Origin of the sequence: Paenibacillus contaminans, assembly GCF_003285015.1 — a bacterium.
Lineage (GTDB): Bacteria > Bacillota > Bacilli > Paenibacillales > NBRC-103111 > Paenibacillus_V > Paenibacillus_V contaminans.
Genome location: NZ_QMFB01000032.1, coordinates 1 through 57,671, shown reverse-complemented (window position 1 = coordinate 57,671; position 57,671 = coordinate 1). Strand labels below are relative to the sequence as shown.

The following is a 57,671-nucleotide window of genomic DNA, read 5'->3' as shown; positions in this document are numbered from 1 at the left end:
GCCGCACATCCGCTTTCAGGCATTCCTAAGGAAGCTCCGCCCGCCATGTTTTACGACAGCGCGCTCACCCCGCGGGAGAAGGAAGTGCTCGCTCTGGTCATGAAAGGGATGAGCAATTTGCAAATCGCCCAGAAGCTGTTCATAAGCGCACATACCGTAAAAAATCATATTACGAAAATTTACGAGAAGCTTGGCGTCACCGACCGCACGCAAGCGATGGCCAAAATTTATGCGACGGGGGAACAGCAGCGCCGCGCTTAATCGGCTTAATCTCAACATGATGGACCGAGAAACCGGTTTGCCGCCAAGGCAGACCGGTTTTTCCCGTTCCCGTTATCCGGCCGGACGGGAGCTTTAGCATGAACTGTCGTTTTCCACTGAAATATGACATCAAACGCCACCCCCTTTTGTCGAAACGTCCTGCTGCCGCCTATTTCACTGTCTATAGGAATCGGTTCCTGTCTCATATTATCGAAATAGGACACATAAAAGGAAGCTAAGGTGATACTTATTACCTATCTTTCATGCGAAATTAAAGAAAGGACGAAAAGATGCATTTCCTGAAAATCCGCGGACAGGAGGGAGTTAAAGAGCAATAGATTAAGACTTAAGAACTATATTCCCAAAATGCCGAGTTGCCGGGAATCGGAGCGGAAGGCTCGCCTTCCAGCATCTATAAGAACATGGGGGGATGCGTCATGAAATTGACGGTTGGAAAAAAATTGTACGCAGGCTTCATCGCTATGCTGCTCATTACATGCTTGGTCGGCTCTATCGCTCTGTATAAAATGTCAACCATGAACAGCGAGACGAAGCAAATCACCGAAACTTGGACGCCCGCCGTGGAAACGATCAACACGATCAGCTACTTGAAGGAATATGTGCTGAGCACGACATTGTCGCATATTTTATCGCCGGATAAAGCCGCCATGGAAGCCGCCGAGAAGGAAAGAACCGCCGTGCTGGCCAAGCTTGACCAAGCAATCGACGACTATGCGAAAACGATCTTCGAGGAAGAGGACCGGAAGCAGCTCAAAAAAATAACCGATTCGTGGGAGCAGTTTTTGCCGCTCAACGAAGAAACGCTCAGAATCAGCCGGACGAACGACCGCGATAATGCGTTCTCCGCCTACGAGGAAAGCCTCGGCAAGCTCAAAGGGCTTTTTGAGGGAATGGACGCCCTAGTCCTCTACAACCACGAGGGGAGCAAACAATCCGCTCAAGACTCGCATGACGCCTACACGTCCGGTCTTACGATCGGCATCGTGATGATCGTCGCCGGGCTCGTGCTCGGACTGACGATCGCCTTCCTGCTGACACGCTCGATTACGAAGCCGCTTGCTCTCGTTACGGAAAGCATCGGCGAAGTGGCCAAAGGCAATCTGACGATCCCGAACGTCGAAGTCCAAAACAAGGACGAGCTGGGCAATCTCGCGGATTCGACGAACCGGATGCTCGGCAATCTCAAGCAACTGATCGGAAGCGTCCTCTCCTCCTCGCAAAACGTAGCGGCCGCAGCGCAGCAAATATCGGCCAGCACGCAGGAGATTGCGAGCGGAGCAAGCACCCAGTCCGGCTCTGCGCAAACCGTCAATGAGCTCTTCAAGGAGCTGTCGACGGCGATCCAGACCGTCGCCTTAAGCGCTGAAGCGGCAGCCGACGCATCCATTCAGGCGAGAGACGTAGCCGTTAGCGGAGGCTCGACGATCGAAGCGACGATGGAGGCTATGGCGAAGCTTGAGGAGCGGATGGGACTGCTGCAGGACGACTCCGGCAAAATCGGCCATATTATATCGGTAATCGACGACATTGCCGACCAGACGAACCTGTTGGCGCTTAATGCCGCCATCGAAGCGGCTCGTGCGGGCGAACAAGGCAAAGGGTTTGCCGTAGTCGCCGACGAGGTTCGCAAGCTTGCCGAACGGAGCGGCAATGCGACGAAGGAAATCGCCGCCATTATCAAAGGCATGCAGGCGAATACGGGAAGCAGCGCCGAGGCGGTTGCGCTTGCCGTTTCGCTCTCGAAGCAGATCGAAGCCGCTTTGAGGCAAATTATGAACAAAGTGAACGATTCCGCTTCGCAGGTAAATGAAATCGCAGCAGCCAGCGAGGAGCAATCCGCTCAATCCACGGAAGTGCTTAACTCCGTCGAAGCGATCGCTGCGACAAGCGAGGAAGCCGCGGCCGCTGCGGAAGAAACCGCCTCCGCTTCCCAATCGCTGGCCCGGCTTGCGGAAGAGCTGAACGGTGCGGTATCCGCTTTTAGAATCCGCTAACGGCTCGCGTTCAGTCGGTTTGAGCCGTCTGTACGGCACGGACGAAAACGGCGTTCCTCCTTTCAAATCAAATCTGAGAACGGGTGAATGGCATGACAGTCGTCAATCAAGAACAGTTTGTAGAAATCGGTATCGCCGGCGAGCGGTATGCTTTTCGGATTCAGGATATCCGCGAAATTATAAAAATGCAGCAAATTACGGAAATTCCAAACAGCAAGCCTTATTTGCTCGGCGTCTTCAACCTTCGCGGGACTGTAGCCCCGGCGGTAAGTTTGCGGAAACGGTTCGGATTGCCGGAAATTCCTTTCACGAATTCGAGCCGGATCGTTATTGTGAACGATGGAGACGCCATGGTCGGCCTGATCGTCGATCAAGTGTATCAGGTCACCTCCTTCCGCGAAATTCAGCCGCCGCCGGAACGGATCGGCGGACTTGAAAACCGCTACGTGGCCGGCATCGGCAAAACCGGGGACGGGCTGGTCAGCCTGCTCAAGCTTGAGCGGATTATGTACGACGATATTATTCACCGGTAAGGAGGCGGATTACTATGGATTTGCAAACGTCCGCCTACATGGGCGTTTTCTTGGACGAGCTGAACGAACAGCTTCAGATGCTGGACTCCGGGCTGCTTGAGCTGGAGCGGGACGGCAGCGATATGAATACCGTTTCGAACATATTCCGCGCCGCCCATACGCTCAAAGGCTCAGCAGCCGCAATGGGCTTCGAGCCGCTCAAGGATTTGACGCACAGCATCGAGAACGTTTTCGAGCTGATCCGCAACCGCGAGCTGGCAGTTGATGCCTCGATTATCGACGCGCTTTTTCATTCCATCGATTATCTGAAGGTGCTTAGACAAGCCATTATCGACGGAGCGCTGGAGGGAACGAATATACGCCCTTTGACCGATGCGCTCGATCGCATTTATAAGCAGGCCAAAGGCGGCGCCGACGCGGCGTCCGAAGGAACGGCGATTCATGAAGAGACAGCCGGAGACGTTCCTCCCTCCTCCCTGCTCGTCAGTCTCGACGATTATCAGCGGGATACGGTCCTTGAGGCGATTCGCGACGGCTTTCACGTGATGGCGATCTACGTTCAATTGCTTCGCGATGCCGCCATGAAGTCGGTCAGGGCTCTGCTCGTCTACAACAGTTTGAAAGAGCTCGGCGAGGTCATCGTCTCCTATCCAAGCACCGAAGAAATCGAAGACGAGTACAAATTTCAGGGAACGCTCGTTTTCATCGTCGTCACGAAGGAAAACCGGCAGTCGTTCATTCACGGCATGAATCAAATTTCGCAAATCGACAATTTCCATATCGCTGCGGTCAATCGTCACAATCTCGACAGCTTCTGCGAAGGCCGGACCCTTCAAGCGGATCAGGAGACCGAAGCCTGCCAGGTCGAGGAGCCTGCAGAGGAGCTGCCGAAGCCGCGCTCGGAAGCGGAAGCCAAGCTGAAGGTCAGTCAAACGGTCCGCGTCGACGTCGATCGCCTGGAAAAGCTGCTTAATTTCGTCGGCGAGCTGATCATCGACAACACGCGGCTGCAGCAGTTCCAAAGCCGGTTTAACGAGCATTTCAAGGAGCATGAGGACGCCGCCGTGCTGAACGATATTTGCAGCCGCTTCGGCCGCGTCATCTCCGATTTGCAGGACGGCATGATGAAAACGCGCATGCTGCCGATCGAGCAGCTGTTCAACCGGTTCCCGCGGCTTGTTCGCGATGCGGCGCAAGTTGCCGGCAAAGAGATCGATTTTGTGATGGAAGGCAAAGAAACGGAGCTCGACCGGACGTTAATTGAAGAGATTGGCGACCCGATCATCCACATTTTGCGCAACGCCGCGGATCATGGCATCGAAAGCCCAGAAGATAGAGAAAATGCCGGCAAAACAAGACGGGGCAAGCTCGTCATGAAAGCCATGCACCAGGAGAACCAGATCGTGATCTCGATCGCCGACGACGGCCGCGGCATCGATCCCGAGAAGGTCAAGCAAGCGTCCATCCGCAAAGGCTTCGTCACCGCGGAGGAAGCGAGCCGGATGACCGATAAGGAGCTCGTCTCCCTCATTTTCCGCTCCGGCGTATCCACGGCCGATAAAATCACAGACTTGTCCGGCCGCGGCGTCGGCATGGACATCGTCCGCTCGCATATCGAAAAGCTTAACGGGCTTATCGATATCGATACGTCGCCCGGCGAGGGAACGGTCATGACGGTCAAGCTGCCTTTAACGCTGGCCATTATCCGTTCGCTGCTGGTCAAGCTCGGTCCGAGCACGTTCGCGATTCCGCTCGTCAACGTGATCGAGATCGTCCGGCTGCAGCAGGACGAGATCAAGACGATTCAAGGCCGCGAGGTATGCGTCATTCGGGGGACGGTTTTCCCGCTCATTCGAATGCACCGCAAAATGAACATCGCGCATGACGAAACGGCGCAAGCCGGGAACCGCCTGTTCGTGGTCGTCGTCGGCATCGCCGATAAACGGGTATGCCTGGTCGTCGATAAAACGGTCGGCAACCAGGAAATCGTCATCAAGTCGCTCGGCCGATTCGTAGGCGACGTCCCGTATATATCCGGCTCGACGATTCTCGGGGACGGCAATGTCGCCCTTATTCTCGATGTAGGCGCAGTTGTGAAGGAAGAAGGCTCCCAGCATGGCGTGCATGAATCCGAGCATGCCGAGAAAGGTTCGAAGGACGCCGATCTGCAGCAGCTCGTAACGTTTACGCTCTCGGACGGGCAATATGCCCTCAACATTCACAGGGTGAAGGAAATCATCGTCGTACCTCCGATTACGAATATCGCGGGCGCGCCGCCCCATATGCTCGGACTTGTCAATCTGCGGGGAGCCCTGCTGCCCGTCTTCGATCTTCGCCGCTCTCTCGGCTTGCCGCCGCAGGCGTTTAACGGTGAATCGCGAATTATCGTTGTGGAAACGAACCGGCAAGACGTCGGCATCCTGATCGATCGGGTAACCGAAGTGTTGAAGGTGCACGGCAAAGATATCGAGAAAGCGCCGAGCCATGCCGGGACGGGCGACAGCCGCATGATTAACGGCATATACAAGGACGGCGAACGTTTTGTCGTACTGCTCGACATCGACCGCGTCCTGCGCGAAAGCGAGCTGCCGCAGGAATGGCAACCTCCCCTTCGGCAGCAAGGGTGAACAGCTTCGCAGTCTTCTTGAGTCTTGGAACGACACCAACACCTTTAGAAAGCGGTGCTGACCATGGTAATCACAAAACTCGACGATATCCGGATTTTGTGGTGGAACAAAGATGTAACATTGAGAAACATCGACGATTTTCGGCTTGCCGTATGGAAGCTGTTAGATTCCGACGAAGCGAGTCTCGTGCTTGAATTGCGCGAGGTCATGTACGTAAACAGCGCCGCGCTCGGCGTTATGGCTGACGCGGTTCAGCAGGGACGGCGGCTTCAGAAGCAGGTCGTCATTGCCGGCATCGAGCCGACGGTGCAGGAGATTTTCGATATCGTAAAGTTCGGCATATTCATTAAGCTGTTCAAGCAGCGCAATGATGCGGTCGCTTTCATGCAAGCTCTGCCTGTCAAATGAAGCGAAAGCGATCGCACTCTTGCCAAATCCTATTCGTGTCGGAGGCTGGTCAGTCATGCCTTGTTTGCGGAACGGTACCGGACATGCGAACAAAAGCTTGGAAATCCGGGATTACGAAGATATTTTGACAGCTATGCAAATGACCAAAACGTTGGCGGAGGAGCTCGGCTTCAGCGCCAAGGAGACGTTGTTTCTGCAGCTCGCGACGGAAGAAGCCTGCACGAATGCTTATGATCACGGCGCGCTGGAACGGACGGGGTATTTTGAAATTCAGTGGGCGGCGATCCATGCGACCATTGAAATCGCCGTTTGTCAGGAAAGCCGGCCGTTCGACGTCGACCTGCGCGCTTTGGCGGAGGTGACGGAACGGAACGACGGTCCGCGCGGAAGAGGCCTCGTCTTGATCGCCGGGCTGATGGACGAGCTCGGGGTTACGCGCAGCGGGAGGCATGTAAAATTTTCGATGCGCAAAACGCGCGCGCAGCTGAGCGATGCCCGGTAGCTTCGCTACGGACCTGGACGTGCCGGCACCGCCGGCGAAGCACTGACATAGGGCGGCTGTCCGGCAGCCGATTTTAAAAGGCTATACGTGAAACAGCCGGATAGGTTATCGGCTTGTCCGGCTGCAATAGAAAGACCGTCCGGAAAGTTCGTCGGACGGTCCTTAGACGAATGGCTCTACGTTAGCGCGTCTGGGAGAGTCGGGATATGGGATTCCAACCGCTCGTTAAAATCGTGTTTCTATGCATTGGTAGAAACACGATTTGTTTCCGGGCACCGCCAAAGTACTCGGCATGTGCTTCGCCAGCGTTTGCTTCACTTTGGTGGGTATATATAGGCGGCCGCTTCGCTTTCCACTCCTTATCCCGCCCCTCCCTTCATCTTCACTGCTTTTTGCTGCGTCCTTGCCCCTACCCGGTCTTCCAGCCGGTATTAATACCTGTGTGTGACTTTGTTATTTCACTTTGTCATATTCCGGTCCCGCTAAATGCCTCACAGGCATACCTTGTGTACTCCTCGATCTCCAAGCTCCCCTCCTCGCTCTTCGCTTGCATGCACTGGAGTCCGATTTTACCCACTTGGAATCGAGTACAGCTTCCTTTCCCTGCCTGCAGTCCGAAAACGCCTGCTTGCAGCGGCTATTTCGCCCGTCACACCGGTAAATCCATCCTCCAAGCCGGCAAATTCGGACTGCAGTGTTCATGGAACCTCCATCCATTGCTCCAAGCTGGCTAATTCGGACTGCAGTGTACGGCGAACCTCCATCCCTTACTCCAAGCAGGCAAATTTGGATTACAGCGTTCGGGGAACCTCGATCCCTTGCTCCAAGCAGGCCATTTCAGACTGCAGCGTACGGCGAACCTCCATCTCTTGCTCCAAGCAGGCAAATTCGGACTGCAGCGTTCGAAGAACCTCGATCCCTTGCCCCAAACGGGCTATTTCGGACTGCAGCGTACGGGGAACCTCCATCCCTTACTCCAAGCGGGCTATTTCGGACTGCGGTGCTTGGCGAACCTCCATCCTTTCCTCCAAGCGGGCTATTTCGGGCTGCAGCGTACGGCGAACCTCCATCCCTTCCTCCAAGCGGGCCCCAATAGCAGCTCGATAACGCATTTTTGCGGTAATCCGTTCCATCAAAATTTGCAAAAAAAGAACCGCTCCCGGAATCGATTCCAGGAACGGCCCCCTATTTACGTCTTATTCTTTAACCAGCGACAAAAACTCCGAACGCGAAGCGGCATCCGTGCGGAAAATACCGCGTACCGCCGAGGTTACCGTCTTGCTGCCCGACTTCTTGACGCCGCGGGAGCACATGCACATATGCTCGCCCTCCACGACTACCATGATGCCGTGCGGCTTCAGAACATCTTCCATAATATCGGCGATTTCCGACGTGATGCGCTCCTGCACTTGAAGCTTGCGCGTTACGGCGTCGACCAGCCGCGCAAATTTGCTTAATCCGGCAATCTTGCCGCTTGGAATATAGCCGATGTGCACCTTCCCGAAAAATGGCGCCATATGATGCTCGCACTGGCTGTAATAAACGATATCCTTCACAATGACAAGTTCTTCGTGCTTCTCGTCGAACGTTACCCCAAGCACCTCGCGGGGGTCGGCATCGTAGCCGCTGAAAATCTCCTCGTACATGCGCGTTACGCGGGCTGGCGTTTCGAGCAGCCCTTCACGATCAACGTCTTCGCCGATTAAACGGAGAATTTCCCGAACGTGCTCCTCAACCTTCTCGCGGTTCGCAATAACCCTCTCGTTACGATACTCTTTAGCAGGCATGTTTCCATCCTCCAATCCTCATTGGCCACGAAGCAAATGCTTCTTCTATTATGTGACATGCTCCCGCCCTTAACAGAAGCGGAGCTTTCCCAGGACCTAACGCTATCGTTATTGGGCTTTCCCTGTTTTTCTCTCTTGCTTTAAGCCGTTAAGCCCCAATCAATGCGTTCAACCGTCGTAAGCAGATTATACCACAAAAAGGGGAATATGTGTTCCTGTTTTTGTCAGCAAACAAAAAAACGAAATCACCGATTCATCCCCCACCTACTCGCTCACTACATGAGTATGGTAACGGTCGGCGACTTCTCAAGTCTTACGATAAAATTTCTTTACCGCGCCGATCCCGCAATCGAAAAATCCGACCGCCGGCCGTTATCGCCTAGAAAATGAAGCATCATCTTCAAGCTGTGATGCATCGCGTCGCTGTTATGATGCCCTTTCGCCAGCAAAATGCTGCCCTGCAGCAGCGAAACGATGGAGGTCGCCGCTTCCTCCGGCTCCAGTCCGTTAAGCGACAATTGCTCCGATTTGACCGCCTCGGCAAGAACGGCCGCAATCCGTTTTTCCGTATATAAGAAAAAATCGCTCACCTTGGCCCGCATGCTCTCATGCCGCTCGCCCAGCTCCAGCGCCAAATTGCCGAACAAGCAGCCGCGCCGAAAATCGTATTTCCCGCAATAATCGATCATACGCGTGAAGAACAGCTTCAACCGTTCATACACATCCTGCTTAGCGGCATCAAGCGTCGGAACGATCAGCGTTTCGATCAGGTCCTCCATTTGGCGTTCGATTACCTGAAGCCCAAGATCGTCTTTGCTTTTAAAATGATAATAAAAATTGCTTTTGCATACGCCGCTTTGACTTAAAATTTCTTCCAGTCCCGTCGCCTGAAACCCGTTCAGATGAAAAAGCTCTGCCGCGGCGACCAAAACCTTCTCCTTGTTGCCCGCCACCTTATCTCTTCACCTCGAGTCGACGTTCGCCGTTACACATGCAAGAGGCTACGCCATTAGATAGTACCGGTAAGTTCTACTGAACATGGAAAAGCGGATTACAAGAAGCTGCTTCGCTTCGTCTTCCGCTTTTGCCGAATTGCTTCGATTACTTGAATTTCTGTTTCTTCATCATTTGCTGGGCTTTACCCAATTGCTGCTTGTTCATGTTGTAGCCCATTTGCTTCGCCATCTTCTGGATCATTTGCGGATCGTTCTGCATACGCTCCAACTGCTTGCGCAAGTAAAACACGCCTGCAAAAAATCCGCCCGCCGCGCCAACGATCAGCGTGACGATCGGAATAATAATGTTCCACGCCATTTACCGTCCACCCTCTGCAACAATGTTCATCTTAGAATCGGGATGCCGACCCGTATACCGTTTATATTATCATGTCCCAACTTCCCATACAAATCTGGAAGCCCCTTTTTGCTGCGTTTCGTGCTGGGAATTTTCAAACACGCTCATGCGTAAGTAAGTTCCGGACTGCCGTACATACTATAGGTAAAATGTTTCCTAAAGATTTCAAGAAAACGCACACGGGAGGAGGAACAGCCATGAACGACAGCATCGCCTTCGCGCTTCTCTGTTTCACATCGTTCTTCACCTTGCTCAGCCCGCTCAACGTCATGCCGATCTTCATGACCATGACCGCCGACATGGAGCCGGATATCCGCCATCAGACGGCCCGTAAAGCCGTTGCCGTCTCCTTTTTCACGCTGATTTTATTCGCATTTGCCGGTCAGCTTATTTTTAAATTTTTCGGCATTACGGTAAACAGCCTCAAGATCGTCGGGGGCGTCATGTTTTTCCTGATGGGACAAGATATGCTGCAAGCGAGACTCGTCAAAACGAAAATCGCCGAAAAAGAAATCAAAAAATATGCCAGCGATATATCCGTCACTCCTCTCGCCATTCCGCTTATTTGCGGTCCGGGAGCCATCACGAACGCCATCGTGCTGATGCAGGAAGCCGAATCGCTGCTGAACAAAAGCATTCTGATCTTGGCTGTGCTGCTCGTTTGCCTCATTACTTTTATCGTGCTGCGGCATTCCTCCAAGCTGTTCAGAGTACTTGGCGAAACCGGCAACAACGTGCTTTTGCGGCTGATGGGGCTCATTCTTATGGTTATGGCCATCGAGTTTCTGGTCGGCGGAGCGAAGCCGATTATCCGCGATATTTTTCGGATATCCCAAGGATAATCGGCTTCGCCGTCCTAAACGCTTTCGAAGAAAGCGACTTCGTAAGCATAAGCTAAGGACTGGCGCGTTTACCGAGGTTGAGAGCTGTTTCCACGATATACTTTCTGAAAAACCAAGGATAAACGGCTTCGCGATCGATCCTAAACGCTTTCGAAGAAAGTGACATCGTAAGAATAAGCTGGGACGCGCGGGTTTATATTTAAAAAACGGCCGTTTACGTCAGCACGCCTTCGATGAACACGGTCGTATGCTTGGCAAGGTCGATTTCCTTGATCTCCAGATTGCTGTCGTCTTCCTTCGTGACGACGCGGACGACCGGCCGACCGGGAAGTCCGCGGTGCTGCCCCACTACGACGCCTGTCTCCCGCGTGGACAGCCGAACCGACGTGCCTGTCGGATAAACCGATACGATCCGCATAAAGTGAACTAGGACGTCGTGATCGAGCTCCGTATTCGAAAGCGCCATCATCCGTTCGCAAGCTTCATGCGGCAGTAGACGTTTGCCTGTCCCCGGATCGTACAGCAAATTGTCATAGCAGTTCGCGCAAGCGACGATCTTGGCGTACAAATGGATCTGGTCTTTATCCAGCTTGCGCGGTATGCCTTGACCGTCCGGCCGCTCATGATGCTGGAACGCAATATGGGCGACGAGCAGACTTAGCTCCCGTTTGTTTTTCAGCAGCTCGAATCCCCGCCACGTATGGTGAAGCTTGGGATCCTTCGACGCGTCGTCCGTGATCATTTCGGTTTTGCCGATATCGTGAAGCAGCGCGCCGATCGCCAGCTCCTTCAGCTGCGTCTGGTTCAAGCCCATGTTTATGCCGATCAGCGTGGAGATCGTGCAAACGTTAAGGCCGTGAATATACATTTCATTGTCCTTCGACCGGATATCCGACAGCTGGACGAGCACTTCCTTATTTTGCATCACGTCTTCAAGCAGCTTATCGACGCTGATGCTGATGCCCCTCGTTTGGAAGTCTTTCCCCGAGCGGATCGTTTGAATCGTTTCGCCTATTTTTTGCATGACGGCGCGTTTGTTTTCTTCCGATACGACATCCTCGACGTCGACATCCTCGAATAGAGGATCTTTAATATAAACCATCGTTACGCCGATTCTGCGCATCGTGGTGATCATATAAACGGTCAGCTGAACGCCTTCCGCCAGCAGCACCGCGCCGTTGCTGGAAAAAATCGTTCTCCCCAAATATTGTCCGGTTTCGACGGAATCAAGCGATACGTAACGCACAGCTACACTCCTTGCTGGATTTGCTATTCTACCTGTTCTTCGTCTAGGTGCCTTCCAGCCCCAGCGGATCCGCTTATCGCGAACCTAACGCCCTCTCCAACGCTTCGAGAACGATCGGCTCTTTCTCCGTACCGAGCGCTTCGCGGAGAGCTTCCTCCGCCTCCGCTCCCCCGATTTTGCCTAGCGACCAGGCTGCCGTAGCCCGAATCTCGGGACGCGTATCGCTCTTGGCTATATTTATTAATATCGGCAAAGCGGAACGGTCTTTGAAGTTGCCGAGCGCAATAATCGCATTTCGCTGAATCGGCTTCTTGCCCCTCCACGATGATGCGCTGCGTCCGTAACGTTCCTTGAATTCCTTGTTGCCGAGAGTCAACAGCGGGATGAGGAGCGGCTTAACGAGCTCGGGGTCAGGCTGCAGCTCCGGCTGGTGGGTCCAGTTTTTGCCTTTGTTGACCGGACAGACGATTTGACAAGTATCGCAGCCGTATAGACGGTTGCCGATTTTCTCCTTCATCTCGTCGGATACGACGCCTTTGGTCTGCGTGATGAACGAAATGCACAGGCCGGCGTTCAACTGCCCCGGACCGACCAGCGCCCCCGTAGGACATGCGTCGATGCAGCGCGTACAATCTCCGCACGAATCCGTTACCGGCTTGTCCGGCGGTAACGGGATGTTCGTAATCATCTCGCCGAGGTACACCCAGGAGCCCCACTCCGGCGTTATGACGGAGCAATTTTTGCCGCTCCAGCCGATGCCGGCGCGTTCCGCCACCGCCCTGTCCACAAGCACCCCCGTATCCACCATGCTCTCCATTCTCGCGGACGGCACGCGTTCTCGAATAAACGCCTCAAGCCGCGCCAGCCGGTTACGAAGCACATGATGGTAGTCCTCCCCCCATGACGAGCGGGAAATGATGCCGCGGTATGCCCCCGGCTCGGAGCGCGGCGGATCCTGCAGCTTGGACGGGTAAGCGATCGCGATCGAAATGATCGAGCGCGGCTCCTCGAAGCTGAGCTCCGGGTATACGCGCTTATCGATGTCCGGCTCCTCGAACCCGGATTCGAAGCCTTTCTCCCGATGCCGCAGCAAAATTTCTTTAAGCTCCAAAAAGGGATCCGCCGAAGCAAATCCCACCTTATCTATGCCTAGAGCGGACGCGGCAGCCAGGATGTCTTCCTTCAGACGCTGCCACGCCAGCTTGTCGTCCCTTTCGGACATCTCCGTCATTTTCACCCGCCTCCCTGGCTATTCCATGCTTAACAATGGCGCTGCGGTCAGCCGTTCCTTTTGATCGCCGCACGGGCCAGTTCGTCGCAGCGGTTGTTGAATTCATTATCGCTGTGGCCCTTTACTTTAATATATTCCACGCGATGCTTTTCCATCAGCTCGTTGAGCTGCTTCCACAGCTCCTGGTTTTCGACGGGCTGGCCTTTGCTGTTTTTCCAGCCGTTACGCAGCCAATTGCGCATCCAGCCTTGCTTGAAGCAATTGACGACATACGCCGAGTCGCTGTACAGCTTCACTTGGCACGTTTCCTTGAGCGAATGCAGCGCTTCGATGACCGCTTGAAGCTCCATCCGGTTGTTTGTCGTTAGCTTCTCTCCGCCCGACATCTCTTTGCGGTGCTCGCCGTAAAACAATATCGCTCCCCAGCCGCCCGGACCCGGATTTCCCGAGCAAGCGCCGTCCGTGTAGATCGTAACTTCCTTCATTAGGCTTTCCCCGTCCTTTCTCTTCGTTTCCACATTTCGTAGTAAGCATACGCCCACTCGTCGTTAAAAGGCGCCCCGCGCCGTTCCACAAGTCCCAGCAGCTCCGATAAACCGGCCTTCACCTTCGCTTCGACCGCCGGCGAATAATGATAGAGCGTTTTATGCCGTTCATATTCGTCCTCGTCCACGAGTTGCGTTTCCCCGTTCCACGTATGGATAACGTCCAGGTCATAATCGATATACGTCACCACTTGTCCGGCTTCGTAGGGCGGAGACGCCACGTTGCAATAATAGCGAATGCCGCCGTTCTCCAGCAAAGCAACGATATTGTACCATTGTCCGGGGATAAAAAAAGACACTCCTGGAACCTTGCTCGTCCACTCCGTGCCGTCGGCTTCGCGAATTCGGGTATGGCTGTTTACAAATACAAGCATCGCTTCAGCAGCATGACCGGGATGCAGCAGTTCTGAAGGAACGCGCCAATTTTGAAGCCAGACCCGATGCAGGCGGCCGTCGTGCTTGAAGCTTTTGATCGTATAGTTCATAGGGTTGTCACCGTGCCCTTTAGCTTCTTTACATACAAGAAAAGCATATCTGCAATGGATTTGCAAGATATGCCCGGGATTCCCCTATTCATTCCGGCTTTCAAGCACGCCGGCGACGTCTTATCCGGACCGTGCCCGGCCGGTTATCCGCTTCATTCTTAGCCGTTTACGATACTAAGCTGCTTCAGCGGCTTGTTGAAATCCGCTTGCACGTACCCTGCCGATTCGTATACCGGTAAAATCGGCTCGTTGTGCTCATCGATTGTAATGTAGATCTTCTTGACTTTCCGCTGGCCGAACCGCTGCTTCAGGGCTTGAATCATCGCCTTGCCGATTCCTTTGCGCTGGTGATCGGTATGCACGGCGATCCGGTAATAATAACCGGTGTTGTTGTCGATCGTTCCGATTATGACCCCGACGATTCCTTCTTCGTTCTCGGCGACAAGCACAAGCTCGCTATCCCAAGACAGCTGTCTGGCAATCGCCCGTATCGTCTCGCGGTAACAATCCTCCGAAAGCACGCTTTGCAGCACACGGGTTACAGCAACATAATCCGACAATTGAAAGGAACGAACAAACATGTTAGGTCTCTCCCCGTTGTGGTCTAAAAAGAAGTCTTACACATGCCGTTCAAAAAGACCGGCTTTCTGAACTCGCACTTACACAATGGATAAACGTTCACAACTCGTCAGGCCACAGACTGCGATGAACATACAGCCCTGCAAGCATCTTTGACGCCGGCGTTTACCAAGGTGTGAAGAGCCGCTTCCACGATATACTTTTCTGATAAGCCAAGCACAAAACGACAATGCCGTCTTCCAAAGACGCCCCTTCTGCGTTGAAAGACAAGTACGAATCTACGCCAACGATTTATGGTTATCTTTAAGAAATACGACAAAAATCGATGAAATCCTGCTATAACCGACACAAAATCGTAAAAAAGTTAACAAAAATTTAAGAAACTAGCCGAAAACGACTGAAAACGCTTTAATTTAAGCGCTTACAGCCATTTTACTACGCCCTCAAGTCTAAACCTAGGGATTGATGACCTGGTTACGAATGCAAACACTGATATCATAATGGTTATGCACGAACCGTGCAATTAGTGGAGAAAACCTTATTGTTCATGAGGCTGTCCTCACTATTTCGCAGGTAATATGCTCGTTCTCGCCCATCAGTGAGGCAAACGAAACTATTCATTTCGTTTGTCTCACTATTAGTTGCGTTTGCCTCATTCCCTCACCAAAACACGGGTTTTCGATTTGAAATAGTGAAGTTTGCCTCACGAATAATAACCTTTGCCTCATTATGAAGATCACTACCCGTTGTACGATCAAATGCTTATATTTTTAAAATAGAAGCGAATTTCAATCATTATGGAGCCGTGCAGCGGCGGGGAGACTATAGTATAAGAGTTGAAGCTACTAGTACAGCATCAGAGCTATACTGTGCGTGCGTATGAAAGCAGTCTCATCCCGGCACGCAAACGTTTCCTTCCCACAGCTTTAAATCTGATGTTGTACTAATACCTTGACCGCGTTTAATCTAAGGTTTTCTGCCCGCGCTTTTCATGAGAGAATCCGCAGTGGAAAGGGCGGGTTCGTATAAGGCCACGAGCACCCAAACCTTGCATTTAATGCGGTCAACGTACTAGTCACCGATAAAAGTTATCTCAGAAGCGTTCGCATCGCACGGAAACAGCCTGAAAATCGAGCAAAAGGACCGCATCATCCGCTGCCAGGCGGAAGATACGGTCTTTTCATCAATTAAGCTGCCCCAGCCCGTTATCATAAGTAAGTATCAGTTGACCAAGCCACAGCGGGTGAGGCGAACAAAGCCGAACTCCCCGTTATCTAACGCCCATAATGATTTCCATCGTTAACTGATCCAGCTTCTCGTAATTCAAGCCTTCCGCGCCGATCGTTTCCCGGTCGACCGCCATGCCGCGCAGCGCCTGCAGGCTTTCCGGCGAGTACTTAAAATCAAACCCGGGCAAATCGAGCTTCCGTCCGTTTATTTCCGCGAGCAAAGCCTGAATGTCCGGATCGGCGTTAAACCGTTTAACCTTTTCCTTCAGAATCAGGTACGTCCGCATATTGCCTTTGGCGAACTCTACGACGCCCTGGCGGTCCTCCGTGCGCAGAGCATGCGCGTCGAAGTGGAGCATTCCTTTGTAGTTATAATCCTCCAGCAGCTTGACCAGGAAGAACGCTTCCTTGATCCCGTCGGAGCCGAAGCGCAGATCCTGATCGAACCGCCCCATCTTCTGGTCGTTCAGATCGATGTGGAACAGCTTCCCTGCTTCAAGCGCTTGCGCCGCCGCATGATAAAAGTTGAGGCCGGCCATCCGCTCGTGCGCCACCTCGGGGTTGACGCCGACCATCTCCGGATGGTCCAGCGTAGCGATCAGGCCCAGCATAGCGCCGGTCGTCGGCAAATAAATGTCGCCGCGCGGCTCGTTCGGCTTCGCTTCCAGCGCGAATTTGTAGCCGTAATTTTGCGACAGGCTGTATTCGCACAAGTAGTTGACCGCTTCGCGGTACCGTTTCATGGAATCTACGGCATCTTTGCCCGCATCGACCTCCGCACCCTCGCGCCCGCCCCAAAGAACGAACACTTCCGCTCCGAGCTCTTTGCCGAGATCCATCGACTCGATCGTCTTGCGAATCGCATAAGCGCGCACCCGGGGATCGTTCGACGTAAAGGCCCCGTCCTTGAAGATCGGATCGGTGAACAAGCTGACCGTCACCATCGGTACCTTTAATCCCGTCGCTTCCAGCGCCTGCCGGAACTCGCGGACGATACGCTCCTTCTCCGCAGGCGTCGCGTCGATCGGAACCAGATCGTTATCATGAAAATTAACGCCGTAAGCGCCCAGCTCCGCTAACATATGTACCGCTTCCACCGGCGTAAACCCCTCGCGTACCGGCAAACCGAACGGATCGCGCCCCGGATTGCCTACCGTCCATAGGCCGAATGTGAACCTGTCTTCTTTTTTCGGAACGAACAAACTCATTTTGCAAGCACCTCCGCATCATAGTTTTCGCAACGCGTACAGCTCCCGGCGAGTGCTGCCTCGCTGCATGACGGCAGCCCTTCTCCCCCATGTGGAGCCCGCCGGACAAGTCCGCTGCTTACCGTCGCCAGTCGACCTGCCTCTCTCCTAAGCTGGCCAACTTTGTTTATTTAATAAACTATGTTTCTGGCATCATCTTATCACCGTTTTCTGCGTTGGGCAATGCAAATTTTCGGAAAGTTTATCGCTCTAACTGCTCTTTTAACCACGCATAAACGTTTTCCCGTTCCGGACTCGGGAATGCGTGCCCTCCGTCTCCCATCACGAACCGGACTTTGCCGTATGACCCAAGCTTCTCGAAGCTATGGCATATCGCCTCTCCAAGCAGCTGGACCGCTTCCCAATGCGGGAAAATCGCGTCCTCCCTGGCTGCATACACGTACAGAGACCTCGGCGAGATAAGCGCAGCGACCTCGTGAAATTCGAACGGAACCAAAGCTTGCTCCAAATACCCGTTCATCGCAGGAAAATGCGTAAACCAATCCCTCCGCCCCCATCTTCCCGGATTCGCATCGCCCGAAAGCGGGCTAAGCCCGCAGCTGCATACGACGGCGCGCACGCGCTCATCAAACGCCCCGGCGAACAACGCATTGTATCCTCCCAAGGAATGGCCGATTGCAGCTATCCTTGCGGGATCCACATAAGGCAGAGCCTCCAGCAGGTCGATGGCCGAACGATGATCGAGCAGCATTTTCCCCATCATCGACCAATTCGGATTAGCTTTGTAGAAGGGCGCGCTCTGGAACGCGCCGGCTTCCTCATATATGCGCTCTCCGGCCGTCAAAACATCGGGCGCCAGAACGACATACCCTCTCTTCGCCAGCTCAAGTCCATAGTGCATGTCGGGGCTCCCGCTTTTTCCGACTGCTTCGCTTTTCCCTTCCGGAACGGTTTGATGAAGCGCGATGACCGCCGGATAAACAGCGTCCGTCTCTTCCGCTTCGGAAGGAAACAGCAGGTAAGCGGGCACGGAATCGCCGTCCCGGGAACAAAAAATCAGCTTGACGAATTCGACTCCGTCCCGGCTTTTTCGCTCTTTCACCTCATACTCGACATGAAATTCCGGCGGGCCCTCCCCCATAAACGCTTGCAAACGGCTTACGACGGCTTGTCTGGCTTCGGCCCAGTCCTCGATGCGATCGGGCACCGGATCTATAAAATAAAGCGGTTCGTTCGGTCCTATCAATCGATATGTCATTTCGTTAACCTCCTGATATAAAGTCTTATATTATGAGAAAAAAGATGCCGACGATATGTCCGCATCTTCTCCCGTCGTTCGTCTTGTTAAGGCCTTGACCGCTGCAGCAAGCTTTCGCTTCGAGCTTCACTCATCGCCTATTGTCCTACCGGCAACGGGAAGGCGAGTTTTCCGCTAAACGCTTCGTTCATCCCGCTGAAATCTTTCCCCGCGACGAAGACTTAACTCTCCGCTCAGGCGTCGTTCATCCCGATAACCTCTTGCCCGCTGCAGTCGCCAAACTCGCCGTATGAAGCCTCGCCACTTTGCCTACGGTGCCGGCTGCGCCAGCACGATCTCATGCTTGCCCGCGGGCACTTCAATTGTGACAAGCTCTTCCGACGCATCGTAAGCGATCTGGCTGGAGCTAAGCGGCGTGCCGTTTAAGGTTACCGCAGGAGCGAAAGCGGAACGGATCGATATGGAGGCAACGGCTCCGGTCTCGACCGTGCCTTTCATATGGGCTGCCGTCTGATCGGCGGCGAACGAAGCGTTGAACGGCTGCTGCGATTCCAGAAGCGTCGCGCCGTTATACGCAAGCGACGTCCCTTTCGTCATGGAGAAGCCGCTGCAGCAGCCGCTTGCATTCGCAGTGACGATCGCTTGATCGGCGTCGCTTGCCACGCCGGCGATCGTATAGGCTGCGCTGCCTGTCTTGAACACTACATAATCCGTAAACCCGCTGCCGTCGGCCCGATTCACCTCCGCTCCGGTTGCGCCCGTCCCCGTCAACAGCGACGCGGCCAGCGCTTCCGGCAGATGGCCGGGTCCCTGGGAGCCCGCGGGTTGAAGGCTTACGGCATCGATGCCGATGAAATAATTTCCCGAACCCGCATTTTTGCCGGTAACCTTGTATTGGATCGTGTGGCTTCCCGCCGACAGCGTAACGTCGCCGTGCGCGAAAGGCGCCGCCGCCTGAACGGTCGCGTTGTAGCCGTCAAACGCGCCGCCGACCGGCTGTCCGTCCACATAAGCCTGCACTTGGCCGTAAAGCGGAGACTGGATGAACAAAGTGCTTAAGCTGTAGGTGCCCGCCTGATCGACGTTAACCGAATAAGTAATATAGTCGCCGATCTGATCGGCAGGGTAGAAAACAAGCTCTCTGTTCGCCGCATTAAACACGGAATAGGTTTTTCCCGAAGTCGCATGAGGCGGCACCAAATCTTCGGCTTGCAAATATCCGGCGGACTGGAACGGCTTCGCTTTGAGCACGGTGAGGAACCGGTGCGCCTCGGCTTCCGTGCCGCTTCCCACCTTCGTATAGTAGCCGTAGCTCTCCGCGCCCGTATACTTATCCACCTTCATCAGCAAAGGAGTATCGCCAAGAAATTTGACCTGCAGGGAAGCTTTGCCGTTCGTGAACCATAATTCGCTGCCTTGATACGTCTGCCCGGCAGACGCTTGGACCCCGTCGACGGAGAAATCGTATAAATCGCCGTTGTACAAAACCCAGTCGTACTCGTGCTCCGCATTCGCCTGTAAATCGTCGAGCATGACGAAATAATCCGAATTTACGTAAACGATGTGACGGTCATACTTGGTCAGCTTAGGATTGTCATAAGCGCCGGCTGCCGAGCCTTTCACGTAATCGTACGTTTCGGCCAGCATGCCTGTCGTCAAACTTCCGCCGCCCAGCTTGGACTGGCCCATGCCGTCCACTTGAATGGTGCTGTGCCCCAAACGGACCGTGAAATCATGAGCCGCTCCCGGCGTAAAATCCTGATAGCCCGGATCGCCGGCAATCCAGGAGCCGTTCACGGCGATCTGGAAGCTGTTCTGATCGTAATGGTTATGGCCCATCCGCGAATTGTTGCTGACGAATGCAAGCAGCGTGTCTTCCTTCTCCCAGCCGGAGCGCAGCGCCGCCCACCCGATTTCATCAAGAACGGCGGAACGCGGCCAACTGCTCGGCTCCGAAACAGGCGGCTGCGGATGATAGAATAAAAATTGGGAGAACGTATCCGAGCCGCCCTTCGTTTCTTCCAAATACCAGCCCGCTCCCCCGTTTCCGAGCCAACCGTTGACCGCAAGCATCGACAGCGAATAAAAGTTGGCTATGCTGGAATCGGAGAAATTGGCGAGTCCGGCGCCGCCCGGCGCCAGGAAATAATTGCTCCAGCGAACGAGAAAGTCGTCGAAAAACGGATGCTCGATATAGTCGCGCAAGCCTGTTACACGGGATAAATGATCAAGGCCGCGAATCATATTGTCGACGGAATAACTCGTATAAAGCATCCCCTCCTGCTGTCCCGATTCCATCCTTGCATCGAGGTACCACTGGAAGTAATCGGTCGCGGCGGTCAAATATTTATGCGCGTCCGGCAGCTCGCCGAGCACGGCGGAAGCTCCGCTGGCAAGAGCCGACGCCCGCAGCATTTGCAGGTTATGATCGAACTTGTTTTTTACATCGGCATAAAGCGGTGCAAGACCTTTCGCATCCAAGGCCGCCCTCACCGCCGCGCGCTCCGTCTCGGTCAGCAAATCGTATAAAATATCGTAAGCCATACCGACGCCGAACGTAAGATGCGCCGTATCCAAACAGGTCGTGCCTGCGCAGGAATAAGTCGGGTCGGTCCACGTATCCCAATCGGCGACCGCCAGCATGTACGCCTTCGCTTTGGCGGCATAATCCTCGTCTTCCGTAACGGCATAAGCGAGACTAAGCGTTTCCAGCCTCATCTCCACCCCGCGGCTCATAAGCGTCCAATAAGGATATACGCCTTCATTAAAGCCCGGCGGGTTCGGCATCGGCGACGGCTGCACGGGCGGCAGCGGATACGTAACGACATGGCCTCCGTAGTAGGTGACCGAAAAGCTCGATTCGGTCAAATAGCCGTTCGCCGTTCCCTCCAGCTCATCCCACAGCTGCTTGCCCGTTTTGCCGAAGAAAGCGTCGACGGCGTTGGCCGCATTAGCCCTGACGGATGGCAGGCTTGCATCCGTAAAATAGAGCCGCGGATGATCCGCCGCTACCAGCGGAAATTCCCGCACAGGATCAGGTGGAGCCAAACCGAAGGAGGCTTCGTCGAAATAGGAGGAACCGACATTCGTGCCATGCAGGTACAGAAGCAGCGTCGCATAAACAGCCCCGGCCGGAGCCGGCTGCTGAATGACCGTTTTGCTCCATTGATGATCGTCGCTATTCGTTCCTATGGAAACGCCGATCCGGGTGTTCGTACTGTCCCAGTACTCCAGATAAAGCTGCGATTCCCCGCTCAAGTTGTACGAATATACGGACGCTTCATAAAGCTTGCCGGATTCGACGGGAAGCTTCGCGCTGCGCAGGCCAGCGGAGTATACGGCTGACGGATCGTCCAGCCGAACGGCGTAGGTTCCGGAATAAACGGTATCCGTAACGGATTGGATGGACGTGCCCGAATCCAGATCGGCCCACCCGGCCGGTTTGCTGCCCGACACCGTTTCGAAGCCGAGATTGGCGTCGGCCACAGTCAGCGAGGCATCGTCAAAATACGCCGTGCCGACATTCGTCACATGCAAATACAGCAGCAGCGTCGCATAGGCCGCTCCGCTCGGCGCGGCGCGGGTAATCGCCAGCTCCCCCCACGCATTCTGAGATGTTTGGATCGCCGTCTGCACGTCGATACGCACTCCGCTGCTGTTCCAATACTCCAAATACAGCTCCGATACCCCTTGCGTATTATAGGAATACACGCTTGCGCTGTAGGAGATCCCGGGCGTAACCGGAATATTCGCGCTGCGCAGACCGACTGACTCGGCATTGCTAGGGTCGGAGATTTTTACGCTGCGATTTCCTTCCCGAACGTACCCGCTACCTTCATTGACGGAGACGCTTCCCGCCCCGCCGGCGTATAATACCCACTGGGCGGGCATTCCGGAAGCCGCTTCCTCGAACCCGGGATTAAGCAGAAGCTCCGGCGCGCCGCCATTGGCCGACGCCGCTCCATACGCCCCCGCATTCAATAAGCTGAAAATTAAAATCACCGCCATTAACCGATTGATTGACGTTTTTCCCCATCGCATCCCGGAAACCACTCCTTCAAATAAGTGTTATTGACACTTGGAGCCCTTCAATGCTGCGATCTCAATGCGTCTATCCTTTAACCGCGCCTACTAGCTGGCCGTGGATGAAATACTTTTGCACGAACGGGTATACGACGAGAATCGGCAGCACCGTCAGCATAAGCGCGGCCATCTTCAGATTGTTCGGGTCGATCTGAAAACCGTTTTTGATCATGGCCTGATTCGTCCCCTCGTCGATCAGCCTCGCGTTGCTCAAAATGTCCCGCAGCTGGAATTGCAGCGTCCACATCGATTTATCCCGGATAAAGATAAGGACATTGAACCATTCGTTCCAGTAAGCTACCGCGCTGAACACGACGAACGCCATCGCCATCGGCAGCACGAGCGGGAGAATGATGTTAAGCAAAATGCGCATTTCGCCCGCTCCGTCCATTTCCGCCGATTCGAGCAATTCCTGCGGGAGCTGATTGATCTGGTTGCGGAATACGATAATGTAGAAAATGTTGATTACGGAAGGAAGAATGAGCGCCCAGTACGTATTGTTCAATCCGAGCGTATTCACAAGCAGATAAAAAGGGACAAGCCCCCCGCCGAAATACATCGGTACGATCAGATACATAAACAGAAAGCTGCGGCCGGCCAACCGCTTATGTGCCAGAACGTACCCCGCAGCCATCGACAGTATAATAACCAGCGCCGTGTTTACCGCCGTCAGAAACACCGTGTTGAGAAACGAACGTATAAATTGCTTGCTGTACGCAAGCTGATAGTAGGCGTCGAGGTTGAAGCCGCGCGGCCACAGCCCTATTTTGCCGTTAAGCACCTCATCGTAGCTGCTTAGCGAAATCGCTATCGCATTGAGAAACGGAACAATGATCGAAAGACTGAACAACACAAACAGCAAAATGTTGAACACTTCAAAAATTCGCCGCGAAGTCGACCGGTAAATCACGCTTATCGCCCTCCTCTCTAGTAAAGTCCCATGCCGACCAGCTTCTTGGACAGCTTGTTTGCGGTAATCAGCAGCAAGAAGCCGAGCACGCTCTGCACGAAGCCGATCGCCGTCGTTAAGCTGTATTGAGCCTGCAGCAGTCCCGCGCGGTACACATAGGTGCTGATAACGTCGGAAACGTCGAGCACAAGCGGGTTCTGCATGACGAACAGCCGCTCAAAGCCGATCGCAAAAATCGATGAAAGCCGCAGCAGCAACAGCAGGATGATCATCGGCACCATGCCCGGCAGCGTAATATGCCACATTTGGCGAATACGGCCCGCGCCGTCAATCATAGCGGCTTCGTATTGGCTCGAATCGATGCCCGCGATAACCGCGAAATAAAGGATCGCCGACCAGCCTACTTCCTTCCAAACGCCCGAAGAAACGACGATTCCGCGGAACAGGTCTTTATCTACCATGAAATAGACGGGGTCGATATTCAATAAACCGAGCAGCGCGTTCACAATCCCGTCAGTCGGGGAAAGCATTTGATAAAAAACGCCGGAGACGACGACCCATGACAGAAAGTGAGGAAGATAGGAAATCGTCTGAATCACTCTCTTAATCCCTTTATGCATAAATTCATTGGCCAGCAGCGCAAAAACGATAGGGGCCGTAAATCCGAAAACCAAATCGTAAAAATTGAGAATAAGCGTGTTGCGCATGACCTTCCAGAACGTTTCGTCGTTCAAAAAGTAAGCGATGTGCTTGAAGCCGACCCACTTGCTGCCCAAAACGCCCTTAAACGGTGAAAAGTCTTGAAAGGAAATAAGAATGCCGTACATCGGAATGTAGTTGAACACGAAGATCAGCAGGAGAACGGGAGCGATCAATAAGTAGAGGGCGAATTGAGTCTTGGGGTCAATTCGCCGTTTCTTGCGCTTCACAGGCCTCCCGGCATCCGATACGCCCGCTGCGGATGTTTGCATCATGCCGGACCTCCCTCTTCCTACCAATCGACTTCTTTAACGCCCATATTTTTGAGCTGCTGCTTGTTATCGTTCATATACTTGGTCGCTTCCTCATAAATAAAGCCGTACTTCTTGCCGAACTCCTGAACCTTCTGGTCGAACTGCTCCATCGTAATCGCTCCCATAACCGCTTCCACCGTCGCTTGCGTAATATACTTGTTCGCTTCCGGCGTTTTAAGCAGGGCGTTCTCGGAGCTGATCAGGAAAGAATTGACCGCCAGACCGTTCGTTTCCGCTTCTTTGCCCAGTCTGTTCAGCCCGTCCAGGCTTCTTTGCAGCTCATCCTTCTTAAGAACCTTCTCCGCCGCCGCAATATTCGGCTCCTTGCTCCGGTCAAACCCGAAGAGCAGCGCGAGATGAAGAGCAAAATATTTTTTCGTGTTTGCGAGACCTTCTCCGTCGACGGGAACCTTTTTGCCGTCCGCTACCGTGTAATCCTCGCCCTCTTTGCCCCAGAAAATCAGATCGTGCAGCTGCTGCGAAGCGAAGCCCTCGATGACCTTCCAAGCTCGCTCCTTATCCTTCGTCTGACTGGAAATATACAGGCCGTGAGCGGTGATCGGAGGCTGCCCTTTGGTTTGCGCGTACTTCACATCCTTAAGAACGGACGGATACTCCTTTAGCGCAGGCGCAAATTGCCATTCCGCCTCCGGCACCGGGAATTTAGGCCGGTTCGACGGGATGTATTGGTTCGCGCCGTTAACCATAAACAGCATATTTTTCTTAAAATTCGCTCCGTATTTCGCCGCGTCGTTGGTCGCAAATTCTTTATCGAGAATGCCCTCGCTGTACATCTGCTTCATGATCTCGACGGCCGCTTTATACTCCGGCAGCGTGAACGTGCTGACGACTTTCCCGTCCTGCACCCTGGTCGTATAAGGCAGCGCCCCGTACCAGTTGAAGAACGGCAGGAACGTATACGTCAGCCCCGCATCTCCCGATACCATGCTGGACATGAGCACGGAGTCGGGCTCGGCCTTTTTGATTTTGCGCAGCAAGGCGATCCACTCTTCAACAGTCTCCGGCCATTTGCCGTCGTTGTATTTCATCACGATATCGTATCTGGCGACGACGCCCTGCCCTTGAGGACCGGCCGCTGCCGGCATCGGAATCCGGTAATAATGTCCGCTTTTGGATTTGGCGAGCTCCATCATTTCCGGGGTGACCCATTTCTGTACGACAGGCGACTTGTCGTAAAATTCCTTCAGATCGATAAACGCTCCGTTATCGCCGTTTTTTTCCGCTTCGCTCGGGAACCAGGTATGAACGACGTCCGGCAATTTACCGGATGACATCATCAGATTAAACTTGGTTTGAAAATCCTGCGCGGAAGGCACCTCGAGCTGGAGATCTACGTTGGCATAATCCTCTACAATGTTGATATAAGGATTGTCGCTTGGATCGACCCCTTCCGGATAATTCAGTCCCGAATCCCCCATAAACATATTCATTTTGATGCGTTCCTTCGGTTTTGCCGAATCCGCCGGGGCCGGAGACCCCTCCGCATTGCCGCCCTTCCCTCCGCCGGTGCACCCGGCCGCCGCCAAGCTTATGGACAGCATAAGTGTAAGCGTCTTCAGAGAATGCCGTTTGGACTTGAACATTTTGTTTCTCAACCTCCCCATATCGTTGGCCATTCGTCGCTCTGCAGGGGTCTGGAAGCTTCCCTGCCTAGTTACGAGATTAATTGTAAATAAACCGGCCGCCGCCGTACATTCACTATGTTTCGTTAACGAAGCATTATCCTTCTTTCCTTTTCCCGGTTCCGGTAACGGCAGCGGCGGGTTTTGGATTATTTTTCGCTCGGCCGGCAATATTGTCCTATAAACAAATAGCCTTGCGCCGGAACCGCAGAAGGCCTGTCCGATTCCAAACGCAAAGCAAGGAAAGCGCGTCAAAACGCTCTATTCGGAATGCGGAGCAGAACAATCGTGCCGCTTCCGTATTCGCTTCGTATGTCCACCCCGTATTCGTTGCCGTAGTGCAGCCGGATGCGGGTGTTCGTGTTGTTCAGCCCTATGGAGCCTCCGCTCTCCGTTTCGCCGCCCGACGCTTCCATGCTTCGGCGAATTTGCTCGAGCCGCTCCGCCGGCATACCGGAGCCGTCATCCGTCACTTGAATCAGCAGCTCCTCCTCGTTAACTCGAACCTCGATCCGGATAAGGCCCTTGAAATGCTTTTGCTCGAAGCCGTGAAGAAACGCATTTTCCACTATCGGCTGCAAAATCAGCTTGAGAATCGACAGCTGCCCCGCGTTTTCGGGCATATCGATCTCCAGCTTGATGCCTTCCCCGTACCGCATGTTCATCATCTTCACATAGTGCACGATATACTCGAGCTCGTCTTTGACGCTGCAGAACAAGAAGGTGTCCCTATAAAAAAGATGCAGCATCTTGCCGAGCGCCGTTAAGCTGTCGGCGATATTGCGGGCATTGCTTACGATCGCCATCCATCTGATGCCGTTCAGCGTATTGTGCAGGAAGTGAGGGGTAATTTGCGCTTGCAGCGCCTTAACCTCGCTTTCGCGCTTCTTTCTTTCGGTCTTTTCGTTCTGTTCGACAAGCTCGGAGATGCTGAGCGACATCCGGTTGAAATGTCTGCCGAGCAGACCGATCTCGTTTTTGGGAAAGCGGCTGATCAGGACGCCCAAGTTTCCCCGCTCCAGCTTCTGCATTTTCCCGGCAAGCTCCTTCAGCGGAAGCAAAATCAGATTCGTCCAGTACAGCGTAAGCAGCACGATAAGCAGCAAGCTTACGGCGAATACGATCAGCAATATTTTTTGCAGGCTCATCACGTCTTGATTGAACAGCTTCATCGGAATTTCCTTAATCAGCATCCAATCGTTATCAGGCAGCCGGTAATAAACGATCTGCCGGGATTTCTCCCCACCCTGCGAATAGCTTCCGTAAGCGTTCCCCTCGCGGTTTGCGGCGCTGCCGCTTTTATTACCCAGATCGTTTTTGTCAAGCGCGGAAACGATCCTCTCCTCGCGATCCACGATATAGGTGCGCATGTCGGCCGAATCGGACAAGTCTTGGTAGACGGAGGCCAGCTCTTTTTCCTTGATGTTGAAAACAAGAATGCCGCTGCGCGTTTCGTTCTGCAAAATCTTGATATGCCGCACGAACGTAAGCAGATCGGGAACAGCCCTTTGATCCGCCTCGCCCGGGTTTTCCATAAAATCGGCGGCGCGCCCTCCACCGTACCAAACCGTCTTCGAATAGGGATTCGTGTTGTCGAGATAGATGCGGGAACGATAAAAGGCGTGATCGCGATTCGTGTATGCGCTATAGCTGCGGGAATCGGTTACCGCGACCATTTCCCCGTCTTCCGTAAACAAATAGATGGAATCGAAATACCGGTACTTAGCTAACGTCTGCTTGAACAGCTCCCGCAGCTCCAATGTGCGAAAAAGATGATTGACCGCCGATCCCTTTTGCTCGAGCACCTCTCTGACGATCGGGTCCATCAGCAAATTGAGCGATACCTGCTCAGCCTCGTTGCGAAAAGCGGAAATGCTGCGTTCGACATGCCGGAACAATTGGACGGTCGATTTTTCCGACCTCGATTTAAGGAGGTCCAGCACCTGATAATAAACGAGTACGGAGCTGACGAGCATCATGACGATGCTGATAACCAGAAAAATAAGGCTCAGCTGGCGTTTAAGACTGATCCGCATACGCATATTCCCCGTTTCGGTCCGCGCTGATCCGGAAGCTTTTCGGGTTCATGCCCGTCATTTTTTTGAAAATGCGGCTGAAATAGCTGTGATCCGGAATCCCTACCATCTCCGCGATTTCATAGGCGAGGCTGTCCGATTCCAGTAGAAGCTCTTTCGCTTTGCCGATGCGGTACTGAATCAGATAATCGATGGGGCTGCATGTCGTTTCTTTTTTGAATAACGTGCTGAAATAGGCGGGGCTGAGGTTCACGTGTTTGGCCAGCTGCTGCAGCGTGATCGCCTGGTTGTAGTGCAATTCCATATAACGAACCGCTTCCTTGACTTCCTTGCTCCATTGCGGAGTTGCGGCCCTGCATTGAACGAGCCGGCTTAAGTAATCTTCGAAGCACCCTGCCGCTTCCTCCAGCGTACGGGCGGTGCGAACGCTAGCGGAGGCTAGCTCGTGCAGGCTCCAAATCGAATCCTCCTGCAGACGGACGGTTAACAGCGATACTTGCATCAGCCGCAGAAAAAAATTCAGCACATCCGTATTGCCGTAGCGTTTCTCCTGCAAAAACTTGTTTAGCTGTTCGGATAACGCCTGCCGGAGCGAATCGTCGACGAGGTTCCAAGATGCCTCGAGCTGAAGCAAAGCTTCGCGAATCCGCCCGTTCCTTTGCCGTATGCTTTCCTGCGAATACCGCAAAGTCGTACCTTCTCCGCATACGAATTTCATCTCCAACGCAAGCAAGCTTTCTTTATGCAGCTCTTTGATTTGCGAATATCCGCTGCCGGCGGAGCTTATGGCGAAAGTTGCCGTCGTGTTTAAATACGTGGAGCATACTTGGCGAAGATGCTGCAGCAGCGTTTCGGTCTCCTGCCCGAATTGAGCATCGCTCTGCGAAGACGGAGAACCGATGACGAGCATAAAACGGTTTTTCTGATCGTGCGCCAATTGGACGTGATCGTAGGTGTCCGCAACGTCGTGCAGCACATTCGTCATATTGATTTCCGTCAAATGGCCGTAATCGTCGTTGAACCGGTCTTTAAGCGCGTCGTAGCGGTCTATCTCCATCAGGCAAATCAGCAGCCGGTCCGCAGGCTTGCTCCGGCCGGTCCCTCCGGACAGCGCAGCGAATTCCTCGGCGGAATAAAGTCCGCCAAAAAGAAAATCCTTCAGCAGCTTCTCCTGCCGCTCGATCCGCTGCGCACGGCTTTCCCCGGAGACGGCGGGCCGCTTGAGCGAAGCCATTTCCGCGGAAATTTTCGCGATGACCTGCTGCATTTCTTCCGGCGTCATCGTCAATTTGAGAATGTAGTCGCTTACGCCCATGGACAACGCTTTGCGGGCCAGTTCAAACTCGCTCAAGCACGACAAAATGACGATTTTCGTCGAGGCATCCTTATCGCGAATCCGTTCGATCAGCTCCATCCCGCCCATAATGGGCATCTTGATGTCCGTTATAATCAAATCGGGCTTCTCTTTCTCGTAAATGTCCCATGCTTCCTTGCCGTTCGAAACGTCGGCGATGACGGACATGCCGTACTCTTCCCACGGAATCGAATTTTTCACGCCGATGCGCACCAGGAACTCATCCTCGGCTATAAGAACGCGATACAAAACAATCCCCCCTGCTCTCTGCGTTTCCGGAAGAACCGCTTCCTGGCATGCCGCATTGCGCACCATGTCAGGCTCCCGTCGCGCGGCGCTTCTCTGTCCGACGTCGGCCTGCCGGCCGCTTGCAGTGCGGACGACAGCTTATCGCATACGGTAAGCGCTATCACGAACACAGTTTAACTCGTATACTCCGAGGTGACAAGTGACTCGCCTGCAGCCCCTTTCGGCAAGGATAAACGGCTACGCCGTCCTTTCCGAAGGAAAAGCGCGTTTACCGAGATTTAGAGCCGCTTCCACGATATACTTTCTGAAAAATAAAAATAAAAGCTGCCCCGTTACCGGGACAGCCCTTATTATTCTCGCTCGCCTAATCCGTCCGGCTCCCGCTACATCGCCTGAATGGCAGCGCTCATCTTGCGCACGTACTCTTTAGGCGAGCACTGATTATAGCGGCGGAACAGCTCGTAGAAATGGGCCATGTTCGTAATGCCGACCTGCTCCGCCACCCGGTTGATACTGCTGTCCTGCGTCAGCAGAAGCCTCTCCGCCTTCCGGATGCGCCGGACGTTGACGAAATCGATGAAGGAGATCCCCATCACCTTTTTGAAATAGCGGGAGAAGTAGGAATAGCTCATATTGGCCAAACCGCAAACGTCTTCCAGCAATATTCTCGTCTCGAGCTTGGCGTCTACATATTCGATAACCGGCCGGAGGACGGCGATGCCCTCCGTTTCGTATTCCTGAAGCAGCGCCTCCCGGTCGTTGCGCACCAGCAGCAGCAAAATTTTTTTCATCAGCATGCTGGCGGCTATTTCATATCCGCGCGGGCGGCCGTTCATTTCTCCGAGCATGTCCATGATGATGCTCCCGACCTCGCGGTTTACGGCCGCATTTTGACGGAACATGTAGTTCAATTGGCTAAGCGGCCGCTCCAGCTCGGCAAAAAAACGGTAATGCACCATCATGGCCGGATCGAAATACGGCTGCAGGTCGAATTGCAGGACGATATAGGAAATCGGCTCATCCGATCTTTTGCGGGTAATATGAAGCTGCGACGAACCGACGAGCATCACGTCGCCCGCGTGCAGCGTGCAAGGCTCCTCGTTCTCGATCATGACCTCCAGAGCCCCGCTCTCGATGTAGAGCAGCTCCAGCTCCTTATGATAATGCCAGCTGCGTCCCCAATCGCCGGCCGGACCGGCGTAGTTGATTCGCCATATTTTGATGCAAAGAATCGGGTTCTGGTAGTGAACCTGTTCGTTATATATTTCTTTCTCCACGGATTGGCCTCCTCATGGGGGACAGCAAAATTGGATACAACTGCGCTTAAAATCGCCATATGCACGAAAGGCTTGACATACTATTCTTGAGGTATAGGAAAAATTATAAACAATCGGGGAATAAAATTCGAGACCTGGATGACCTTGCCGTCATTCGCTCGCCCCGGAAGGAGCCGCACAGTATGGGAAACGTTACGCGCGTTACGATTTGGAACGAATACCGCCACGAGAAAGTGCATGACCGGGTTCGCGAGGTTTATCCTGACGGTTTGCATGCCGCAATCGCAGCCGGGCTGACCGACGGCTTTGAGGTCCGTATCGCCACGCTGGACGAACCGGAGCACGGGCTGACCGAGGAAGTGTTGAACGGCACCGATGTGCTTATTTGGTGGGGACATATGGCGCATGGCGAAGTAAGCGATGAAATCGTTAACCGCGTTTACCAGCGCGTATTGCATGGCATGGGTCTGGTCGTGCTGCACTCGGGGCATTTTTCGAAAATTTTCAAAAAGCTGATGGGCACGAGCTGCGACCTGAAATGGCGCGAAGCGCGCGAGAAGGAACGGCTGTGGGTCGTCGCGCCCGGCCATCCGATCGCAGAAGGCATCGGCGAATTCATCGAGCTGGCCGAAGAGGAAATGTACGGGGAGCATTTTGACATCCCGCAGCCCGATGAGCTTGTTTTCGTAAGCTGGTTCGAAGGCGGCGAAGTATTCCGCAGCGGCTGCTGCTATACGCGGGGACAAGGCAAAATCTTTTATTTCCGTCCGGGCCACGAAACGCATCCGACTTACTACAATGAGCAAATCCGGCGCGTTATCGCCAATGCGGCCAAATGGGCGGCTCCGTCGACAAGGCCTTATCCGAAATACGGGCATGTACCGGTACCGCTCGAAACGATCAAGCCTAAAGACTGAGGACGGCCGACCCGAATCAGCGGGCTGCTGTCAGGTAGGAGCGGAACATGATAACGAACAGAATCGTCATCGTCGGCTGCGGCAATATGGCCCATGCGTGGGTCAAAACGGCCTTGGCGCGCCAAGATTCGGAAATCGCCGCGCTCGTCGACCTTAAAGAGGAAAGCGCCAAGCGTCTCTCCGAGGCATTCGGCTTAGACGTCCCTTTCTATACCGGCGTTCAGGAAGCGATCCGCGAAACCGGCGCCAATCTCGTCTTCGACGTTTCGATTCCGGAAGCGCGCAAGCAGATTGTAACGGCATCGCTTGAAGCCGGGTGCGACGTGTTCAGCGAAAAGCCGATGGCCGTTTCCCTCGAGGACGCCAAAGGCTTGGCCGCTGCGGCGGAAAGCAGCGGCCGTACGTTCTCCGTCATGCAGAACCGGAGATACAACAAAGGCATCCGCGCTTTGAAGCAGCTTCTTGCCGAGGGAACCATCGGGCAGCCCGGAATGATCTGCGCCGATTTTTTCCTGGGACCGCATTTCGGCGGATTCCGCGACGTGATGGAGAGCCCGCTTCTGCTCGATATGGCCATTCATACGTTCGATCAAGCGCGATTTCTGATCGGCTCCGATCCCGTATCGGTGTATTGCCACGAGTTCAATCCGGCAGGCTCCTGGTATCGGGGCAGCGCCTCCGCCGTCTGCCTGTTCGAATTCGCCGACGGCAGCGTCTTCAGCTACCGGGGCTCGTGGTGCGCGGAAGGCGCCCCTACATCCTGGGAAGCCGCTTGGCGCATAACGGGAAGCGGCGGTACGGCCATATGGGACGGCACAACCCCTCCGTACGCCGAAGCTCCCGCCGCCGGCGGACAGCCGTCGTTCATCCGCGAAACCCGCCGGATCGAAGCCCCGTTAGTCTGGTCCGAAGACGAAGGACATGCGGGCTGCTTGGCGGAAATGTTCGCGGCAAGACAAGAAGGACGGCGCGCGGAAACGGATTGCACGGACAACATCAAGAGCATCGGCATGGTGTTCGGCGCGCTCGAAAGCAGCGCGAAGGGCGTCAAGGTTTCGCTGCTTTAGCCGATGCGCATCATGCTGATAGCCGCCGAGCGATCGGCATCGCGGGAAAAACCGCCATCATCGTTGTTTTGGATGATGGCGGTTTTCGTTTTAGCTTGCCGAAGGTCCAAGCGGTTCCGCCAACCTTGGCAGCAAAGAGGTTTTGCCCGATTTGCTGCTGGCTTGGAGGGGCATCTGATGCTGTAGTCCGAATTTGCACAATTAGCTGCTGGCTTGGAGGGGCGTCTGATGCTGGAGTTCGAATTTGCCCAATTAGCTGCTGGCTTGGAGGGGCGTCTGATGCTGGAGTTCGAATTTGCCCAATTTGCTGCCGGCTTGGCGAGGCGTCTGATGCTGGAGCCCGAATTTGCACAATTAGCTGCTGGCTTGGCGGGGCGGTTGCTGCTGGAGTCCGAATTTGCCCAATTAGCTGCTGGCTTGGAGGGGCGGTTGCTGCTGGAGTCCGAATTTGCCCAATTAGCTGCTGGCTTGGAGGGGCGTCTNAGTCCGAATTTGCCCAATTAGCTGCTGGCTTGGAGGGGCGTCTGATGCTGGAGTTCGAATTTGCCCGCTTGCAGTGCCATTTTATCAAAGCAGGTCGCTAAAACCATGCTGCAAGCGGGGCAAATCGAACTAGAGAGCGTTCCCTCGTTCTCACCGCACACGCAATTGTGTTTTTTCGGATTACAACTAAAATCGGCAGTTGCTCGACGGTTTTTTTGACGTCGTTTTCACGGAAATCGTACAATTTGCTTGAGGCTTTGCTTTGAGTTTACGCGTCTCTCATTAAAATGAAGCCAACCATGAAGCCGGATGCAGCCAATACTTCCTGCAAGGCGATCTCGTTTCTCCTTTTCATTCCGTCAACTTTGTTGTTTCTCGGTTCAACGAATACAAATGGAAAGGAATAAAAAATTTGGCAGCAGGCGCATAATAAACTGGTGCATTTGAGATGAAACGAATGCGACGAACCGCAGTCGGGCCCGCTTCCTTCTAGGGGAAAGCTTTCCGGCTAGCCACGCCGGCGCACCCGCTACGCCATGCCGATCTTCAAGTCGGCGGCGACTTTCGATACATACATGTTGATTTATTATCGAAATTGCGGGATAATAGAGATTGTTACCATACATATTTAGGAGGGTTTGAACCATGGCACACCAATTGCCTGCGTTACCGTATCCGAACAATGCGCTTGAGCCGCACATCGACGAGCAAACCATGATGATTCACCATGACCGTCACCACAATGCATACGTGACGAACCTGAATGCCGCGCTGGAAGGTCATGCCGACCTGCAAAGCAAATCGATCGAAGACTTGATCGCCGATCTGAACGCAGTTCCTGAGAACATCCGTGCAGCTGTCCGCAACAACGGCGGCGGCCATGCAAACCACTCCCTGTTCTGGGAAGTTATCGGACCTAACGGCGGCGGCGAGCCAACTGGCGCGCTTGCGGACGCTATCAACAATGAACTTGGCGGCTTCGCCAAATTCAAAGAAGATTTCGCTAAAGCCGGCGCAACTCGTTTCGGCAGCGGCTGGGCATGGCTGTCCGTTGACAACAGCGGCAAGCTTGTCGTAAGCAGCACGCCAAACCAAGACAGCCCGATCATGGAAGGCAACACGCCGATCCTCGGGATGGACGTTTGGGAGCATGCCTACTACCTGAAATATCAAAACAAACGCCCTGACTACATCGCAGCGTTCTGGAACGTTGTAAACTGGGCTGAAGTTGGCAAGCGTTACGAAGCTGCCAAGAAGTAAGCTTTGCACGCAATAAACGATCGGCAGCAATGCCGGCGTAAACAGACCCCCGCTACCGGCCGGTAGCGGGGGTCTTTGTTTTTGAGGCTAGCGTCAAATAGCTTCAACTAGCGGTCAGATACGATAACCGGAAAGGTTAGTCCCGTTTTTTTGAGACAAAGCGATTCGCTTTTAGAAGGATTTCCCTTTCCTCCAGCAGTTCACGGTTTTGCTGCTCCAGCTTCTTAAGCCGCTCATAGTCTGCAAGCAACTGCGCCTGTTTGGAAGCTTCCGCATTCGCCGTACCGTATTTTTTAACCCACTCGGTAATACAGTTTGCCGGAATGTCCAGCTCTCTTGCTACCACAGCTTTGGTCTTGCCTGTCTTCTCAATAAGTTCTACAGTCTTACGCTTGAACTCTTCATCATAACGCCGCCGCTTATCTCCCATATCACACCTCGATCTCAGTATACCTGTTATTATACAAGAGATCGTTCTCGATTTTCCGTTTTAGTCCGGCTACGCCCACATACGCAGCCACCATACTCCTGTCCGCTCCGGAACGAATCCGCCCTCCCCGAATTCCCCCGCCGCCACACGATCCCCCAGCTCGTCGCCGAAAAAAAATCTTGTCAGCTCCTCAGCCTCCGCGGCGTCCGCAAACCGGTAATCCGTCCTTATCCACGTATGGGAGAAGCCGTGAACCCGTTTAAGCGAATCGTAATAACCCTGCAAAATGTCGGGAGCCTGCGGCTTATCCGTACCGGTGCCGAGCGTCTCGAACAGCACGATCGTACCGCCCGGCCGCAGCACCCGCTTCATCTCGGAGACCGCTTGTCCCAGCTGCTCTTGCCATTCGGGCACTGTCGAGTTGGCGATGTAACAGACGCTCCATCCGGATACGATCAGGTCCGCGCTGTTGTCCGCTAGCGGCAATGACCGATGGTCGGCGGTTACGGCATGCCAATAGCTCAACCCTTGTGCCGCTAGGCGGGCTTTCGTCACTTCGAGCATGGCGGGCGAAAGATCGACGGCCGTTACCGATTTGGCAGCGGGTGCTAGAAGACAGCTCAAACGGCCGGTCCCGGCGCCAAGGTCGACGACGTCCAGCCCGTCAGCCGGGCAAATGTCCGCAATGACGGCGGTAATGTTTCCTTCGCAATCCGCCCCGGCAATCAGCTTCTGGTACTGCTCAGCATGGCAGGCATAAATTTCTTCGTGGGATGGCATTTCGAATTTCCTCGCTTTCGTGTCGGTTTTCCGTATCATCGTAAGCGTTGACGCAGGGTGAAGCTCAAGCCTTTTGCCAAAAAAACCGTAAACGCAGGTCAAGCGGCCCGTCAGCAGATCCCCCGCCCCCGACGAATATGCAACTTTTCCGCTGCGGACTCGTCTAATATCAAAGCTACACTACTGGATGATTCAGGAAAGGAGTCCCACCCCTATGCCAATGGAAGAAGAAGTACTGCCTTTGCTGAAGCTCGGCTTCGGAGTGGTCATGACCGTTGCTTTTCTAGCCGTAATCGGCTTATGGTTCATCCACAAAAAGACCGCCTTCGCCTGGATAACCGCTCACCTGGTTCTGTTCACCTTGTCGGCCGCCGGATTTCTGAGCCTGTTGGCGCCGGGCCGCAGTCAAGACGGTATGGCCTCCGAAAACAACTCCCTATATATCGCGGGATACGGTATTTTATGGGCAGTTTCGATATTATGCCTGCTGATCGGGCTTATGGTGTTCGCAACGGACCGGCGGCGGTATTCTTAGGTCCATCGAAAAGGATTGCATCCGAACAAACAGACAGCCGACAATCCATTAAGCGGATTGCCGGCTGTCTTTAGGGGAGCTGCTCCATACCCGTTACCGAACTACTACACAAAATTTTGGCCTTCAACCATCCGAGCGTAATAGAGCGCCCATTTATACGGAATGATGACCTCCGCTTCATTCACGACTTGCCCGCCGAAGGGATCGGCTTTACCCGTCCGTCCGTATTCGTATAATCCGTCACCGCTCAGCGCGGCTCCAAAACGGTTCACTTTGAAGATTCGTTTGAATCGCGCCCCCGAAACGGACACGATAACGGCCCCGCTTCATCCTGCCGATGCACTCCTTGCCAATCAGGCGGCGTTATACCGGTAGAAGCGTTTATCGTCAAGTTGGTTGCAGCTACCGTTTCTCTCCCTCGATAGTGCGCACGCCCCCGTTTTCAACAACCTCCAATTCTTCCATCAGCGGCTTCGTTCCGGCTTTAAATTCATGCAACGTCCGCCCAACCGCCCGTCCCAGCTCCGGCAGCTTTTTGGAACCGAAGAGCAGCAGCGCTACCAGCACGATCATCACGATTCCTGTAGGTCCGATTCCCATCATTCCGACTCACCTCCCTGCCATTCTCGGCCTCCCAAACAGGGAAGCAACTGCTGTGCATGCTAGGGCGTGTCTGAAAACCCACTCAGGGGCATCTTTCCCCGCCTTTTCGCCCCCTGCTTCGTTCCGTTTGCGCAGGCAGACCCCCGGTACGCCTTCACAAACGCGCCTTGCATGCAAGGATAAACGGCTTCAGCCCTCTCTTGGGCGGTGCGTTTACCGTAGCGTAATCCGCATAGGGTTATGCGTTGCTTAACCTTTCGGATGGAGGAACGAAAATTCGGCAAAATCTGCTCCCCTCGGAGTATTCAGACACGCCCTAGTTCATAAATCCCGCCGTTTGCAGCATGCGTTTCACAACAACCGCAGCTTGCGCACGCGTAGCCAAGTCTTGAGGCGCAAATTGCCGTTCGGTTTGTCCGGTCATGATACCGGATTCCGCCATTTGCGCTGCCGCCACCTGCGCCCACGGACCGATCGCCGCTTTATCCTCGAATACAGCCAGCAAAGGAAGCAGTTTTCCCGTTACAGAAACGGATTTATCAGCAAATGACAACGCATTGGCAAGCATCACGGCCATTTGCTCTCTCGTGATCGTATCGTTCGGCCGGAACGTTCCGTCCTCAAACCCGCTGACGATTTGCGCCTTCACCGCTGCGCCGACGACGCCCGCGAACCAGTCGGTTTCGGCAATATCCCCAAACGCGGGGCGAACGGACGTCGAATCCGCTTCAAGCCCTAATGCACGGACGATGAGACTGACAAACTCTGCGCGCGTGACATAACCTTCCGGCACAAAATCCGTTTCGGTCTGCCCGTTTACGATTCGCTTGGAGGCAAGCAGCTCCACATCGGCTTGCGACCAGTGTCCCTGCAGATCGGCAAACGACTGCTTCGATTGCGCGATTGCGTACAGACTGTTACCTGTGCGGAACATTTGGACCTCTGTTCCTCCGTTCGTTGTCGTAAAGAGGGAAGGAACAAAGGAAAATTCGCCGGTTTGCGGATTGAACCCGACCGCCGTCGCCTGTGCAGGATCTATCGCCGTTCCCGCCACCGCGATTCTTCTGCTCACATACGTGCGTCCGAAGTCGGTGAATACTTGGCTGCTGCCGTCCGCCTCGATGCGCAGGGTGAAGTCGATGATGTCCCCGATCAGCGTCATGCCGGCCGTTTTCGCCTGCTCTGCGATCTGGTCTTTGGCTGCGCCTGTGATCGTTTCCATCGTCAGGAAGACCGTGGCGTTCTCCAGCTTGCCGCCAAGCTGCTTCAATTGCGCAGTTAATGTCGGGAAATCGATCGGCAAGGTGTAGCCGGCATTGTCCGTCTTGATCTCGATGACGGCATCGGGATGTTCATCGACTGCCGCAGCAAGCCATGCAGCCGGAATGCCGATATGGCGGATCGCTTCCGTGCCGGGTACGGCAAACGTGATTGTTTGCGAATCTTTCGCTTTTCCTTTCAGCATACCAAGCGCTTTCGCCAGCGAGTCCGCACGCAGCATAGCGGTCGCTTCCGCTTTGCCGCCCGTTTCCCCAGCCGTCTTGACGGTCAGGACTGCCGCATGGCTGGTAAGAGCGGCGCCTCTTGCCGCCTCGATTACATCTTCGGGTTCCGGCTTCACGGTGTCCGGCTGATTCGACGTACTCGTAGTCGGCGGCGTCGAAGGTCCTACCTCAATCGGAGCCTCGGCCCGGTTCACGTTTACCGTGTAGGTTTTGCTCGTCAACCCGTCTGCAGCCTTCGTCACCAGCACCACCGGGTTAACGCCTGTATGAAGGCTGATCGGGCTCGACAGACCGCCGCTATACGGCTGTCCATTCAGAACCATCGTCGTCGCCGGGTCATAGGTAGCCGCCGTCACCTGAATGCTGGATACGGCATGTCCGACTTCAACGGAATAAGCAAGCACGTCCGGAGCAAACGAAGGCTGCAAAACGCCTGCACCGACACTAAGCTCACGCAGGTCGGCATTCGGTTCCGCCGCGCCGGCCCGGTAAATCGTCACGGTATACGACCGGCTTGTCAGCCCGTCCGCCGCGTGGACGACAATCGGCAGCACGTTGGCCCCTGATTGCAGGCTCACCGGAATCTCCGCGTAATTATCATATACTTGCTCGTTGACCGAGAGGCTCGCAGCTGCGTCATACGCTTCTGCCGTTACGGTTAAGAGCTCAACCTCATGACTTACACTTACCGTATAGCTAAGGATGCCCGGATCAAAGGCAGGGCTGAGACTGCCTGCACTGACCGATAACGCGCCCAAATCCGCAGCCGTAGCCCTTTCCTCCGCGATGACGGTCATTTCGTTGCTGTTGAAGTTCGCTACGTACACGCTGTTCCGTCCCGTATTCACGGCGGCGGCAATCGGGTTCGTTCCCGCTGCGATCGTGGAAGTCGTCAAACTCGCTCCATCGATCACGGTCACGTCGTTGCTGTCATAATTCGCTACATAAATCTTATTCGTCTCTGCATTGACGGCCAGAGCGCCGGGGCCGGCTCCAACCGTTACTGTGGAGAGGCTGTGCGTAGCGCCGTCAATGACCGTCACGCTGTTGCTGCTCGTATTGGCCACATAAATCATGCCGGTCGCCGGATTGACTTCCACCGCAGTCGGCGTAATTCCCACGTTCAACGTGGAGATCGTTACCCCATCCGTTACCGTGACGGTATTGCTGTAGAAGTTGGCCGCATACACGTTGCCTGTCAGCGGATTGACCGCGAGTGCATTCGGACCGGCTCCTGTCGAGATAGCGGAGATGCTGTTGTCCGTACCGTCAATAACCGTCAACGTGCCACCGTCTACGTTCGCTACATAAATCTTGTTCGTCGCTTCGTTAACCGCCAGGGCAAACGGGCTTTCCCCGACCTGCACCGTTACCGTATTCGTGCCGGGGGCGGCTCCGTCAATGACCGATACGGTATCGCTGCCCAAATTCGCCACATAAATCTTGTTCGTCGCCGTATTGACCGCGATAGCAATAGGCAAGCTGCCCGTCTCAACCTCTACGGTGTCGTTCGTCGCGCCGTCGATCACGGTTACCGCATCGCTATCCGCGTTCGCCACGTAAATGTGATTCGTCAGCGGATTAACAGCTACTGCATACGGCGTTTTTCCCGCCGCGACGTTCGCTATGGCGACAACGCCCCCGCCGTATGTATCCTCCAGCACAGTCACGCTGTCGTTGTCGGCATTGGCGATATAGACCCGGTTCGTCGTCGGATTGACGGCAACGGCATGCGGCCCTCTGCCTGCCGCGATGCTGGAGGTAGAAGCTGCGGACGCTTGAGAAGCCGGCCATCCTGCGGCAAGCAGCAGAACGATCATCATCCCGATGAAGCCATGACGCAGCAGGAGGTTTGTTTGAACCTTCATGAACCACCCATCCTTTTCACTCATTTTCTTTAAAAAGCAGCTAAATATCGCAGCTCAACCAGTCAGCGATCAACGATTATCGCTTACCAGCCGTCCTCCTGCAAATCCGGAATATTCGTTCAGGAACCACTCAGCCGCCTTCGTCATTAGAACGCCGACTTGATCTCCTTTGAAGCCGAACGCAGCTTTCAACGAACCCAAATAATGGTCGGTCACATAAACGAGCAAGTTCAGCGTCTGCGGATCGACCCATGCTGCGGAAGCGAGACAACGGTATCGGTCACCGGGGACGCCGATGCGCGTGCCGGAATACCCCGGCTGCGGGAATCGTCCGGCAACTTGCCGGCCAAGTCCAAATGCCAGCCGATGTTCCCCGGCGGCGTTCTCATATTCCCATATGCCTTGATCGCCGTCGAAGTGAAACCGCATCCTCGTTATCCCCATCGGATTCGGCTCCATGACAAACCAACAGCCGTCTATAACATCCGCTTGCGGCGATGTCCGCTCGCCATGCTGCGGCAATATGTGCAGCCCGGCGATCAGCTGTCGAAGTTCCGCGTCGGCGGCTTTATCTTCCGGCAGCGCCCCTTGCGCCAACTGTGCGAATATTTCCTCGCGGAACGCCTGCCCGACTTCCGAATCGCCGTTCGGAGCGCCTTGCGTATCGGCTATACAGACGAACATCACTCGCTGTTCGGGAAAACAATAAGCGAACTGTGATCCCATACCGCGGAACGAAAAGCCGCCGTCCGGCTCCACCCATATTTGATAACCGTATCCTTGATGCCCGCCGAGCGAATTGTCGATTTGCTTCGAGGTCGCTTCCCGCACATACCGCTCGGAGATAAGCCGCTTCTCGCCCCAGCGTCCGCCGTTCATGCAGACGTAGGCCACCTTCGCCATGTCACGCAACGTGCATATGACGCCTGAGCCGCCCCACGAAGTGCCTTCCGGCGTTTGAATACACCAGATATCCGGGGATACGCCGATCGGGTCGAGCAGCCTCTCCCGCATCGACGTTAGAAACGGCACGCCGGTCATACGCTCTACGATCGTAGTCAATACCACCGTCGCCGCCGTATCATACGCAAACACCGTTCCTGGCGGATGGCATGGATCGTGCCGGAAGAACGTCGCCACCCAATCTTTGTCTTCGGACGTATACGAATTCCGATCGTTCGGCGTCGACATCATCAACAGGTCGCGAATAGTCGACTCCAAAACGTAGCGATGAGGGTCTGGCGGCAGCTTATCCGGAAAAAACGACGCTACTTTGTCATCCAGTTTCAGCTTGCCTTCGTCGATCAGCAAACCGACAGCAAGCGAGACGAAGCTTTTGCTGACCGAATACATACGATGCGTACTGTCCGCCGTATACGGCGCCCAATAGCCCTCCGCCGCAATCTGACCGTCACGGACGATAAGGAAGCCGTGCAAATTAACGCGCTGCCTTTCCATCCGCCGCAGAAACGCGGCAATCGCCCTGCCAGGCACCCCCACCGCTTCCGGCGAAGAGGCAGGCGTAAACAAATGCTGTGTCATCTCCCTCCAGCTCCCTCCCTGTTTTCGTTAAGGAAGCGGAGGATTGTGCAGATCCGCTTCCTTGATTCCAGAGTCCTCTCCTATACAATATGAAACGATCCCATATACTTATCTGTTACATCAAATTGTATCGACAGATTAATGAGTGCGTTTGTTAAATCTCCGCTTACCGCAACATACGCATCGGGACCGGATACCTTGAAATCCAATGTAACCGCCAGTTCGCCGGCTTGAGGCTGCCGAAGGTCGAACTTCGGCAGCGCCATTTGCCAATCGCCTGTCGAGTGTTTGAAGGCTTGATAGACGCTTTCCTGCACAATCGTTTGGCCGGGTACGTTCTGATTGTTGACGATGGCGTACGATAGTTTGACCTTTAGCCACCCCAGACTGTTCGGACTGAAATTCTTGAATCGGGCTATCACTTCATCTTCATCATAATTCTTGATGTTCATATAGCGGATCGTATCGGTGTACGTGTAATCCGGTGCATCAGTCGGTATTTGTATGCCCTTTTTCAGCGCATTTGTGGAGTAGCAAGCGATTTCCTGCCCCAGTTGCGAGTCGCCCGCATGAGCACCCGACGTCCCGTCCTGTCCCGCAAGAAAACCGTATACCGTCTCTTTATATAGCACTGGATACAATAAAGCCCTATCGGATAACACCTCAACAGCTCCATCCGACATTCTGACCCTGACGAGCTTCTGGTATGTACTTTCATACGCCGGTTTCTGATCGGCAGCCCACCCGATGAGATAATCCCCTACTCTTACATGCGTAGGCATGTTGATATAGGCTCCGATTTTCACAGGCGTGCCGGAGGAAATATCCAGCGCAACAGTCTGGCCCGCAATCGTGCCGTATCCGCCGACCGTCATGACACCGTTATGAATAGTGGCATAACGCGGTGCGTAAATCCCGGGGATTGTAAACGTCCCCCTGTTATACACGTTTCCGTAGCCGTCTATATCCAGACGCGTAATATTGTTTTCAGGCGTCCATGTAATCAGATAATGAATGGACCCGTTGGACACAATCGACGCATTGCCTACCGCACCGATGTTGAAGCTCGCTTCGTTCGACGGCACACCATTCACCAAATCGTATTTTTCGATCGTTCCCCAGCCCCAGTTAGGCGCATAGAGTCTTCCGTTAATGATGCAGCAGGTCTGAACAAATCCATCCGATTTAAGTTTACGTGTGTACTCGAGTTTGAATTGCAACCCTGTATCAATGATTCGATATACTTTGATCTTGTTTCCTACAAAAACAAAGACGTCATCGTTATGAATCGCCATCGCTCTTGCGTCCGCGCCGACACCGATGTCCATCCGGGACACGACCTTGATGCTCCCTTCGCCATCAGGCCGGACTACGCATATGTAGGATTGGTCCAACAGCGAGTAGCTCCCTTTAAACAGGCAGTAAAGCGTTCCTTTATACGGAATGATGACCTCCGCTTCATTCGCGAGCTGGCCGTCCGGAGGAACCGGCTTTACCCGATCATATTCATACAGGCCGTTATCGGTAAGCATCTCCCCCAGCCTCCTCGCGTCATAGATCCGCTTGAACCGCGCCCCGGAAGAGGAAACGAGAACGTTCTTCCCATCGTCAGGAGAAGCCGTATCCGCCGCATCGTAATAGAAATGGCCCTCCTCCCCCATATCCTTAACGAAATAAACGACCTCGGCGTCAGGACTCAAATTTGCCCTTAATTCGGCTATTGTCGTTACGACGACATAATGATTCGTCATGAGATCCTTCACTTTCGTGCGGTTGTCGACCGGATCGGCGTACGCTTTGGTCAACGCGCCGTTAACGATCCCCGTCGTAGCAAGCGCAGCCCCCGCCATCCCCAGCGAAGCGAGCAGCTTCCTTCTGCTGATCATTCCGTTCCCCTGATCCATTTCCTGCGGTTCTGTCAGCTCTGTTTTTGTTTCCTTCGTCACGGTTCATTCCTCCAATATTCGTGAAATTTTGCTATCCTTACTCGCTATCAGCCGAGATCGGCAGTAACGGTGAAGATCTGGAAAAGGAAGCGCATTCAAAACAATCTTTACAACTAATTAAGCGTACGAAGGTTTCACGACACCAATCGGCACTCTGATCACCGCCGCTATATAGCTGGGTCTGCCCGATGACGACGCATTGGCATACACCGTCATACTGCCATCGGGGGCGACCATAATAATATCCGTTTTTCCCGAAGCATCGGGCGAGGACATAAAATTGCCGGACAACAAGGCGATACCGTTAACCGCAAGGTACGGAATATACGCAACAACAGTCCCGGGTGCGACCGTGTTGATATACAGGAATATTTCGACAGCATCACCGTAAACACGATACTTGCTTATCCACTCATAGGTAGTCAGGGCGTTAACAGCCGCAGATTCAAGCACCAGCGGTTTCCATCTTGGGTTGTTTGTCAGGTTGTCACGTTTAAATGCCTTAACGCCCAGCGCTTCGCCCAACGTTTCCGCCACGATTCGATTCCCCAGCGCGCTAAGATGTACCCCATCGTATGTGAAGTTTATGGTGTTGATAAGATAGGTTGAATCCTTCACTTGCCCGTCTGTGCTCACCAGGTTGGGAAATGGAATATAAGTCGCTCCCGGCACGGCTCGAACAAGCCTCTTCAATTCCTCCCGGATGGGATGATTATCGGCGTTAAGAAATAGAAAGTCAGGTACGATCAGTCGTGTCCCGTACAAATTGCAATAGTAGATCAGCCAGTCGATACGCTGTTTGTATGCCGCCAAATCAGCTCCGGACGCAAACCTGTCATTGGCGGCAAGCGCCCAGATTAGTGACAAGCATCCCCGGCACATTTCTTTGATCACCTTCTCGGTAACGAATCGCCCTCCACGCCCGTCACGCGAAAAATTGTTAAATTGAAATTCCAACCCTTCGGCATCATTAAAATAACTGATACCTGTAACGCGAACTTTTCCGCTAAGGACATGCACGCTTATTTCAGCGGAGCCCGTGCCGGTTGGCATACAGACAAGCGCCGGAGACGACTCAAGTCCTGAGCCGCTCCCATCTGTCGTGAAGGTCCAAACATCGGTTGAACCGTTTAATGTAACCTTAAAGGCCCCCGCTACGCTGCCGTCGTACCATATTTTAAAATGCCTGGACACCGCGCCTTGAGGTGTAAACGTAAAGGACGCACCGACTTGCACGGATTCCAGGGCATAGCCGGCGGGGGTGTGTCCGGCTGCCTCGTCTACCAGATGACTCCAGGTCCCGGTAGAGACGACGCTATGAATTTCCCTGCCGGTTCCATTATTATCGTAAGGGGAAACGAAACCGTACGAATCCGTGCCAAACTGCATATTAAGCGCATTAGCGAGAATTCTGGCAAAAGCGTTTTCAGGAATCCCTGCCCCGACGAGCATCCCCGCACCCGCCCCGAAGGATATGCTGTCTCCCAAAAGGTTGATTTTTCTCCCCTTGATTTTCCCTTCATTTACGCGCCAAGAATTAATCGTGTTCAGCGCCACGGGAGACGTTACCGTCATGGGGGTCGTGTCAACTTGAGGCTCTTGATACCCGCTGAATACAATCCGCCTGAACCGCGCCCCGGAAGAGGAAACAAGAACGTCCTTCCCATCGTCAGCAGAAGCCGTATCCGCCGCATCGTAATAGAAATGGCCCTCCTTGCCTGCATCCTTAACGAAAAATACGATATCGGCATCGGGGCTGGCATTGGCTCTTAATTCCGCTATCGTCGTTACGACGACATAATGATTCGTCATCAGATCCTTCACTTTCGCGCGGTTGTCGACCGGGTCGGCGTACGCTCTGGTCAAGGCGCCGTTAACGATCCCCGTCGTAGCGAGCGCAGCCCCCGCCATCCCCAGCGAAGCGAGCAGCTTCCTTCTGCTGATCGTTCCGCTCCCCTGATCCATTACCTGCGGTTCCGTCAGCTCTGTTCTTGTTTCCTTCGTCACGGTTCATTCCTCCTAAAAAATGATAGTCACTCTTTCAAGGAGCCGATCAGAACACCCTTCACGAAATATCTTTGCAAAAACGGATAAACGAACAAGATCGGCAAGACGGTTACGATAATTAACGCATACTTGATCTGGATGGAATACATCGTCCTATTAATATCTTGGGCCATTCCTTTGACCATGGAATCGGAATCCTGAATCAGGATTTTGACCAAATATAACGACATCGGATGCAAGCTGGAATCGCTCAAATAGATCATGGCGCTGAAATAGCTGTTCCAATGGCCTACCGCGTAAAAAAGCGACAGCACGGCAATAATCGGCATGCTTAGCGGCAAAATGATTTTGTAAAGAATATAAATATCGTTCGCTCCGTCGATCTTGGCGGATTCGATCAGACTTTCCGGCAAGCTCTGCAGGAAGGTCCGCGCAATGATGATAAAATAAGCGCCCACCGCTGCCGGTAAAATAAGCGCCCACCGCGTATCATAGAGCCCGATGTTTTTAATAAGCAGGAACATCGGGATCAGACCGCCGTTGAAAAACATCGTGATTACGATGAACACCATGATCTGATTTCGCAAGAAAAACGTTCTGCGCGCAAGCGGGTATGCGCCGAGAATGGTCATCGCAACGTTAACCGCAGTGCCGACAACCGTATAAAACAATGTATTGTAGTAAGAACGCCATACGTCCGGATTGTCGAAAACCCGCTTGTAGGCTTCCAGCGAGAAACCTTTGGGCCAGAGCCAAACGGAATTGTTAATGACATTCCTAGGGTCGCTGATCGACATGCTGGCCACATAAACGAACGGGTACAGCGTTATGACGATGACGAACAGCATGAAGAAGAGAATAAGCACGTCAAACGATTTCTCTGTCGTATTTTTACGAACGGCTGCCACGCTCTCCCTCCTTACCAAAGTGAAGTTTCCGAAACTTTCCGGCTAATGTAATTGACCCCGACAATCAAGATCAAATTGATTACATTGTTGAATAATCCGATTGCCGCCGAAAGGCTGTATTCGCCTCCCAATATGCCGCGCCGGTATACGTAAGTGCTTATAACGTCGGCCGTTTCATACGTGGCGGGGTTGTAAAGAAGAATGATTTTCTCAAAGCCGACGTCCATCAGATGACCCAGGCTCAATATAAGCAGAATGACGATTGTGGGCGTCAGACACGGAAGCGTAATATGCTTCATTTTGTGCCAGCGGGTGGCGCCGTCCATCTGAGCGGCCTCATACAATTGCGGATCGATGCCGGCGATGGCCGCTAAATAAATAATCGTACCCCAGCCGAATTCCTGCCAAATGCCCGAAGAAATAAAAATCGTCCGGAAATATCCCGAATCATTCATAAAATGGATCGGTTCGATCCCGAAAACGCCAAGGATCGTGTTAATGACGCCGTCTGTCGGCGACGTAAAATTGACGATCATCCCCGCAATGACGACGACGGAAATGAAATGCGGCAAATAGCTGACCGTTTGCACGGTTTTTTTGAACAAATTATCCTTCAGCTCGTTCAGCAATAACGCAAAAATAATCGGCGCGGGGAATCCCCAGACTAATGAAAAGAAGCTTAGCAGCAGGGTGTTCTTCAGCAGTCTCCAAAAATAGATCGAACCGAAAAACTGCTCGAAATATTTGAACCCTACCCAAGGGCTGCCCAAAATACCCTGAAGCGGATAAAACTTTTTGAAAGCTATGATAATGCCGTACATCGGAAAATAGTGAAAGACAATATAATACAAGATGACCGGCAAAATGATGATCAACAAATATTTATCCCGCTTGACATGCTTTCGGAGCGTTTCCATTTTACCTGGCTTCGCGATTATTGCCGGGGATCCCGCCGTACCGGGCGATTTCAATTGTGCGTTAATGGAGACTCCCCCTTCCTTGAATTACGCCGGCCCGCCGCAGCGTCCCTTCGCGCCATCGCGAAAGGACGGCTTGCAGGCCTCTTCTATTGTTTGTTAATAAAACGATCGTACTGCTGCTGACTCACCTTCAATATCTTCTCTATGCCGTACTGCTTCAGCTTGGCCGTGAACTTCTCCCAATCGATCGGTTCCTTGCCCGTTATAAAGTTGACGATCGTCTCGTCGATGTAGGTTTGCATGTCGGCGGAAACGAAGGCTAGCTCCTCGATCTCCTGCGCCGTGATAACGGCGAACGGTTCATTGTCGACCATCATGCTCTCCACGCGCTTGGCCTGCTCCAGCGACTTCGGATTGTTCTTGAGCAGCGCCGCCGGGGACTTGGATAACGGTCCCTTCGCCGCGCGGATCCACGGAGTCGGCGGATAAGCGCCGATGGAGCGCAGCGTATTCGCCGGATCGAGTCCATCCGGATTTTTCATGACGAAATCCATATACTCCGGCTCGCCGTTCACCATCTTGTAGGAAACGCCCTCTATGCCGAACGTTACAAGGCGGTTCCCTTCTTCGCTCGCGTAAATGTAATCCAGCCACTTGATGGCCGCTTCTTTATTTTTGGACTCCTTCGAAATAACCCAGTTACCGCTGATCGGACCGTACTTCTCATAATGGGGCTTGTAGCCCGGCTGAGCCGGAGGAATCGTCAACAGCCAATTTGCGTTAGAGGCGCCGGCCTGCTGCGCCAGCGTATCGAATTGTCCCGCTCTGCTCAAGAAATGGATGGTCGAACCCACCTGGTCCCGGGAAATGCCGGCAATGATCGTTTCCTCCGTCTTTTGCAGAAAACCGGGATCGATCAGCCCTTCCTTGTAGAGCTTGTTGAGCCAGACTACCAGCTCCTTCGCCTCCGGGGTCATCCATTCGAAACGGACCTTGCCGTTCTCGTCCGGATAGTAGCCGTTACTGTAAAACAAGTGAAGACCCAGCGCATTCCCGAACATACCCAATCCTTTGTAGCCATATTGCGGCATGAACGGAATTTCATCCGCCTTGCCGTTGCCGTTCGGATCCTTTTCTTTGATCGCCTTCAGTGCGTTATACCAATCGTCGAGCGTTTTCGGCTCCTGCAGCCCGAGCTTATCGAGCCAATCCTTGCGGATCAGGAAGCCGAACGGGTCTGTCATAGCCCCCCCGGTAGTAACCGCAGCCAGGGAGTACAGCTTGCCGTCGGGCGCTTTCATCTTATTAAATTCGGTCGGATTGTCCGCCATAAACTTCTTGATATTAGGAGCGTATTTATTGATTAATTCGTCAAGCGGTTCGATTACGCCCGATTCAATCGCTTTACTAAGCTCGATAGGCAGTGCAATAATATCCGGCAAGTCTTTGGCTGCTGCCAATTTCGCCTGCATGCTGGTCGTATACTGGGCTACGGGTGCGACCTCCCATTTGATTTTCACGCCCGTTCTTTTTTCGATTTCCTGCCACACGGGCAAATTTTGCGATAAGCTCGCAGGCGCATACCAGTTATCCCATCCCCCGTAACGCAGCGTAACGGAACCGTCTTTGACGATCGGGAGCGAATACCCTTCCTCCTTGACAGGCGAAGCCGACGGAGCCTGGCTCGCTTTCGGATCTTCACTGCCCTTGGCCGGCGATTCCGCCGTATTCTGTTTCGTACAGCCGCTGAAAGCTGTGGCAGCCGCCAAAAGCATGGCGAACGATGCAACCCCTATTTTTTTCATTCTCGTACCCTCCCCGGTTCTATTCGCCGCAATGTCCGCTTGGCCGGGCCCGACCTTCCGCACATCGCAGCTTCCCCCAAAATTCGTTTTCCCGCCGGCTTTAAAGCGCTTTCGTTATCATTGTAGCAAGCACCTGCTTGCGGGGGAAACGGTACAATCTCACGATTTGGTACCACGAAATCTACCGTTTATGCATCATCGCGCCGCACTGGCTGCGAGACGGCCGCAAACCCTCACCCTGGAATGGCCGTTCGGCTCGTCCTGCATGTCGTCCGACAACGGCGGTCATAGCCCATGCCGCGTTACGGATCGGCCGGTATAGTGCAAATTTTTAACCAATCATCCTCTATTTCTACCTTAATCGGAAAACCTGCCCCTTTTTCGTTGACAGCGTATTCATTTTACAAACATAATACATGTACCGGAATCGACAAAGTCCCCCAAAAGTGACGGTTTCCTTCGCAGCTTATTCCGAGTACTTTTGGGGGAGCCCCCGGTTATCCACAGAAATCGCTTCGCATCATTTCCCAATCATACAAGAATCAAAGGCTTCGCCGTTTTTACATGGTGCGTTATTCGAGAAAGCGCAGAGTCCGCGTAGGATGTACATTTTGAGACCATCAAAAGGGACGGAAGGGGAGCGCCGATGTCTTACCGCTTGCTGATTGTGGACGATGAAGAAGACATCAGAGAAGGCTTGGCCGATCTTGTCGACTGGACCTCGCTGGGTTACGCCGTCGCAGCCCGGCTGGAGGACGGTCGCGATGCGATTTCCTTCATTGAAAGCAATCCTGTCGATGTGATTTTGACGGATATCAAGATGACGTTCGTGTCCGGCCTTGAGCTTGCCAAATACGTTTACGACCGGCAGTTCGACATTAAAATGATTTTGATAAGCGGCTACAAGGAGTTCGAGTTCGCCCAGCAAGCCGTAAACTATAAGGTCATGCATTACCTGCTTAAGCCGACCAGGCTCGATGAAATCACGCGTGTCTTTAAGGACGTTAAGCTCTTGCTGGACAAGGAAAAGTCGGAAAAAGAGCAAGCGCTCAGCATTCAAAGCCGAAACGAAGAAATGCTGTCCGTTTTGCGGCGGCAATTTTTCGCCGACCTCATGGCCGGAACGCTCAAGGAGCGGGCGGAGATTGACAGAAGGCTCCGGCTGATCGGCTTGCCGATCGATCCGGAAAGCTGCCCTTGCTGCAGCTATTACATCCGATTCCCGCGCAAAGATCCCGATTCCGGGGGCAACCCGGGCAATGCCGACGGCCAGCTATTCCGATTCATCCATCAAATTTTTCTGAAAGAACAGGAAGGCATCCTTACTTTCCCCATAAGCGCCGAACCGGATAAAATCCTTTTGGCTGCAATAGATTTACGTGCCGACGGCCTACCGGAAAAAACATTAAGAGAGAGAGTAGGCCTTCAGTTCGAGACCGTGAAAAGCCGCATCAATGCCGTATTGGGAATCGACGCTGCTTTGAGCGAATTATCCCTCTATTCCTCCATAACCGAAATCATCTCTTTGTACGCAATCGGCGAAGGTCCGAGGTCCGAGACGGAATACGGAGACGACGACCGCACCGATACGCTTGTCATTCAGAAAGCCAAAACATATATGCAAAGCATGTACGATAAAGAAATATCGCTGGAGGACGTGGCCGAGCACGTGTACTTGAGTCCCGTCTACCTCAGCCGCCTGTTCAAAAAACAAACGGGACGCAATTTCACCGATTACTTAACGGAGGTGCGCATGATGAAGGCGATGGAATATTTGCGGCAGCCGCAGTACAAGGTGTATGAAATCGGCTCGATCATCGGCTACAAAAGCACCAAATACTTTTTCAAGTTGTTCAAGCAGTACGCCGGATGCACGCCGTCCGAATACCGGAACAAGCTGCACGACCCGACAGTCCGATGAAAGAGCTGTCCGGCGTATGGTTTTATATCAAGCATTTTAAAATTCACAGTATCTTTCTGCGCAACTTCCTCATCATCGTCTGCCTCATCATTATGCCTGTGTGCGGAATAAGCGCGGCCGTTTATTATTTTTACAATAACGTGATGAAAGAAGAAATCAGCGCCGTTCATCTAATCGGTCTATCCAGACTCCGGGACATGATCGACATGACCGTCAGGGAGATCGACGATTTCGCCCTGCAGATCGCTGCCGACAAAACGGCGGAAGAGCTGCTCAAGGAGCCTGAGCCGGATAAATCCGACTATAACAAGAACCTTCAACTGCAAACCTTGCGACAGAAGCTGACGCCGGTCAATAAGATTAGCGGACAATTTATCAACTCCATCTACCTGTACGCGGAGACAAGCGGCTACATCATGTCGTCGAACCTGAATTTATGGCAACTGGACTGGTTTATCGACAACAAATGGCTGAAGGACTACAACATACGCAAGGCTGATACGAAATATTGGGTCACTTCAAGGGAGGCAAAGCAATACATCGGTGAAAATGCGCCGCGGCATTTCATCTCGCTCTTCTATATGGCGCCTTTGGAAACGAAGGACAAACAAGGGGTTGTCGTCGTCAACATCGATACGGAGAGGCTCGGCAAATTTATCAATAACGTCAGCGACAATGTGCTCGAGGACATCTATATGATCGATAAGGACGGCATCGTGCTTTACAACAGAGACTCTTCGCTCTTGAACCGCCCCATATCGGAAATTGGGTCATTGAAGGACGTCCTTGAGGAGAACGAAGGGAAGCCCGTCCAAAAAAATATGAATGGAAAAACCGAATCGGTCACCTACCTGAGCTCCCAGTATAACGACTGGAGGTTTATTTCCGTCCTCCCTCTCCGGCTATACCAAGAGAAAAATTCATATTTGCGAACCTATTTGTTCGTCATATTTGCCGCGGGACTGGCTGTCGCGCTTCTTCTGGCCTGGCTGATCGCGACGAAAGTGTTTCAGCCGATCCGCAAAATCATCTCGATCGTTGAAAATCCCGATAAATGGACGCATGTCGAGCTGGAAAAGAAGGAGCCGCACTTGAACGAAATCCGGCAAGTGGCCGCGGCAATCACAAGATCGCACGGCATGCGTCTGGAGATGGAGCAAGAGCTGAGAAAGCGTCTGGCCTTGCTGAAGCAAGCGCAGAACGTAGCCCTGCAGTCACAAATCAGTCCGCATTTTCTGTACAATACGCTGGAAACGATCAATTGGAACGCCATCCGGTTGACCGGCGGCGAGAATAAAGTGTCCGAAATGATCTCGTCGTTGTCACGGCTTCTCAGACTGTCGCTCGAAACGCCGACGACCTTGATTCCCATCAAGACGGAGCTTGAGCACGTTCAGCATTATATCGATATTTTGGCTATCCGTTATAAGAACAGCTTTTCTGTCGTTTGGGAGACCGACGAGGCGATCATGAGCTACCAGATACCGAAAATCACCCTGCAGCCGCTAGTCGAAAACGCCGTTTATCACGGCCTCAAGCCGAGGCAAGGCAAAGGAACCATCCGTATTTCCGGAAGTATGCGGGACGGGGAAATTTTGTTCGAAGTATCCGACGACGGCGTAGGGATCGACCCGGAGCACACGGAGCAAATCAATTTGGAGCTGCAACACGACTACAGCGAGCCGGGCGACCACATCGGCATCAAAAATGTCAACCAGCGCATCAAGCTGACGTTCGGCGAGCCTTTCGGCATCGTCATCGTTAGCCATATTAACGATGGAACGAGCGTGCGGTTGACGCTTCCGGCTGTGGTTTGACTTACGCATCAGGTAAATGGAGGGGATGTGCGGTTAACGACTTTTTGATAAAGGTATCAAAAATTGAATATTTATCCAGATTGTGCGAAAATGAACGCAGGTGATGATCATGGATAGTAAATCAATCGGCCCGCAAGCCTCCAGAGGAGGCAGTCGGCTGGGAGCAGGACGCAAAGCGATCGGCACGACCCGAAAAATATCGCTGACGCTGCCGAACGAGTGCTGGGCGGAAATCGATCGGCGCTGTGCGGGAGGGGATTACTCCGTCTCCGAAATATTGCGGGCCATCCTCGAAGATTCTCTCAAAGAAGCGGATCTCTTGTAATCATCGATCATTTACGGGGGGCTATTATGAAGGCAAATTCCGTTTCTCTCGATCATGGCGTTCGGGGCCATCCTGCCAAAAACTCGACCGCCGCAAAGCTGGCCGGCATCGTCAGCAGAAGATGGCTTTCTTATGTCGGCCTGTTCGTCGTTATGGCCCTGGGTATCGGTTTGGATCTGGGGCTCGCCTGGTACATGATGCAAATTACAGACACTGCCGTTTTGAAGGAAAAGAAAGCTTTTATCGATCTTATAGTAATCGGACTATGTATTCTGCTGTTGTCGGTTACCGTCAATTTTTTCGATTCCTACCTCAAATCAAAGGTATCAAACACGCTTCGCAACGATTTGAGAATCATGACCTTCCATCATATGCTGCGCCTTCCTTCCTCTTACTTCGACAAATCACATTCCGGCGAGCTCCTTACCCGTCTTACTAGCGATAATCAAGCGATCGGCCAGGCGCTCGGAAATACGCTCATGATGCTCATCCGAAGCCCGGTTATGGCTGTCTTTTCGTTCATTTACTTGCTGAGCATCTATTGGCCGCTGGCTGTCGTGTGCGGATTCATCGGGCCTCTCACCCTGCTGGTCGGCAAGGTTTTCGGGAAGGCGCTCCGTGAAAACGGCAAAAACGTACAAGACTTAGTCGGCAAATCGACCGGCTTTCTGCAGGACGTTCTTTCGGGGAATGCCGTAGTGAAAGCATTTCAGCTTGAACAAAAGTTTTATGGAAAATACAAAGCGTACAGCGGCCGGATTCTCGCTCGCGAAACGAAAGCGGGAACATTAAATGCGACAATGCAGGCCGCCTCGAACGGAATCGGCGTCTCTTCATTCATTATTGCATTCGTGCTTGGCGCTTATTTTGTGATTAACGGCAAAATGACGATAGGCGCACTGATCGCTTTCATTCAGCTTTTGAACCATGTCACCTGGCCGTTCACCGGCCTTGCCGGACTTTGGGGAAGCTTGCAAAACGCCCTCGGCTCCGCCGACCGCATCTTTGAGGTGCTTGAGCAGCGTGTCGAGCATACTCGACTGCCCGAATCGGCAGCAAATAAAGAGGATGAGCGTTTTGTAACGCTGGAGCTGGACGGACTCGGCTTCGGCTATGACGATGGCAAAAAAATGATTGAGAACCTCAGCTTTACTGTTGAGGCCGGTCAAATGATTGCGCTTGTCGGGCCAAGCGGCGCCGGTAAAACGACGCTTTTTAAGCTTTTGCTCGGCCTATATCGGCCAACCTCCGGACAAATCAGATTAAACGGGCAAGCTACCGCTTCGATGGGGCTGGATCGGCTTCGAGGCTTCTTCTCACTTGTTCCGCAAGAGACGTATTTATTCTCGGGGACTTTTAGAGAGAATATCGCCGACGGCAGAGCGGATGCCACAGACGAGGAAATCCTCGCCGCAGCCAAGCATGCCCATGCCTATGACTTTATAATGAAGCTGCCCGAAGGGCTGGACACCGAGATCGGCGAACGCGGCGTCAAGCTATCCGGCGGCCAGAAGCAAAGAATCGCGATCGCCCGCGCATTGCTGCGAAATGCTCCCGTCCTGCTCCTTGACGAGGCTACCGCCGCACTCGACAACAAGTCCGAGCATCTGATTCAGAGCGCTTTGGAGAAGCTGATGACGGGACGAACCACATTCGTAATCGCCCATCGGCTTTCGACCGTGCAGCGGGCCGATCGTATTTTAGTGATGGACAACGGGCAGCTGGCGGAATCGGGAACGCACGATGAACTGCTAGCCGCCAAAGGGCTGTACAGCCGCTTGTACCATATGCAATTTAAAACGCAGGCGGAGGAACTCGGTTGAGGCTGGATATGATAGGTAAGCGACGAGGGCGATCGTCGCTAAACCGTTTCGGCTCGAGCGTTCGTGACGAGGGTGATCATCGAAAAATCGCTTCGGCTCGAGCGTCCGGACGGAAGAGATCGCGGAAGCTTGGCTCTAGCATCTGGGGCCCGTCACGAGGTGTGCGATGCAAACCGGCAGCCGGCCGGCCGCATCGCACTCTTGTCATGTAAACCCGCCCGTCATGACTGGTGCGTTTTATGCCTTTACTGCCAGGATAACGCGCAGCCGGCTAGCGTATATGGCAGCATCTTCAGCTACCGTATAACAGTTCCGCTTCAGCCATGCAAGCATTTCAGGCCGGAGAGCGTAAAACTCTTCCGCCGCAAGCTGAACGCCCGGCGCGCAGCCGTTCGTCCGCAGTATGGCAAGCAGCTCCGAACGCTGGGCTTCGTCATCGGCCATCCAGTCAGCTATACAAAGTCTTCCTCCCGGCTTCAACACCCGGTTCATCTCCTCAAGCGCAAGCGGCTTCTGCTCATCGGTCAAATGATGGTACGCAAAGCTCGATACGACAAAATCAAACTGCTGATCGAAGCACGGCAACGCAAGAAAATTGCCGATTTTCGTCTCGATGCCCGGCACCTTCGCCGCACACCGTTTCAGCATTTCGCGCGACTGATCGACGCCGACCATCGCCGCTCCCGCTGCAGCCAGCTTCGCCGCCAGATTGCCCGTACCGGTGCCGATGTCAAGCCCTGTCTCACCCTGCTGGGGCTCGACCAGCTCCCCAATCCGGTTCAGCGCCGCTTCGTAGCAGCCTTCATAGCCGCCGATACCTTGGGCGCGATCCTCGGGAGATACTCCCGTCATGCCGCCGAACGATCCGTCCAACTCTGCATCGTACGTCTCCGCCAACCTGTCGAAGCCCCAGCGGTCCGACCAGCCGGTTCGCGCGCCGCGCAGCCGTTTGGCACCGTCCGCTAGCGCGTACATGTCGCTTACGTCAAGCGAATCCTGCTGCCGAATCCGCTCCATCATCGAGTCGATCGTACCGATCATCTGCTTCAGCTCGACCCATTGCGCGAACAACAGGCTGCGCTGCATGTCCAAATAATGGCCGACCTCATCCTTGTCGCCCGAGTCGATCCGCTCCAGCATGCCGCGAATATTGTCCAGCGGAACGCCGATTTCGCGCAGCGCTGCGATCGTTTGCAGCCGCCATGCGTCTTTTTCGCTAAACATGCGATATTGATTCTGTTTATCTTTAACGGGGCGAATAAGCCCTTTGGCTTCGTACAGCCTGATCGCCCGGGGCGTTATATTCAGCTTCTGCGCTATCTCTTTTATTTTCACCGTCATCCCTCCGACACTCCTATTGTAAACCTTAACCTAAGGGAAAGGTAAATGGCATGAACGAGATATTTAAAAAGACTTGAGGAAAAACCAGTATTTCCCTATAATGGCGATAAGAGACGAAGAACGTCCCTTTTCCATTTTCACAGTGGAAACGGGGCGTTTTTTATTTTTTCTAAGGAGATGATTGAAAGATGACTTTTGAAGAAGCGCACTCCGCATTTTTTCAGCACCATCTTGCAAGGAGAACGGGAGAACGCCGGGGAAGACTGGAGCGAGGACATCGCCATGCAGAGAAGCTGTTTTTGCAAAACGTTTGGTGGCCGCTGAAAGGCGGATTCGACGGTCTCCATCCGGAATTCGAAGTGCTCGACTGGCGGAACAGAGCGTATTTTGCCGATTTTGCTTTGTTGCACGGTCATGTGAAAATCATAATCGAAATTAAGGGCTATGCTTCGCATGTACAGGACATGGACAGGCAGAAATACAGCAACGAACTGAACCGCGAAACGTTCCTGACTGCTATGGGGTACACGGTTGTCTCTTTTGCCTACGACGATGTGGAGCAGCGCCCTGAGCTTTGCATCGCCTTATTGCGCATGTTGTTGGCTAGATTCATGCCAAGCAAGAGTCCGGTAGCACGCGCCATACTCGCCGAGAAAGAGACACTCCGCCTCGCTATCCAGTTAGCCCGGCCGATTCGTCCTAAAGATGTGGATCTGCATTTTGAGATCGATCACAGAACCGCAGTCAATATCCTGCAAAAGCTATACGCAAAGGGCTGGCTGCATCCATCCATTCGCGGCAAAGGCGAACGGGTCGTGCAGTATGAACTGTCTCGCGGCGTGCTTGATGCATTTGATTAAGCTAGCTTCTCGGTTAAAGAGTGCTTCAAGTAGGCGCTTGTTCCAATGAAATTGATGCTGGAGGAGGCTTGACCCGACCACGTCTGGAATCAGTAGTAAATGGAAAATATGCAGTTATTTTTCTGAAATAACCTTAATTCATACAATTACCTGGAAAAACTACAGGTAATAATCTCTAAATTGCCCAAAAACAGGATTCAGGCCAAATTTAGCTGTAGTTTTTCCCGTTAAAATCCATTTTTTCAACCTGACGATGAAATTACCTGTAGTTTTTCAGACTGTTTAGAAAGTACCTTTTTATGCAGCAAGGAGGGGGCCACGCATCATGAAATGG

47 protein-coding genes (1 of these 47 running past the window's edge) are annotated in these 57,671 nt (G+C 53.5%); 16 read left to right on the top strand and 31 right to left on the bottom strand.

Features of this window, described 5'->3' with window-relative positions; translation table 11 throughout:
- The 6 genes from DQG23_RS34265 to DQG23_RS34240 form a co-directional block, all read left to right on the top strand.
- On the top strand, positions 1–261 hold the final stretch of the coding sequence (locus DQG23_RS34265) for a LuxR C-terminal-related transcriptional regulator (RefSeq protein WP_113035545.1). It extends 1,464 nt beyond the left edge of the window; only the last 261 of its 1,725 coding nucleotides appear in the window; its start codon lies beyond the left edge, outside the window; the stop codon is at positions 259–261.
- Positions 262–698: 437 nt separating this feature from the next.
- Entirely contained in the window at positions 699–2,276 is a 1,578-nt protein-coding gene (locus DQG23_RS34260; protein WP_158560847.1) for a HAMP domain-containing methyl-accepting chemotaxis protein, read from the top strand.
- A 92-nt stretch (positions 2,277–2,368) separates the two neighbouring features.
- Positions 2,369–2,809, top strand: a complete 441-nt coding sequence (locus DQG23_RS34255) for a chemotaxis protein CheW (RefSeq protein WP_113035543.1) — start codon at positions 2,369–2,371, stop codon at positions 2,807–2,809.
- A gap of 14 nt (positions 2,810–2,823) precedes the next feature.
- Positions 2,824–5,436, top strand: a complete 2,613-nt coding sequence (locus tag DQG23_RS34250; protein WP_113035542.1) for a chemotaxis protein CheW — start codon at positions 2,824–2,826, stop codon at positions 5,434–5,436.
- 63 nt (positions 5,437–5,499) lie between these two features.
- Entirely contained in the window at positions 5,500–5,844 is a 345-nt protein-coding gene (locus tag DQG23_RS34245) for an STAS domain-containing protein (protein ID WP_113035541.1), read from the top strand.
- Positions 5,845–5,899: 55 nt separating this feature from the next.
- On the top strand, positions 5,900–6,346 hold the full coding sequence (locus DQG23_RS34240) for an ATP-binding protein (protein WP_158560846.1): 447 nt from the start codon (positions 5,900–5,902) through the stop codon (positions 6,344–6,346).
- A gap of 791 nt (positions 6,347–7,137) precedes the next feature.
- Here DQG23_RS34240 and DQG23_RS42365 read toward each other — a convergent pair.
- The 5 genes from DQG23_RS42365 to DQG23_RS34225 all read right to left on the bottom strand — a co-directional run bounded on the left by DQG23_RS42365 (position 7,138) and on the right by DQG23_RS34225 (position 9,447).
- Entirely contained in the window at positions 7,138–7,314 is a 177-nt protein-coding gene (locus tag DQG23_RS42365) for a hypothetical protein (protein WP_158560845.1), read from the bottom strand.
- A gap of 3 nt (positions 7,315–7,317) precedes the next feature.
- Positions 7,318–7,491 (bottom strand): hypothetical protein, encoded by a 174-nt coding sequence (locus tag DQG23_RS42360; RefSeq protein ID WP_158560844.1) that lies wholly within the window; start codon positions 7,489–7,491, stop codon positions 7,318–7,320.
- 51 nt (positions 7,492–7,542) lie between these two features.
- The gene (folE, locus tag DQG23_RS34235; protein ID WP_113035539.1) at positions 7,543–8,133 is read right to left on the bottom strand and encodes a GTP cyclohydrolase I FolE; all 591 of its coding nucleotides are present in this window, start codon (positions 8,131–8,133) and stop codon (positions 7,543–7,545) included.
- Positions 8,134–8,462: 329 nt separating this feature from the next.
- Entirely contained in the window at positions 8,463–9,086 is a 624-nt protein-coding gene (locus DQG23_RS34230) for a TetR/AcrR family transcriptional regulator (RefSeq protein ID WP_113035538.1), read from the bottom strand.
- A gap of 148 nt (positions 9,087–9,234) precedes the next feature.
- Complete coding sequence (locus DQG23_RS34225) at positions 9,235–9,447, bottom strand: YneF family protein (RefSeq protein ID WP_113035537.1); 213 nt, start codon at positions 9,445–9,447, stop codon at positions 9,235–9,237.
- Positions 9,448–9,683: 236 nt separating this feature from the next.
- Between DQG23_RS34225 and DQG23_RS34220 the strand changes: the two genes are divergently transcribed.
- Positions 9,684–10,328 (top strand): MarC family protein, encoded by a 645-nt coding sequence (locus tag DQG23_RS34220; RefSeq protein ID WP_113035536.1) that lies wholly within the window; start codon positions 9,684–9,686, stop codon positions 10,326–10,328.
- Between the two features lie 214 nt (positions 10,329–10,542).
- On the opposite strand, the gene DQG23_RS34215 is transcribed toward DQG23_RS34220, so the two are convergent.
- The 14 genes from DQG23_RS34215 to DQG23_RS34150 form a co-directional block, all read right to left on the bottom strand.
- Positions 10,543–11,574, bottom strand: coding sequence for an HD-GYP domain-containing protein (locus tag DQG23_RS34215; protein ID WP_113035535.1), 1,032 nt, complete (start codon positions 11,572–11,574; stop codon positions 10,543–10,545).
- A gap of 73 nt (positions 11,575–11,647) precedes the next feature.
- A complete protein-coding gene (gene queG, locus DQG23_RS34210; RefSeq protein ID WP_113035534.1) occupies positions 11,648–12,805 on the bottom strand; it encodes a tRNA epoxyqueuosine(34) reductase QueG in 1,158 nt (385 codons plus the stop codon).
- A gap of 47 nt (positions 12,806–12,852) precedes the next feature.
- Positions 12,853–13,290, bottom strand: a complete 438-nt coding sequence (rnhA, locus tag DQG23_RS34205) for a ribonuclease HI (RefSeq protein ID WP_113035533.1) — start codon at positions 13,288–13,290, stop codon at positions 12,853–12,855.
- Complete coding sequence (locus DQG23_RS34200; RefSeq protein WP_113035532.1) at positions 13,290–13,835, bottom strand: DUF402 domain-containing protein; 546 nt, start codon at positions 13,833–13,835, stop codon at positions 13,290–13,292. The genes rnhA and DQG23_RS34200 overlap by 1 nt, the downstream gene beginning before the upstream one ends.
- A gap of 158 nt (positions 13,836–13,993) precedes the next feature.
- Positions 13,994–14,416, bottom strand: a complete 423-nt coding sequence (locus tag DQG23_RS34195) for a GNAT family N-acetyltransferase (protein WP_113035531.1) — start codon at positions 14,414–14,416, stop codon at positions 13,994–13,996.
- A gap of 1,268 nt (positions 14,417–15,684) precedes the next feature.
- Positions 15,685–16,851, bottom strand: coding sequence for a xylose isomerase (gene xylA, locus DQG23_RS34190; RefSeq protein ID WP_113035530.1), 1,167 nt, complete (start codon positions 16,849–16,851; stop codon positions 15,685–15,687).
- A 241-nt stretch (positions 16,852–17,092) separates the two neighbouring features.
- A complete protein-coding gene (locus DQG23_RS34185; RefSeq protein ID WP_113035529.1) occupies positions 17,093–18,109 on the bottom strand; it encodes an alpha/beta hydrolase family protein in 1,017 nt (338 codons plus the stop codon).
- A gap of 309 nt (positions 18,110–18,418) precedes the next feature.
- Positions 18,419–22,150: a heparinase II/III domain-containing protein gene (locus tag DQG23_RS34180; protein WP_113035528.1), complete on the bottom strand. Its 3,732-nt coding sequence runs from the start codon at positions 22,148–22,150 to the stop codon at positions 18,419–18,421.
- Between the two features lie 70 nt (positions 22,151–22,220).
- Positions 22,221–23,102: a carbohydrate ABC transporter permease gene (locus DQG23_RS34175; protein WP_238178169.1), complete on the bottom strand. Its 882-nt coding sequence runs from the start codon at positions 23,100–23,102 to the stop codon at positions 22,221–22,223.
- 17 nt (positions 23,103–23,119) lie between these two features.
- Positions 23,120–24,076, bottom strand: coding sequence for an ABC transporter permease (locus DQG23_RS34170; protein WP_238178168.1), 957 nt, complete (start codon positions 24,074–24,076; stop codon positions 23,120–23,122).
- Positions 24,077–24,093: 17 nt separating this feature from the next.
- Positions 24,094–25,719, bottom strand: coding sequence for an extracellular solute-binding protein (locus tag DQG23_RS34165; protein WP_158560843.1), 1,626 nt, complete (start codon positions 25,717–25,719; stop codon positions 24,094–24,096).
- A 290-nt stretch (positions 25,720–26,009) separates the two neighbouring features.
- A complete protein-coding gene (locus tag DQG23_RS34160; protein WP_158560842.1) occupies positions 26,010–27,794 on the bottom strand; it encodes a sensor histidine kinase in 1,785 nt (594 codons plus the stop codon).
- Positions 27,778–29,397, bottom strand: coding sequence for a response regulator (locus DQG23_RS34155; protein ID WP_158560841.1), 1,620 nt, complete (start codon positions 29,395–29,397; stop codon positions 27,778–27,780). The genes DQG23_RS34160 and DQG23_RS34155 overlap by 17 nt, the downstream gene beginning before the upstream one ends.
- Positions 29,398–29,780: 383 nt before the next feature.
- Positions 29,781–30,674, bottom strand: coding sequence for an AraC family transcriptional regulator (locus DQG23_RS34150; RefSeq protein WP_113035524.1), 894 nt, complete (start codon positions 30,672–30,674; stop codon positions 29,781–29,783).
- A 182-nt stretch (positions 30,675–30,856) separates the two neighbouring features.
- Here DQG23_RS34150 and DQG23_RS34145 point away from each other — a divergent pair, with 182 nt between their 5' ends.
- The 3 genes from DQG23_RS34145 (at position 30,857) to DQG23_RS34130 (ending at position 34,401) form a co-directional block, all read left to right on the top strand.
- Positions 30,857–31,591 carry a ThuA domain-containing protein gene (locus DQG23_RS34145; RefSeq protein ID WP_113035523.1) on the top strand — a complete coding sequence of 245 codons (735 nt, stop codon included), beginning with the start codon at positions 30,857–30,859 and terminating at the stop codon, positions 31,589–31,591.
- 47 nt (positions 31,592–31,638) lie between these two features.
- On the top strand, positions 31,639–32,658 hold the full coding sequence (locus DQG23_RS34140; protein ID WP_113035522.1) for a Gfo/Idh/MocA family protein: 1,020 nt from the start codon (positions 31,639–31,641) through the stop codon (positions 32,656–32,658).
- Between the two features lie 1,128 nt (positions 32,659–33,786).
- Positions 33,787–34,401, top strand: coding sequence for a superoxide dismutase (locus DQG23_RS34130; RefSeq protein ID WP_113035520.1), 615 nt, complete (start codon positions 33,787–33,789; stop codon positions 34,399–34,401).
- Positions 34,402–34,537: 136 nt separating this feature from the next.
- Here the strand turns inward: DQG23_RS34130 and DQG23_RS34125 are convergent, their stop codons facing one another.
- Together DQG23_RS34125 and DQG23_RS34120 are read right to left on the bottom strand one after the other, a co-directional pair.
- Positions 34,538–34,831 carry a transposase gene (locus DQG23_RS34125; RefSeq protein ID WP_113035519.1) on the bottom strand — a complete coding sequence of 98 codons (294 nt, stop codon included), beginning with the start codon at positions 34,829–34,831 and terminating at the stop codon, positions 34,538–34,540.
- 69 nt (positions 34,832–34,900) lie between these two features.
- The gene (locus DQG23_RS34120; protein ID WP_113035589.1) at positions 34,901–35,611 is read right to left on the bottom strand and encodes a class I SAM-dependent methyltransferase; all 711 of its coding nucleotides are present in this window, start codon (positions 35,609–35,611) and stop codon (positions 34,901–34,903) included.
- A 214-nt stretch (positions 35,612–35,825) separates the two neighbouring features.
- Between DQG23_RS34120 and DQG23_RS34115 the strand changes: the two genes are divergently transcribed.
- A complete protein-coding gene (locus DQG23_RS34115) occupies positions 35,826–36,146 on the top strand; it encodes a hypothetical protein (RefSeq protein WP_113035518.1) in 321 nt (106 codons plus the stop codon).
- Between the two features lie 104 nt (positions 36,147–36,250).
- Here the strand turns inward: DQG23_RS34115 and DQG23_RS34110 are convergent, their stop codons facing one another.
- The 9 genes from DQG23_RS34110 to DQG23_RS34070 form a co-directional block, all read right to left on the bottom strand.
- The gene (locus DQG23_RS34110) at positions 36,251–36,457 is read right to left on the bottom strand and encodes a hypothetical protein (protein ID WP_113035517.1); all 207 of its coding nucleotides are present in this window, start codon (positions 36,455–36,457) and stop codon (positions 36,251–36,253) included.
- Between the two features lie 91 nt (positions 36,458–36,548).
- Positions 36,549–36,749 (bottom strand): twin-arginine translocase TatA/TatE family subunit, encoded by a 201-nt coding sequence (locus DQG23_RS34105; RefSeq protein ID WP_113035516.1) that lies wholly within the window; start codon positions 36,747–36,749, stop codon positions 36,549–36,551.
- Positions 36,750–37,065: 316 nt separating this feature from the next.
- Positions 37,066–40,122, bottom strand: coding sequence for a cadherin-like beta sandwich domain-containing protein (locus tag DQG23_RS34100; RefSeq protein ID WP_158560840.1), 3,057 nt, complete (start codon positions 40,120–40,122; stop codon positions 37,066–37,068).
- A gap of 69 nt (positions 40,123–40,191) precedes the next feature.
- The gene (locus DQG23_RS34095; RefSeq protein ID WP_113035514.1) at positions 40,192–41,664 is read right to left on the bottom strand and encodes a serine hydrolase domain-containing protein; all 1,473 of its coding nucleotides are present in this window, start codon (positions 41,662–41,664) and stop codon (positions 40,192–40,194) included.
- An 80-nt stretch (positions 41,665–41,744) separates the two neighbouring features.
- Positions 41,745–43,610, bottom strand: a complete 1,866-nt coding sequence (locus tag DQG23_RS34090) for a hypothetical protein (protein WP_113035513.1) — start codon at positions 43,608–43,610, stop codon at positions 41,745–41,747.
- A 117-nt stretch (positions 43,611–43,727) separates the two neighbouring features.
- Positions 43,728–45,617 carry a hypothetical protein gene (locus DQG23_RS34085; RefSeq protein ID WP_113035512.1) on the bottom strand — a complete coding sequence of 630 codons (1,890 nt, stop codon included), beginning with the start codon at positions 45,615–45,617 and terminating at the stop codon, positions 43,728–43,730.
- 26 nt (positions 45,618–45,643) lie between these two features.
- Entirely contained in the window at positions 45,644–46,525 is an 882-nt protein-coding gene (locus DQG23_RS34080; RefSeq protein WP_238178167.1) for a carbohydrate ABC transporter permease, read from the bottom strand.
- Between the two features lie 11 nt (positions 46,526–46,536).
- Positions 46,537–47,442 carry an ABC transporter permease gene (locus DQG23_RS34075; protein ID WP_113035587.1) on the bottom strand — a complete coding sequence of 302 codons (906 nt, stop codon included), beginning with the start codon at positions 47,440–47,442 and terminating at the stop codon, positions 46,537–46,539.
- 149 nt (positions 47,443–47,591) lie between these two features.
- The gene (locus tag DQG23_RS34070) at positions 47,592–49,250 is read right to left on the bottom strand and encodes an extracellular solute-binding protein (protein ID WP_146762441.1); all 1,659 of its coding nucleotides are present in this window, start codon (positions 49,248–49,250) and stop codon (positions 47,592–47,594) included.
- A gap of 646 nt (positions 49,251–49,896) precedes the next feature.
- On the opposite strand from DQG23_RS34070, the gene DQG23_RS34065 reads away from it, so the two are divergent.
- The 4 genes from DQG23_RS34065 to DQG23_RS34050 all read left to right on the top strand — a co-directional run bounded on the left by DQG23_RS34065 (position 49,897) and on the right by DQG23_RS34050 (position 55,136).
- Positions 49,897–51,171: a response regulator transcription factor gene (locus DQG23_RS34065; RefSeq protein WP_113035510.1), complete on the top strand. Its 1,275-nt coding sequence runs from the start codon at positions 49,897–49,899 to the stop codon at positions 51,169–51,171.
- Entirely contained in the window at positions 51,120–52,988 is a 1,869-nt protein-coding gene (locus tag DQG23_RS34060; RefSeq protein ID WP_113035509.1) for a sensor histidine kinase, read from the top strand. The genes DQG23_RS34065 and DQG23_RS34060 overlap by 52 nt, the downstream gene beginning before the upstream one ends.
- Before the next feature lie 109 nt (positions 52,989–53,097).
- A complete protein-coding gene (locus DQG23_RS34055; RefSeq protein ID WP_238178166.1) occupies positions 53,098–53,313 on the top strand; it encodes a ribbon-helix-helix domain-containing protein in 216 nt (71 codons plus the stop codon).
- Between the two features lie 26 nt (positions 53,314–53,339).
- On the top strand, positions 53,340–55,136 hold the full coding sequence (locus DQG23_RS34050; RefSeq protein WP_113035507.1) for an ABC transporter ATP-binding protein: 1,797 nt from the start codon (positions 53,340–53,342) through the stop codon (positions 55,134–55,136).
- A gap of 237 nt (positions 55,137–55,373) precedes the next feature.
- Here the strand turns inward: DQG23_RS34050 and DQG23_RS34045 are convergent, their stop codons facing one another.
- Entirely contained in the window at positions 55,374–56,477 is a 1,104-nt protein-coding gene (locus DQG23_RS34045) for a MerR family transcriptional regulator (protein ID WP_113035506.1), read from the bottom strand.
- 188 nt (positions 56,478–56,665) lie between these two features.
- Here DQG23_RS34045 and DQG23_RS34040 point away from each other — a divergent pair, with 188 nt between their 5' ends.
- A complete protein-coding gene (locus DQG23_RS34040; protein WP_113035505.1) occupies positions 56,666–57,337 on the top strand; it encodes a DUF559 domain-containing protein in 672 nt (223 codons plus the stop codon).
- Positions 57,338–57,671 lie beyond the last annotated feature (334 nt).

Excerpts from the sequence above, each read along its gene's own strand:
- DQG23_RS34260 (WP_158560847.1), top strand. The coding sequence starts at position 699 with ATGAAATTGACGGTTGGAAAAAAATTGTACGCAGGCTTCATCGCTATG.
- DQG23_RS34255 (WP_113035543.1), top strand. The coding sequence starts at position 2,369 with ATGACAGTCGTCAATCAAGAACAGTTTGTAGAAATCGGTATCGCCGGC.
- DQG23_RS34250 (WP_113035542.1), top strand. The coding sequence starts at position 2,824 with ATGGATTTGCAAACGTCCGCCTACATGGGCGTTTTCTTGGACGAGCTG.
- DQG23_RS34245 (WP_113035541.1), top strand. The coding sequence starts at position 5,500 with ATGGTAATCACAAAACTCGACGATATCCGGATTTTGTGGTGGAACAAA.
- DQG23_RS34240 (WP_158560846.1), top strand. The coding sequence starts at position 5,900 with ATGCCTTGTTTGCGGAACGGTACCGGACATGCGAACAAAAGCTTGGAA.
- DQG23_RS42365 (WP_158560845.1), bottom strand. The coding sequence starts at position 7,314 with ATGGAGGTTCCCCGTACGCTGCAGTCCGAAATAGCCCGTTTGGGGCAA.
- folE (WP_113035539.1), bottom strand. The coding sequence starts at position 8,133 with ATGCCTGCTAAAGAGTATCGTAACGAGAGGGTTATTGCGAACCGCGAG.
- DQG23_RS34225 (WP_113035537.1), bottom strand. The coding sequence starts at position 9,447 with ATGGCGTGGAACATTATTATTCCGATCGTCACGCTGATCGTTGGCGCG.
- DQG23_RS34220 (WP_113035536.1), top strand. The coding sequence starts at position 9,684 with ATGAACGACAGCATCGCCTTCGCGCTTCTCTGTTTCACATCGTTCTTC.
- queG (WP_113035534.1), bottom strand. The coding sequence starts at position 12,805 with ATGACGGAGATGTCCGAAAGGGACGACAAGCTGGCGTGGCAGCGTCTG.
- rnhA (WP_113035533.1), bottom strand. The coding sequence starts at position 13,290 with ATGAAGGAAGTTACGATCTACACGGACGGCGCTTGCTCGGGAAATCCG.
- DQG23_RS34200 (WP_113035532.1), bottom strand. The coding sequence starts at position 13,835 with ATGAACTATACGATCAAAAGCTTCAAGCACGACGGCCGCCTGCATCGG.
- DQG23_RS34195 (WP_113035531.1), bottom strand. The coding sequence starts at position 14,416 with ATGTTTGTTCGTTCCTTTCAATTGTCGGATTATGTTGCTGTAACCCGT.
- xylA (WP_113035530.1), bottom strand. The coding sequence starts at position 16,851 with ATGAGTTTGTTCGTTCCGAAAAAAGAAGACAGGTTCACATTCGGCCTA.
- DQG23_RS34185 (WP_113035529.1), bottom strand. The coding sequence starts at position 18,109 with ATGACATATCGATTGATAGGACCGAACGAACCGCTTTATTTTATAGAT.
- DQG23_RS34180 (WP_113035528.1), bottom strand. The coding sequence starts at position 22,150 with ATGCGATGGGGAAAAACGTCAATCAATCGGTTAATGGCGGTGATTTTA.
- DQG23_RS34170 (WP_238178168.1), bottom strand. The coding sequence starts at position 24,076 with ATGATGCAAACATCCGCAGCGGGCGTATCGGATGCCGGGAGGCCTGTG.
- DQG23_RS34165 (WP_158560843.1), bottom strand. The coding sequence starts at position 25,719 with ATGTTCAAGTCCAAACGGCATTCTCTGAAGACGCTTACACTTATGCTG.
- DQG23_RS34160 (WP_158560842.1), bottom strand. The coding sequence starts at position 27,794 with ATGCGGATCAGTCTTAAACGCCAGCTGAGCCTTATTTTTCTGGTTATC.
- DQG23_RS34145 (WP_113035523.1), top strand. The coding sequence starts at position 30,857 with ATGGGAAACGTTACGCGCGTTACGATTTGGAACGAATACCGCCACGAG.
- DQG23_RS34140 (WP_113035522.1), top strand. The coding sequence starts at position 31,639 with ATGATAACGAACAGAATCGTCATCGTCGGCTGCGGCAATATGGCCCAT.
- DQG23_RS34130 (WP_113035520.1), top strand. The coding sequence starts at position 33,787 with ATGGCACACCAATTGCCTGCGTTACCGTATCCGAACAATGCGCTTGAG.
- DQG23_RS34125 (WP_113035519.1), bottom strand. The coding sequence starts at position 34,831 with ATGGGAGATAAGCGGCGGCGTTATGATGAAGAGTTCAAGCGTAAGACT.
- DQG23_RS34120 (WP_113035589.1), bottom strand. The coding sequence starts at position 35,611 with ATGCCATCCCACGAAGAAATTTATGCCTGCCATGCTGAGCAGTACCAG.
- DQG23_RS34115 (WP_113035518.1), top strand. The coding sequence starts at position 35,826 with ATGCCAATGGAAGAAGAAGTACTGCCTTTGCTGAAGCTCGGCTTCGGA.
- DQG23_RS34105 (WP_113035516.1), bottom strand. The coding sequence starts at position 36,749 with ATGATGGGAATCGGACCTACAGGAATCGTGATGATCGTGCTGGTAGCG.
- DQG23_RS34100 (WP_158560840.1), bottom strand. The coding sequence starts at position 40,122 with ATGAAGGTTCAAACAAACCTCCTGCTGCGTCATGGCTTCATCGGGATG.
- DQG23_RS34095 (WP_113035514.1), bottom strand. The coding sequence starts at position 41,664 with ATGACACAGCATTTGTTTACGCCTGCCTCTTCGCCGGAAGCGGTGGGG.
- DQG23_RS34075 (WP_113035587.1), bottom strand. The coding sequence starts at position 47,442 with ATGGAAACGCTCCGAAAGCATGTCAAGCGGGATAAATATTTGTTGATC.
- DQG23_RS34070 (WP_146762441.1), bottom strand. The coding sequence starts at position 49,250 with ATGAAAAAAATAGGGGTTGCATCGTTCGCCATGCTTTTGGCGGCTGCC.
- DQG23_RS34065 (WP_113035510.1), top strand. The coding sequence starts at position 49,897 with ATGTCTTACCGCTTGCTGATTGTGGACGATGAAGAAGACATCAGAGAA.
- DQG23_RS34060 (WP_113035509.1), top strand. The coding sequence starts at position 51,120 with ATGCACGCCGTCCGAATACCGGAACAAGCTGCACGACCCGACAGTCCG.
- DQG23_RS34055 (WP_238178166.1), top strand. The coding sequence starts at position 53,098 with ATGGATAGTAAATCAATCGGCCCGCAAGCCTCCAGAGGAGGCAGTCGG.
- DQG23_RS34050 (WP_113035507.1), top strand. The coding sequence starts at position 53,340 with ATGAAGGCAAATTCCGTTTCTCTCGATCATGGCGTTCGGGGCCATCCT.
- DQG23_RS34045 (WP_113035506.1), bottom strand. The coding sequence starts at position 56,477 with ATGACGGTGAAAATAAAAGAGATAGCGCAGAAGCTGAATATAACGCCC.
- DQG23_RS34040 (WP_113035505.1), top strand. The coding sequence starts at position 56,666 with ATGACTTTTGAAGAAGCGCACTCCGCATTTTTTCAGCACCATCTTGCA.